The organism is Flavobacterium lotistagni, assembly GCF_011392125.1.
Taxonomy (GTDB): Bacteria; Bacteroidota; Bacteroidia; order Flavobacteriales; family Flavobacteriaceae; genus Flavobacterium; species Flavobacterium lotistagni.
In genome coordinates this window covers 403699-461369 of record NZ_JAAJBU010000002.1, presented here as the reverse complement: position 1 = coordinate 461369, position 57671 = coordinate 403699, and the positions used below count along the sequence as shown (strand labels likewise).

At 41.9% G+C, this 57671-nt stretch carries 54 protein-coding genes (2 of these 54 only partly in view); 45 read left to right on the top strand and 9 right to left on the bottom strand.

Going from position 1 to position 57671, the window contains the following annotated elements:
- Nucleotides 1-2549 carry the 5' end (the start) of a fibronectin type III domain-containing protein gene (locus tag G4D82_RS04815; protein WP_166335080.1) on the bottom strand. Its footprint begins 4996 nt before the window's first position, so only the first 2549 of its 7545 coding nucleotides appear in the window; its start codon is at nucleotides 2547-2549; the stop codon falls past the left edge of the window.
- Nucleotides 2550-2772: 223 nt separating this feature from the next.
- Nucleotides 2773-11166, bottom strand: a complete 8394-nt coding sequence (locus tag G4D82_RS04810; RefSeq protein WP_166335077.1) for a PKD-like domain-containing protein — start codon at nucleotides 11164-11166, stop codon at nucleotides 2773-2775.
- Between the two features lie 270 nt (nucleotides 11167-11436).
- Between G4D82_RS04810 and G4D82_RS04805 the strand changes: the two genes are divergently transcribed.
- The 5 genes from G4D82_RS04805 to G4D82_RS04785 all read left to right on the top strand — a co-directional run bounded on the left by G4D82_RS04805 (nucleotide 11437) and on the right by G4D82_RS04785 (nucleotide 15763).
- Nucleotides 11437-12135: a tetratricopeptide repeat protein gene (locus G4D82_RS04805; RefSeq protein ID WP_166335075.1), complete on the top strand. Its 699-nt coding sequence runs from the start codon at nucleotides 11437-11439 to the stop codon at nucleotides 12133-12135.
- On the top strand, nucleotides 12136-13491 hold the full coding sequence (locus G4D82_RS04800) for a UDP-N-acetylmuramate--L-alanine ligase (protein WP_166335073.1): 1356 nt from the start codon (nucleotides 12136-12138) through the stop codon (nucleotides 13489-13491).
- 115 nt (nucleotides 13492-13606) lie between these two features.
- Nucleotides 13607-14302: a RadC family protein gene (radC, locus tag G4D82_RS04795; RefSeq protein ID WP_166335071.1), complete on the top strand. Its 696-nt coding sequence runs from the start codon at nucleotides 13607-13609 to the stop codon at nucleotides 14300-14302.
- Nucleotides 14303-14356: 54 nt separating this feature from the next.
- Nucleotides 14357-15043: a YjjG family noncanonical pyrimidine nucleotidase gene (locus G4D82_RS04790; protein WP_166335069.1), complete on the top strand. Its 687-nt coding sequence runs from the start codon at nucleotides 14357-14359 to the stop codon at nucleotides 15041-15043.
- Nucleotides 15044-15763 (top strand): hypothetical protein, encoded by a 720-nt coding sequence (locus G4D82_RS04785; RefSeq protein WP_166335066.1) that lies wholly within the window; start codon nucleotides 15044-15046, stop codon nucleotides 15761-15763.
- A gap of 42 nt (nucleotides 15764-15805) precedes the next feature.
- On the opposite strand, the gene G4D82_RS04780 is transcribed toward G4D82_RS04785, so the two are convergent.
- Both G4D82_RS04780 and G4D82_RS04775 read right to left on the bottom strand, forming a co-directional pair.
- The gene (locus G4D82_RS04780; RefSeq protein ID WP_166335064.1) at nucleotides 15806-16330 is read right to left on the bottom strand and encodes a 2'-5' RNA ligase family protein; all 525 of its coding nucleotides are present in this window, start codon (nucleotides 16328-16330) and stop codon (nucleotides 15806-15808) included.
- A gap of 15 nt (nucleotides 16331-16345) precedes the next feature.
- On the bottom strand, nucleotides 16346-17623 hold the full coding sequence (locus tag G4D82_RS04775; RefSeq protein ID WP_166335062.1) for a replication-associated recombination protein A: 1278 nt from the start codon (nucleotides 17621-17623) through the stop codon (nucleotides 16346-16348).
- Nucleotides 17624-17888: 265 nt separating this feature from the next.
- Here G4D82_RS04775 and G4D82_RS04770 point away from each other — a divergent pair, with 265 nt between their 5' ends.
- On the top strand, nucleotides 17889-18665 hold the full coding sequence (locus tag G4D82_RS04770) for a rhomboid family intramembrane serine protease (protein ID WP_166335060.1): 777 nt from the start codon (nucleotides 17889-17891) through the stop codon (nucleotides 18663-18665).
- On the opposite strand, the gene rlmB is transcribed toward G4D82_RS04770, so the two are convergent.
- The 5 genes from rlmB to G4D82_RS04745 form a co-directional block, all read right to left on the bottom strand.
- Nucleotides 18662-19396, bottom strand: coding sequence for a 23S rRNA (guanosine(2251)-2'-O)-methyltransferase RlmB (gene rlmB, locus G4D82_RS04765; protein WP_166335058.1), 735 nt, complete (start codon nucleotides 19394-19396; stop codon nucleotides 18662-18664). The genes G4D82_RS04770 and rlmB overlap by 4 nt on opposite strands.
- A 61-nt stretch (nucleotides 19397-19457) precedes the next feature.
- On the bottom strand, nucleotides 19458-20375 hold the full coding sequence (locus G4D82_RS04760; protein ID WP_166335056.1) for a hypothetical protein: 918 nt from the start codon (nucleotides 20373-20375) through the stop codon (nucleotides 19458-19460).
- Nucleotides 20376-20387: 12 nt separating this feature from the next.
- Nucleotides 20388-22118, bottom strand: coding sequence for a SusD/RagB family nutrient-binding outer membrane lipoprotein (locus G4D82_RS04755; RefSeq protein WP_166335053.1), 1731 nt, complete (start codon nucleotides 22116-22118; stop codon nucleotides 20388-20390).
- A gap of 20 nt (nucleotides 22119-22138) precedes the next feature.
- Nucleotides 22139-25372 (bottom strand): SusC/RagA family TonB-linked outer membrane protein, encoded by a 3234-nt coding sequence (locus G4D82_RS04750; RefSeq protein ID WP_166335051.1) that lies wholly within the window; start codon nucleotides 25370-25372, stop codon nucleotides 22139-22141.
- A gap of 342 nt (nucleotides 25373-25714) precedes the next feature.
- The gene (locus G4D82_RS04745) at nucleotides 25715-27382 is read right to left on the bottom strand and encodes a BamA/TamA family outer membrane protein (protein ID WP_166335049.1); all 1668 of its coding nucleotides are present in this window, start codon (nucleotides 27380-27382) and stop codon (nucleotides 25715-25717) included.
- A 181-nt stretch (nucleotides 27383-27563) separates the two neighbouring features.
- Here G4D82_RS04745 and rpsL point away from each other — a divergent pair, with 181 nt between their 5' ends.
- From rpsL to G4D82_RS04550, 39 genes are all read left to right on the top strand, one after another.
- On the top strand, nucleotides 27564-27947 hold the full coding sequence (gene rpsL, locus G4D82_RS04740; protein ID WP_007136570.1) for a 30S ribosomal protein S12: 384 nt from the start codon (nucleotides 27564-27566) through the stop codon (nucleotides 27945-27947).
- Between the two features lie 23 nt (nucleotides 27948-27970).
- Complete coding sequence (gene rpsG, locus G4D82_RS04735) at nucleotides 27971-28447, top strand: 30S ribosomal protein S7 (protein WP_166335047.1); 477 nt, start codon at nucleotides 27971-27973, stop codon at nucleotides 28445-28447.
- Between the two features lie 9 nt (nucleotides 28448-28456).
- The gene (fusA, locus tag G4D82_RS04730) at nucleotides 28457-30613 is read left to right on the top strand and encodes an elongation factor G (protein ID WP_166335045.1); all 2157 of its coding nucleotides are present in this window, start codon (nucleotides 28457-28459) and stop codon (nucleotides 30611-30613) included.
- 11 nt (nucleotides 30614-30624) lie between these two features.
- On the top strand, nucleotides 30625-30930 hold the full coding sequence (rpsJ, locus tag G4D82_RS04725) for a 30S ribosomal protein S10 (RefSeq protein ID WP_091141407.1): 306 nt from the start codon (nucleotides 30625-30627) through the stop codon (nucleotides 30928-30930).
- 136 nt (nucleotides 30931-31066) lie between these two features.
- A complete protein-coding gene (gene rplC, locus G4D82_RS04720) occupies nucleotides 31067-31681 on the top strand; it encodes a 50S ribosomal protein L3 (protein WP_166335043.1) in 615 nt (204 codons plus the stop codon).
- Nucleotides 31681-32310 (top strand): 50S ribosomal protein L4, encoded by a 630-nt coding sequence (rplD, locus tag G4D82_RS04715; protein ID WP_166335041.1) that lies wholly within the window; start codon nucleotides 31681-31683, stop codon nucleotides 32308-32310. Before rplC ends, rplD begins: the two co-directional genes overlap by 1 nt.
- A 7-nt stretch (nucleotides 32311-32317) precedes the next feature.
- Nucleotides 32318-32608 carry a 50S ribosomal protein L23 gene (gene rplW / locus G4D82_RS04710; protein ID WP_166335038.1) on the top strand — a complete coding sequence of 97 codons (291 nt, stop codon included), beginning with the start codon at nucleotides 32318-32320 and terminating at the stop codon, nucleotides 32606-32608.
- A gap of 16 nt (nucleotides 32609-32624) precedes the next feature.
- Nucleotides 32625-33449, top strand: a complete 825-nt coding sequence (rplB, locus tag G4D82_RS04705) for a 50S ribosomal protein L2 (RefSeq protein ID WP_166335036.1) — start codon at nucleotides 32625-32627, stop codon at nucleotides 33447-33449.
- Between the two features lie 6 nt (nucleotides 33450-33455).
- Nucleotides 33456-33734: a 30S ribosomal protein S19 gene (rpsS, locus tag G4D82_RS04700; protein WP_166335034.1), complete on the top strand. Its 279-nt coding sequence runs from the start codon at nucleotides 33456-33458 to the stop codon at nucleotides 33732-33734.
- Between the two features lie 6 nt (nucleotides 33735-33740).
- Nucleotides 33741-34151 (top strand): 50S ribosomal protein L22, encoded by a 411-nt coding sequence (rplV, locus tag G4D82_RS04695; protein ID WP_166335032.1) that lies wholly within the window; start codon nucleotides 33741-33743, stop codon nucleotides 34149-34151.
- 5 nt (nucleotides 34152-34156) lie between these two features.
- Nucleotides 34157-34918 (top strand): 30S ribosomal protein S3, encoded by a 762-nt coding sequence (rpsC, locus tag G4D82_RS04690; RefSeq protein ID WP_166335030.1) that lies wholly within the window; start codon nucleotides 34157-34159, stop codon nucleotides 34916-34918.
- Between the two features lie 21 nt (nucleotides 34919-34939).
- Complete coding sequence (gene rplP, locus G4D82_RS04685; protein WP_166335027.1) at nucleotides 34940-35365, top strand: 50S ribosomal protein L16; 426 nt, start codon at nucleotides 34940-34942, stop codon at nucleotides 35363-35365.
- A gap of 11 nt (nucleotides 35366-35376) precedes the next feature.
- Nucleotides 35377-35568 (top strand): 50S ribosomal protein L29, encoded by a 192-nt coding sequence (rpmC, locus tag G4D82_RS04680; RefSeq protein ID WP_166335025.1) that lies wholly within the window; start codon nucleotides 35377-35379, stop codon nucleotides 35566-35568.
- Between the two features lie 16 nt (nucleotides 35569-35584).
- The gene (rpsQ, locus tag G4D82_RS04675) at nucleotides 35585-35842 is read left to right on the top strand and encodes a 30S ribosomal protein S17 (RefSeq protein WP_166335023.1); all 258 of its coding nucleotides are present in this window, start codon (nucleotides 35585-35587) and stop codon (nucleotides 35840-35842) included.
- A 2-nt stretch (nucleotides 35843-35844) separates the two neighbouring features.
- Nucleotides 35845-36213, top strand: coding sequence for a 50S ribosomal protein L14 (gene rplN, locus G4D82_RS04670; RefSeq protein ID WP_007803649.1), 369 nt, complete (start codon nucleotides 35845-35847; stop codon nucleotides 36211-36213).
- A 12-nt stretch (nucleotides 36214-36225) separates the two neighbouring features.
- Nucleotides 36226-36540 (top strand): 50S ribosomal protein L24, encoded by a 315-nt coding sequence (gene rplX / locus G4D82_RS04665; protein ID WP_166335021.1) that lies wholly within the window; start codon nucleotides 36226-36228, stop codon nucleotides 36538-36540.
- Between the two features lie 2 nt (nucleotides 36541-36542).
- Nucleotides 36543-37094 (top strand): 50S ribosomal protein L5, encoded by a 552-nt coding sequence (rplE, locus tag G4D82_RS04660; RefSeq protein WP_166335019.1) that lies wholly within the window; start codon nucleotides 36543-36545, stop codon nucleotides 37092-37094.
- Nucleotides 37095-37097: 3 nt separating this feature from the next.
- Nucleotides 37098-37367: a 30S ribosomal protein S14 gene (gene rpsN, locus G4D82_RS04655; RefSeq protein ID WP_166335016.1), complete on the top strand. Its 270-nt coding sequence runs from the start codon at nucleotides 37098-37100 to the stop codon at nucleotides 37365-37367.
- Between the two features lie 140 nt (nucleotides 37368-37507).
- On the top strand, nucleotides 37508-37906 hold the full coding sequence (gene rpsH, locus G4D82_RS04650; RefSeq protein WP_008464306.1) for a 30S ribosomal protein S8: 399 nt from the start codon (nucleotides 37508-37510) through the stop codon (nucleotides 37904-37906).
- Nucleotides 37907-37919: 13 nt separating this feature from the next.
- Nucleotides 37920-38462: a 50S ribosomal protein L6 gene (gene rplF, locus G4D82_RS04645; protein WP_166335014.1), complete on the top strand. Its 543-nt coding sequence runs from the start codon at nucleotides 37920-37922 to the stop codon at nucleotides 38460-38462.
- A gap of 14 nt (nucleotides 38463-38476) precedes the next feature.
- A complete protein-coding gene (rplR, locus tag G4D82_RS04640) occupies nucleotides 38477-38827 on the top strand; it encodes a 50S ribosomal protein L18 (RefSeq protein WP_166335012.1) in 351 nt (116 codons plus the stop codon).
- A gap of 4 nt (nucleotides 38828-38831) precedes the next feature.
- Nucleotides 38832-39353: a 30S ribosomal protein S5 gene (gene rpsE / locus G4D82_RS04635; RefSeq protein WP_166335010.1), complete on the top strand. Its 522-nt coding sequence runs from the start codon at nucleotides 38832-38834 to the stop codon at nucleotides 39351-39353.
- Nucleotides 39354-39365: 12 nt separating this feature from the next.
- Nucleotides 39366-39548: a 50S ribosomal protein L30 gene (gene rpmD, locus G4D82_RS04630; RefSeq protein WP_121312865.1), complete on the top strand. Its 183-nt coding sequence runs from the start codon at nucleotides 39366-39368 to the stop codon at nucleotides 39546-39548.
- Between the two features lie 12 nt (nucleotides 39549-39560).
- Nucleotides 39561-40016 carry a 50S ribosomal protein L15 gene (gene rplO, locus G4D82_RS04625; RefSeq protein ID WP_166335008.1) on the top strand — a complete coding sequence of 152 codons (456 nt, stop codon included), beginning with the start codon at nucleotides 39561-39563 and terminating at the stop codon, nucleotides 40014-40016.
- 13 nt (nucleotides 40017-40029) lie between these two features.
- Nucleotides 40030-41373: a preprotein translocase subunit SecY gene (gene secY / locus G4D82_RS04620; protein WP_166335006.1), complete on the top strand. Its 1344-nt coding sequence runs from the start codon at nucleotides 40030-40032 to the stop codon at nucleotides 41371-41373.
- Between the two features lie 4 nt (nucleotides 41374-41377).
- The gene (infA, locus tag G4D82_RS04615; protein WP_007136545.1) at nucleotides 41378-41593 is read left to right on the top strand and encodes a translation initiation factor IF-1; all 216 of its coding nucleotides are present in this window, start codon (nucleotides 41378-41380) and stop codon (nucleotides 41591-41593) included.
- 79 nt (nucleotides 41594-41672) lie between these two features.
- On the top strand, nucleotides 41673-41789 hold the full coding sequence (ykgO, locus tag G4D82_RS04610; RefSeq protein ID WP_002987490.1) for a type B 50S ribosomal protein L36: 117 nt from the start codon (nucleotides 41673-41675) through the stop codon (nucleotides 41787-41789).
- Nucleotides 41790-41791: 2 nt separating this feature from the next.
- The gene (rpsM, locus tag G4D82_RS04605; RefSeq protein ID WP_166335004.1) at nucleotides 41792-42166 is read left to right on the top strand and encodes a 30S ribosomal protein S13; all 375 of its coding nucleotides are present in this window, start codon (nucleotides 41792-41794) and stop codon (nucleotides 42164-42166) included.
- Nucleotides 42167-42175: 9 nt separating this feature from the next.
- On the top strand, nucleotides 42176-42559 hold the full coding sequence (rpsK, locus tag G4D82_RS04600; protein ID WP_166335002.1) for a 30S ribosomal protein S11: 384 nt from the start codon (nucleotides 42176-42178) through the stop codon (nucleotides 42557-42559).
- 89 nt (nucleotides 42560-42648) lie between these two features.
- Nucleotides 42649-43254 carry a 30S ribosomal protein S4 gene (gene rpsD / locus G4D82_RS04595; protein WP_166335000.1) on the top strand — a complete coding sequence of 202 codons (606 nt, stop codon included), beginning with the start codon at nucleotides 42649-42651 and terminating at the stop codon, nucleotides 43252-43254.
- Nucleotides 43255-43273: 19 nt separating this feature from the next.
- Nucleotides 43274-44266 (top strand): DNA-directed RNA polymerase subunit alpha, encoded by a 993-nt coding sequence (locus G4D82_RS04590; protein ID WP_166334998.1) that lies wholly within the window; start codon nucleotides 43274-43276, stop codon nucleotides 44264-44266.
- Nucleotides 44267-44328: 62 nt separating this feature from the next.
- Entirely contained in the window at nucleotides 44329-44955 is a 627-nt protein-coding gene (gene rplQ / locus G4D82_RS04585) for a 50S ribosomal protein L17 (RefSeq protein ID WP_166334996.1), read from the top strand.
- A 488-nt stretch (nucleotides 44956-45443) separates the two neighbouring features.
- Entirely contained in the window at nucleotides 45444-46553 is a 1110-nt protein-coding gene (carA, locus tag G4D82_RS04580) for a glutamine-hydrolyzing carbamoyl-phosphate synthase small subunit (RefSeq protein ID WP_166334994.1), read from the top strand.
- 204 nt (nucleotides 46554-46757) lie between these two features.
- On the top strand, nucleotides 46758-48044 hold the full coding sequence (gene eno, locus G4D82_RS04575) for a phosphopyruvate hydratase (RefSeq protein WP_166334992.1): 1287 nt from the start codon (nucleotides 46758-46760) through the stop codon (nucleotides 48042-48044).
- 174 nt (nucleotides 48045-48218) lie between these two features.
- Complete coding sequence (locus G4D82_RS04570) at nucleotides 48219-50159, top strand: tetratricopeptide repeat-containing sensor histidine kinase (protein ID WP_166334990.1); 1941 nt, start codon at nucleotides 48219-48221, stop codon at nucleotides 50157-50159.
- Nucleotides 50160-50175: 16 nt separating this feature from the next.
- The gene (locus G4D82_RS04565) at nucleotides 50176-50937 is read left to right on the top strand and encodes a LytR/AlgR family response regulator transcription factor (protein WP_166334988.1); all 762 of its coding nucleotides are present in this window, start codon (nucleotides 50176-50178) and stop codon (nucleotides 50935-50937) included.
- A 23-nt stretch (nucleotides 50938-50960) separates the two neighbouring features.
- Nucleotides 50961-54899, top strand: coding sequence for a DUF7619 domain-containing protein (locus G4D82_RS04560; protein ID WP_166334985.1), 3939 nt, complete (start codon nucleotides 50961-50963; stop codon nucleotides 54897-54899).
- 186 nt (nucleotides 54900-55085) lie between these two features.
- Entirely contained in the window at nucleotides 55086-57077 is a 1992-nt protein-coding gene (locus tag G4D82_RS04555) for a tetratricopeptide repeat-containing sensor histidine kinase (RefSeq protein ID WP_166334983.1), read from the top strand.
- A gap of 14 nt (nucleotides 57078-57091) precedes the next feature.
- Nucleotides 57092-57671, top strand: partial view of a LytR/AlgR family response regulator transcription factor gene (locus G4D82_RS04550; protein ID WP_166334981.1) — the 5' portion only. The gene runs 182 nt beyond the window's last position; only the first 580 of its 762 coding nucleotides appear in the window; it begins with the start codon at nucleotides 57092-57094; its stop codon lies off the right edge, out of view.

Genomic DNA, 57671 nt, shown 5'->3' with positions numbered 1-57671 from the left:
CACTCAATTAAAGTGAGCCCACCACAACTGCCAGAATAAATGGCCATTCCTGAATCGAGCATGCTGCCGGTTTGCATATCTAGAATCAAAGTTCCGTTGGCTGGTACCACAGCTTTAAACCAAACGTCATTACCTAAATAACTCGCACAACCCGGAGCCGGAGTTCCTGTTGTTGAACTAGTAGTCGCAGTAGCATTCGAATAAGTTGTATAAGTACAACTAGAACCTACCGTGAGTGTAATAGCTGTAGTGCACTCATCATTAAAAGGAGGTAAAGTCGTTCCTGAGCCAACTAATGGCCCAAGGGAATTATATACCGGACCTCCAAGACAAGCCGTATTGTTGAAAGCATAAATAAAATAATAGTATTGTGTGTTTGCCGCGAGTCCAGTTCCGGCTATAGCAGTACTTGCGCTGCTTTGCACAAAAGTAAAGCCGGCCCCTAACGTCCCAACATTAGCTCCGCTGTAAGTTGTACCATTCACTGGTTGTGAAGGCGGCGTGTTGGTTAATGAACTCACAACCAAGTAGCCATTGGCACTGCCCGAAAAAGAGGCAGGAAGTGTAGAAGATGTTGGTGTTCCCAATACAAATGCGCTTGCCTGACTTACGGGTGCCACACAGTTGGGAAGTAAAGTAACCACGTTTCCAGTAACATACGCACTTGCACAACCATTACTAGCTAATATTCTGTAATAATAGGTGGTGTTTGAGTTTAATCCGGTCAAGCTTAAAGTGGTGGTTGGTGCATTAATCGTGAACGGAGAACCGGCGATATTAGCTGTATATCCGGCATCGGTGGTAATTTGAACGGTATAACTTAAAGGTAAAGCCGAGCCGCCAGTGGGTGCAGTCCAGTTTAAAACAAATCCGCTCGAGGTAACGCTAGCAGTACCAACCGTATTGGGTATCGCTGTACAAGTAACGCCTGATCCATTCAATGGCCCACTTACGTTGTATGTTGGTCCGCCTGAACAAGTCGTGTTGTTATAAGCATAAATAAAATAATAATAATTGGTGTTACCTTGTAAAGCTGTAGCTGTAAAAGTTGTAGTAGCATTACTCTGTATAAAAGTCAGTCCAGCACCTAAAGTGGCTATATTACCAGCAGTATAAATGGTTCCGTCTACAGGTTGTGAAGGTGGTGTTGCGCTGGTAGATTGTACTACTAAATAGCCGTTGGCACTACCAGAAAAGCTAGCTGCTATGGAGGTAGCGGTAATCGTACCAGATACAAAAGTATTGGCTTGGGCTACAGGAGCGACACAAGGCGGATACAAAGTAGTGAAGGTGCCTGAGCTTGTCCATCCGCTGTATACTCCGCTGCCACAATCACTTCTAACGAAAACATAATAAACGGTATTTGGAGTCAAACCACTAATGCTAGCAGAAGTTCCAGCAGTAAAAGTTCCCGATCCGGAAGGCGTCAGGTTAGCAGTTGAATATACATATTCGTATCCGCTTGCTGGTGCTGGGCTAGGTGCTGCCCAATTGAGCGTTGCTGTAGTAGAAGTGATGGCTGTTGTAGGGGTTAAAGTCGGTTTTTGGCAACCCGATGGTGAAATACAAGTAACCCCAGCGAGCCAACCAGAATTATTAATTGCTCCACTAGAGCGAAAGCGAATAGTAATCGCGCCACTGGCATCAGTCGAGGTAATGGTTCCAGGACTGTTGGTTCCGTAAAATGATCCGGCTGGGCAGTTGGTAGCATTTGTACCTACTGGAAGCCCTGAGGATATGACCGGCGAAGCAGTAGTAGGACCATTGTAAATGACCATGCCGTCTTCACCTGACTGCAAATCAAAAGTGTTGAAAGTAAGCTCGACTTTATTGGTTCCTACTGAAGGAGTAAAAGTAATGGTGTAATCTTTAGAGATGTTGTAGGCATCATTGAAGCCACCTTGGTCTGTAAAGCTGTAAGTGGTGCCGCAATTGATAGTCTGAGCACAAGTGTTTGCTATTAACGGAATGATGGTGTTTTCTGAGCTAACTGTTGAAGTCCATGCAACATCATCTACCCAGCGGGCATCGGTGCCTGAGGTTCTTTCATCCAAAATTCTAACATAGACATTGGTTAAACCTAAGGCGGAAAGATTGACAGTATATTTTACCCAAGCAATTCCTGGAGTGACCGAACCTCTGGCAGTCCAAGTGGTGCCATCAGGAGAAGTCAATACGGTAAATTTCGGAGCTCCTGCACTTACCCCATTTCGTTTGTGATAAAAAGAAAAACTACCCGGTGTAGCAATCATGGGAGTTTGAATGTAATCTCCGACTGCGTTGAACTCCAATTCATTGAAACCAGAGTATGCTGCTGCCACTGTGGTGTATGTCATCGAGTTGTCTGTCCAGGTGCCTCCCGAAGTGGGAATGGCGGTGCTAAAACTTTCGTAAACTTGGTAGTTCAAACATTGAGCAACGGTCTTATTGCTGTTGATAGAAACAAACAACAATAACACAATCTTGATTAAACTATATAAATTTTGATGTTTTAGATATTTACAATCTAGCAAACCAAAACTGTTTCTGGCGGAGTAATTTATTTTCATAAGCAGCATGTCTTGAAAAACGGGCTATAAAGATAAGGCATTTCACAAGTTTATTTTGAATTATGTTGATAAATTACGCTAAAGTTGTATAAAAAAGTTACTTTTTAAGGCGCAGTTTTCAAAATATAGTAGTCTATTGGTAAAAACTGTAAATATTATGAAATTTTATCCTACAAAAATTGAAATCATATGCAATGGTAAGCTGTCCGATGCGAAATCATCTTTATTGTTTTTGAATCAATTTTCTTGAAAGCACGATTCCGTTTTGCAATTTTATTTTAGCTAAGTACACTCCGTCAGTACCATAGAAATCTCTTTCGAAGCTTGATTTTAAAACCTTCACTTTTTCGGTGAAGATTAATTTCCCAGCGATATCATAAATCGTAACTTCATCAATCATCCACTGAGATTGTACAAATAGTTTTTCCTGATTCAAATAAGCGATTAAGTCTGTTGCAGCCTCTTGGGAAACATTCCCCAAAGCAGCATTCGTATATCTTAACACAAAGCGATCATTAAAAGTACCAATGCTCGAGGTGAAAGAATACGGGCTTTGTTTCAAGTTGTGAATCACATTGAGCAAACGGTCTTCGATATAAATATTCTGCGTTTCAAACAAACCGTCGAAGTGATCGATTCGAATTGCAAAAGTATCATTCACCGTCGATTTGTAACCCAACGGAATTTGATCTTCTGCGCTGAAAGGCAAACCGCGGCCTTGAATTACCAGATTTTTCTCTTGCAAGATTGAATACATACTAATGCTGTTGTTGTCGGTAAATTTTACACCATCAAAATCGCGATCAAAGCCATTGGAAGCCGCTTCAGCATAACCCAAAAGAATTTGATTGAACGATCCGCCTTGGTTTACCAAATTCAACCAAAGCCTGTGTTTCTCGGGCACTATTGTTTGGGAACGATTTGCATTGGCATCCACGATACTGCTTCTGAAAAACTGATCGTTATTGAAAGCCACACGCATCGAATTCCTGAAAACCACTGGGTCGCCATTGTTTGCTGTGCCGGTACTTTTGGCGAAAAAACCTTGACCAGAAGCTATATAACCATTTGGAACTGCACCGCCAGAACCTGCAGCGGCGGTTGTTCCGGTTCCACCCAAACGGTTCCATGATGCATAATCATTGGCTGCATAATTAATGATGAAATCGCCATAAAAAGGATCAACATGGCTCGCACTTGGTTGCGAATTGTGTGTCCAAAAATAAATTGTACCGTCAATGATTGGTAGGTTAGCCGGATCACTCAGGAATAGTTCTGCATCCACCGCCGAGGCGTAAGGATTTCCTAATAAGTTGTATTTATCATTATTGTTACTCAGCGGTAAGGCTCCGAAATAAATCGGACAATAAATATCTCCGTTGTTTGGTGTTCCTATGAAATTCGCTGTATAAGGCACTTTGACATCGGGCGTGAAAGAGAAATTTTGCGGCGCTCTTGCTATATATCCTTTAGTAGGGTTCATTGCTGTGGCTGGGGTTTCAAAAGCCCAATTGCCAAAACCATTACTAACGCTCGGAATCCAACTGAAGAACTTGTCGCTCAAAGTGTTCGGCGAAAGCATGCCCAACGTAAAGTTTGAAGCTAAAGTCACCGGACTTCCCCAATAAGTATAATCGAAACGGTACATTGGTTGGGTAATTCTCTCGACGGTTATCTTTCCGATGTTGATGGCATTACTAACTTGAACCAAACTAGCATTGTTGCGGATGGTGAAATTCGCCGTAACATTTACATTCACCCCGTCGTTCACCGTAATCGCGTTGTTTGAAGTTACTTCTAACGAAGCACCAGCGAGTAAAGACAAAGTTTTAGCCGTTGCATTATAATTTGTGCCAATCACCACCGGATCATTCACCACATTCGGAATTATCACACAATCTGTTTGGGCAGGAACACCATTAGGTTGCCAATTTGTAGCAACGTTCCAGTCAGTACTAGTCAGCCCTGTCCAAGTTTTAGCTAAGCTTGTAATGGTTACGCAGTTGCTAATATCGATGCATAGTACACTATTTAAAGTAGAGGTTACAACCACATGATAATAAGTAGTTTGCGACACATTTGGCGCGTCGTAAGTGGCACTAGTAGCTCCAGTGATATTTGTCCATGGGCCACTACAACCGCTGATGCTGCTTTGCCATTGGTAAGACAGTACGCCGTTTCCGCTTGCTGGTGTGCTGATCGTAAAAGCGGTTGGGTCGTCAGTGCTTCCGCAGATGCTTTGGTCTCCGCTAATAGTAGCAGCGGTTACCGAATTCACAAATACAGTTACAAAATTCGAGGGAGCTGAACAATTCGTGCTATTGACCGTTGCGGTGGCCACTCTTCTGAAATAAGAAGTTTGCGTAACAGGCCCAGGTGCGTCGTAATCGGCTGAAGTTGCTCCAGCAATATCAGTCCAAGGGCCAGCACTTGAAGCGGTACTGATTTGCCACTGATAAGTCAAGTTTAATCCGGTAGCAGCTACCGTGGTTGTAAATCCATTTGGATCACCGCCGTTGCAAACTGTTCTGTTTCCGCTAATGGTTCCCGGAGTAATAGAGTTGGCTGTTACCGTAATACAATTGCTTATAGCTGAACAAACAACACTATTTAAGGTTGAAGTCACTACCCGGCGATAGTAAGTAGTTACTAATAAACCTGCTGGCGGATCATAAGTAGCAGCCGTGGCCCCAACGATATTGGTAAATGAACCGCCACATCCGCTGGTATTGCTTTGCCATTGGTAAGTAATAGTTCCTGAAGCGGTAGCTGGAGTAATTTCCGTAAACGCAGAAGGGTTGTTACCACATAAAGTCTGATCATTTCCAACGGTTCCAGCCGTTACATCATTAATAGTGATCTCGACACAGTTACTAAAATCCGAACAACTCACACTGCTAAAAGTGGAAAATGCAATCCTTCTGTAATAAGTCGTTACAGATAATCCGGCTGGCGGCGAATAAGTAGCAGCCGTGGCTCCAACGATATTGGTAAATGAACCGCCACATCCACTGGTATTGCTTTGCCATTGGTAAGTAATACTTCCGGTTCCGGTAGCCGCTACACTGCCAAGAATGGTTGGGTTCGCACCACTACAAATGGTTTGATTCCCAGAAATTGATCCCGGATTGATGTTGTTGATAGTTACTAGAACTACAGCAGAATTCGCCGTGCAGGTTGTGCCATTCACCGTTGAGGTCACGACTCTTCTGAACCAAGTATTTTGAGTCAAAACACCAGAATCATATGTGGTTCCTGTCGCTAAAGGGATATTATTAATCACCGATACAAAATTATCCGTGCTGCTTTGCCATTGGTAAGAAAGGTTAATACCGGTTGCCGGAGTCAATTGCGTAAAAGCCACAGGATCGCCGCCACTACAAATCGTTTGGTTGGCAGCAATGGTTCCGGAAGTAACATTCGGAGCCACCGTTATGGAAATTACAATCGGACTTCCGTTGCAACCATTAGAACGCGGCGTGATGGTAAACTGAACAATTTGGCTTACGGCGGTGTTATTGGTCAACACTGGATTGATGGTATATGTACTTCCAAAACTAATATTCCCTGAAGTAGCATTGGTAGTTCCGCTCACGTTGGTCGTGTTGTTTCTGGTCCAACTGAAAGTCATGGTTGCATCTGTAATATTTCCGCTAACGCCAATGTTGGGTGATGTTCCGTTGCAAATGGTACTGTTGTCTCCAGTTGCAGTAGCTACAGGTATCGGACGTATCGTTACGTTGAAAGTTTGTGGCGAAGTACTACAGATAAAAGAACCCGATGGCGGCCCAGGAAAATTATAAACATTAGGAACAATTGTTACCGAAGTTACTACAGTAGCGTTGGTGTTATTCACTGCAGTCAAAGGGCCGATGTTTGCCGAAGAAGTACGGAACCCGAAAACTGCCCCACCAGTTGTTCCTACCGGGCCTCCGCTGGCTGGACTGATATAGTTTGAATCGGCTGTCCAGTTGAAGCGCACCGAAGAAGTGGAGAAGTGCAAAGAGTTAATGTCCGGAGTAAAACTGCTGCCTGAACATATTGGTCCGGTAAGGTCGTCATCAAACCCGAAAGAGAAACCTACGCTGCTTACTACTTCCACAAAAATGACATTGCTGGTCACATTGCCACAAATGTTGGTGGTAATCAGACGGTAATAAGTATTTGCCGTGGCCCCGTTTACAAATGGAGGCTGATAAGTGTTGTTGGTAGCTCCTGCAATGTTATTATAAGTTACGTTATTGTTACTGCTTTGCCATTGGTAAGTGTATAAACCAGAACCGCCGCTGGCAGGAGTTGTAATGGTTAATAGTGATGGGTTTGATAGCACACAAACCGTCTGGGGCGAATTAATTACTGGTGCGACTAGTGGCGCATAAACTGTTACAGAGGCTGTTGTGCTGCTGCTACATCCGTTAGGAGCCAAGGCTGTTATAGTGAAAATTGTCGTTTGTGTCGAGGTAGTATTGTTGGTAAAACTTCCGTCTAAAGTAGCACCGCTTCCCGAGGCAGGAATCCCGGTAAGGTTAGTTGTATTGTCGCGTGTCCAGCTATATGTAGTTCCCGCCACAGCATTAGAGTTACTAAAATTCAAAGTAGTAATCGCTTGAAGATGGCAACGTGTTTGGTTCGTCGGAGCTACAGTAACCAGTGGTGTAGGCAATACGGTGATGCTAATGATATCAGGGTCAGAAATGCAACTGCCCGATTGTGCTGTGATAGTAAAGTCTACAGTTTGTGAGCTGTTGGTATTGTTGGTCAGTGTTCCTGAGATAGAGGAGCCGCTGCCTGAATTGGGCAATCCGGTCACATTTATAGTATTGTTTCTAGTCCAGTTGAAAGTTGTTCCCGCAATATTATTTGGGTTAGAAATCGCAATCGAACCAAACGGCGAACTGCCACAAAGGGTTTGCGAAAGCGGCAAAGCAACCACTGTTGGTTTTGGGTTTACGGTAATGGTAATTGTCGTGCTCGAAGAGTCACATCCTGCAGCGGTAGCAATAATTGTAAAAGTGGTAGTTTGCGGAACATTGGTATTATTGGTCAAAGTGCCGGAGATACTCGAAGTAGTTCCTGATGCAGCAATACCGGTAAGGTTGGTAATATTGTCACGCGTCCAACTGTAAGTGGTTCCTAAAACCGAATTTGGATTGGTGAGGCTGATGGAACTGATAGGACTATCTGAACAAACTGTTTGGCTAGCCGGTGAAGCCGCTACTGTCGGTTTCGGATCTACCAATACCGAAGCAATCACAGGATTCGATACACAACCGTCTTCAGAAACAGCATTCAATGAAAAGTTGACGGTTTGTGTCACATTAGTGGTGTTGGTCAGGGTACCAGAGATGGTGGTTCCTGTTCCACTAGTGGCTATTCCTGTAGCGTTTATTACATTGTCGCGGGTCCAGTTGTAATCAATAGCCCCCAAAATACCGTTCGGATTGCTCATTACAATCGGTGTGATAGCTGATGGAGAGCAGATGTTTTGGGATAAAACACTACCTGTTACTGTTGGTTTAGGATGAATAGTCACCGTCACCGAGAAAGTACTCGCAGAACAACTACCCGAAGTAGCTGTAACAGTATAAGAGGCCGTTTGGTCTACATTGGTCGGATTGCTCAGTGTTTGGCTAATTGACGCTTGTCCGGTAGCTGCAGATCCGCCTGTCATGCCGCCGGTAACAATCGGTGCACTCCATGAATAAGTAGTTCCAATGGGAACAATATTTCCGCTGCCGTTGGTTGGGGTAAAAGAGAAATTCTCGTCGCTACAAAAGGCTGATGAGATATTATTAATCTCTGGTTTCGGATTCACGGTTACTGTCAAAGCGAATGGTGTTCCGATACACGAACCAGACGTGCCAGAAGTCGGAACAATATAATAAGTAGCAGTTTGCGGCGTATTGGTTGGGTTGACCAAAGTCTGTGCAACAGATGATTTTGCAAATCCGATCGAACCTCCGGTTAATCCGCCGGTGACAATCGGTGCAGGCCATGAGTAAGTAGTGCCCAAAGGAACCACAGTAGCACTTGTTGGAATTCCGTTGAGGATCGAAAAATCGAATGGATCTTCGCTGCAAACGGTCAAGGTTTGGTCTGGAATAAAAGGCGTTTGATTTACTGAAAGCGAACATTGAATAGAAGCCAATCCAGAGTTACAACTGTTGCTCACTACACAATAGTAATCAGTACCGGCATCTGAAAAATCTATCGGATTGATTGTAAGCGAACTGGTTGTTGCTCCGCTAATAGTTCCTCCGTCAACAAGCATTGTCGTGCCTTTGTACCATTGATAGCTCAATCCGCCACCACTGGCCAACAAAAAGAAATTCGCAAACGAACCGGCGCAAACCGTTTGGGTAGCTTCTGGTTGAATGTCAATTTGGACATTTTGGTTGACTATCAAAATCGCATCATCACTAGATAATAAATTACAAGGACTGGTGCCGCTAACCACGCAACGATAGAAGTTCGACGCATCACCCAAAGTGAGCGAACTGATAGAAAGCGTAGGTGTTGTACTACCTGAAACGGTAGCATTATCACTAAGTGGTGTAGCGCCATTATACCATTGGTATGAAAGTCCAGCTCCGGTAGCCACTACTGAAAAAGTTGCCGTGTTTCCCGTACATAGAGTTTGTGTTGTTGTAGGTTGACTAGTAATTGACACTTTTTCAATGACTACTAATTCGGCATTGTTAGAATTAACTGTTGGGGCACAAGTTCCGCTAACAGCACAATAATAATCGGAAGCCGCGTCACTCAAGACCACCGGATTAATTGTTAAAGTAGCTGAATTCGCACCAGAGATATTTCCGCCGTTGCTCAAAGGAGTTGCTCCTTTATACCATTGATAACCACCGACTGCTCCGGAAGTGCTTACTGAAAAGCTCACTGAATTATCCGAGCAAACGGTTTGTGTAGCTGTCGGTTGGGCGGTAATGGAATGGGGTTGGTTCACGATAACAGTAGTCGATGCGCAAAGGGTTGTATTACAAGTGCCGGTATAACGAACAAAATAATTGGTGTTCGCTATTGGTGATACCGTGATGCTATTACCTGTTCCAATTAAAGTACCGCCACATGAACCTGAAAACCATTGTAAAGTTGCTCCAGTTCCGGCCGAACCTCCACTGAGGGATAGGGTTGTTGTATCGCCGTTACAGATGGTTGTGGTGCCTAGGATATTGGTCGGAGCAACCGATAGTGAGTTTACAGTATATGTGGCTGCACTGGTGGCGGTTCCTGATGCGGTTGTTACGGTAACAGTTCCAGTAGTTCCCGTTCCGATTACTGCGATGATTTGCGTGCTAGTAAATGAAGTAATCGAACTTACGGCAGTGCCACCAATCTGAACATTAGCTGCTGTGATTCCGATAAAGTTTGTACCGGTAATGGTGAGTGAATTTCCCGGACAACCATTTGTTGTTCCCAATCCGGTGATCGTGGGAACTGCTGCCGAGACATTCACCAGATAATCTTCGGCTTGTCCTCGAACACCATCTTCACATGGCGTTGCCGAGTAGGCAGCACCTTTAAACATTACACGCATGGTAGTTAAGCCTAAATTGGCCGTAGCAGGAACGGCAATATTTCCAGTTAAAGGAGTGGCTAACGCATCACCAACCGAATTGGTTAAACTGCCGATATTGTAGATTTCGTTGGCATTGTTCCCGAAAGTACCATTTTGATCCCAATCGATGTATACTCTGAAAAAGTATTGATTGTTTCCATTAGTGTTTCCCTTCAGAGAGATGGCATTGGTAGCCGAACCTTGAATTACCGTAGCTGTGTTGCAGTATTTTATATATTCCGGCCCAACGCCGACTACATTGGAAGTAGTATTATTGATTCCGGCAAAAGTCACATTCGAAATCGGGCGAACGCCAGTGGTAAAACTCGGATTACAATAATTTTGCAAAACAGAGGTATAGGTAATCACGATTTGCCCATTAGCGCCATCACCACCGGTACGGCCAGAGCATCCGCCGCCGCAATTTCGCAATCCGCCACCACCGCCACTACCTGGGTTGGTCGCATCATTACCGTTTCCGTAGGTGTTTCTTGAAGTTCCGCCAGCCAAACCGTTTGAGAAACCGCCAGCCGCGCCTAAAGTTGTAGTACCTGTGCTTCCGTTTGAACCAGTTATGTTGGTACTTCCACCAGTAGCTGTGCCGCCAATTCCTGCTGTGCCTTGGTTTTGGCCTCCACCGGTTCCTCCATTGGCCGTTAATGCTAGAATGGTTGTGGCCGTTCCGTTTGCTCCGTTTCCGTTTCCTCCATTGCCACCGGCTCCGACAGTAAAGTTAATGGTTTGGTTAGGAGTTACTGTTACAGTATAAGAGCTATAGCCACCGCCACCACCGCCAGAACCACCATTAGGGTTGTTGTCTGCTGCGCCGCCGGCACCACCACCGCCCCATGCTTGAACTGTGATTGACGTGACATCGCAAGGCACTATCCAATTTCCAGCGCCAGGAGTGTTGAAGGTTACTGTTTGTGAATTCACGTATTGTCCTAATGAAAATAGAAACAACAATAACATCCAAGTCCGTTTTTGAATCGGTCGGATAGGGTATAATAGTAATGATCGAGAATTGGGGTAATTCTTTTCCATGGGTTTAAGACTTATGATTTGGCCTCACAAAATTATTCCGCCACTTTGACTTGGCTCAATTTTTCAGACAACTAACCTTAAAACTCGTTGAAATACGGTTTGTGAAAGAATTGAATTGTAAATCATTGTTAAATAAATAATTACGAAATAAACGTATGGTGTTTTTCATCGATTTTTTGTGTAGTTCACGGTCGGTTAACTATAAAATGATTCAGCCGCAATCTTCAAAGTGAACCTAATTTTATTACTTTTGGAAATCAAATTTCAACGATGCGGTTTATTGCATTTCTTATTACAATTTTACCAGTGTTGGTGCTCGGTCAAACTGCTTTTGAAAAAGGCGAGCGATGCTATCGTTTGAATCAATTCAGCGAGGCCAAAGCGCAATTGGAGCTTTCATTAAAGCAAAATCCCAACGATTTAAAAACTTTAGAATATTTGGGCGATATCCAATGTCACTACAAAAAGTGGGAAACCGCCGTACCTTATTATCAGAAGCTCACCCAACTCAAACCTGCTCAGGCTGAGTATTTTTATAAGTTTGGTGGCGCACTCGGCATGCAAGCCAAAGAGTCTAATAAATTCAAAGCTTTGTCGCTTATTGGTGAGGTTAAAGCTGCCTTCGAAAAAACCATTTCGCTCGATGCCAAGCACCTCGGTGCCCGTTGGGCTTTACTTGAAATTTATATCCAATTGCCCGGAATTGTCGGTGGTAGCGAAAAAAAAGCGGTGAGTTATGCCAATGAATTGTTACGGCTATCTCCAGTTGATGGTTATCTTGCCAAAGGCCATATCGAGGAATATTTTAAGCGATATACGATGGCTGAGAAGTACTATAAAAAGGCCATTGAAATTGGCGATTCGCTTACAACATATCAGAAACTCGCCGACCTTTACCGAAAGAAAATGAATCAACCCGAAAAAGCCCGTTTGCTAATGTCGGTGTATAACGAAAAAAATAAATCATAGATGCGTACCCATTTTATTGCCATTGGCGGTAGCGCCATGCACAATCTTGCCTTGGCTTTGCACCAAAAAGGTTATCAAGTCACAGGAAGTGATGATGCGATTTTCGAACCTTCTAAAACCCGTCTTGAAAAGAAAGGTTTATTGCCCACGCAAATGGGTTGGTTTACTGAGAAAATCACTGAAGATATTCAAGCAATCATCCTCGGAATGCACGCCAAAGCAGACAATCCTGAATTGCTTCGCGCTCAAGAACTAGGGCTTAAGATTTATTCCTATCCGGAGTTTCTTTACGAACAATCGAAGAATAAAACCCGCGTAGTAATTGGAGGGTCACACGGAAAGACCACGATTACTTCAATGATTTTGCACGTCATGCATTTTCACAACATCGAGGTCGATTATATGGTGGGCGCACAACTCGAAGGGTTTGATACAATGGTGCACCTGACCGAAACCAACGATTTTATAGTGCTTGAAGGCGACGAATATTTGTCATCACCAACAGACCGCCGTCCAAAGTTTCATTTGTATCAACCGAATATTGCACTGGTTTCAGGAATTGCTTGGGATCATATTAACGTATTTCCGACGTATGAGAACTATGTTGCGCAGTTTGAAACGTTTATCAACTTGATTACCAACGGAGGAATTTTGGTATACAATCAAGACGATGCGGAAGTGAATCGTATTTCTTTGGCAGCATCTAATCCGATCCGAAAATTGCCTTATACCACGCCTGAATACAAAGTTGAGAACGGAATTACGTTGCTTGAAACACCCGAAGGCTTGATGCCAATTGAGGTTTTCGGTGCGCACAACTTAAATAACCTAGCAGGCGCCAAATGGATTTGCCAGTGTATGGGCGTAGACGAAGCGGATTTTTACCAAGCGATTGCTTCATTCAAAGGCGCCTCAAAACGATTAGAAAAAATCGCCGAAGGAAAAACTGCGGTGGCTTACAAAGATTTTGCCCATTCGCCCAGCAAAGTAGCGGCAACCACCAAAGCAGTCAAAGAGCAGTATCCAGATAGAAAGCTAATCGCTTGTTTGGAATTGCATACTTATAGTAGTTTGAACGCAGCGTTTCTCAAAGAATACCAAGGCGCGCTTGATGCCGCTGACGTGGCTATAGTATTTTATTCGCCCGATGCCGTGAAAATCAAACAACTTGAAGAGGTCACTTATGAACAAATTGCCCAATCATTTCAAAGGAATGACTTGATTATTTATACCAATCCGAAAGATTTCAAAGATTATCTGTTCCATTTGAATCTCGAAAATTCAGCACTTTTATTAATGAGTTCGGGCAACTACGGCGGATTGAATTTCGACGAGGTGAAAGATTTGGTAGGTTGATGGTTGTAGGTTGTAGAAATAAAAATAGCTTGTAAGTTACGATAAAGTTCTTATTTTTACGATAGTTAACTTTAAACGGTTAGCTGAAAACTGTCAACTTATACGCCATACCATCATGTCTGAAAACACTTTCTTCCCTATCCGTAGTTGGTCTGAAGACGACCAGCCTCGAGAAAAACTACTCCAAAAAGGTAAAACTTCACTTTCTGATGCCGAACTCATAGCCATTTTAATTGGCTCGGGTAGCCGCAACGAAACTGCCGTAAGTTTGAGCCGACGTATTTTGGCCAGCGTAGATTACAACCTGAATGCACTAGGGAAATTATCGGTGAACCAACTCAACCATTTCAAAGGAATTGGCAATGTAAAAGCCATCACCATCCAAGCGGCTCTAGAACTCGGCCGGCGCAGGAAAGCCCAAACCGTAGCAGAACCTCAGAAAATTACATCAAGCCAAAGTGTGTTCGATTTGATGCAACCGCTCATAGGCGAATTGCCTTATGAAGAGTTCTGGATTATTTATCTCAACAATGCCAATAAAATCATTAACCGTTCACAACTTAGTAAAGGTGGCATTACCGGAACCGTTGTCGATGTTAGGCTGGTTTTTAAAACTGCTTTAGAAGTAGGTGCGGTGTCGATTATTCTGGCGCACAACCATCCTTCGGGCACTTTGCAACCTAGCGAACCCGACAAGCAAATCACGCGAAAACTCAAATCAGGTGGCGAAATGCTCGATATCAAAGTGCTCGACCATGTCATTGTGACCGAAAAAGAATATTTCAGCTTTGCCGACGCCGGATTTTTGTAAACCCACTTCAGTAGAACCAAAAACTTTACGACTTTTGTCAACAAAACTTTTAGATTGAAAGATCAGATCCGCCATATTTTCTTCGACCTCGATCACACGCTTTGGGATTTCGACACCAATTCTGCCTTGGCCTTTGACGAGATTTTCCAAAAGGATTTTCCTTCGGTGCCTACTGATTTTTTTTTAGAAAAGTATATTCCCATCAATCAGGCGTGTTGGGCTTTGTTCCAAGTCGATAAAATGACCCATGAACAGTTGCGTTATCAGCGGCTCAAACAATCTTTCGATGCCATTGGGTTTGAGATTTCCGATCAGCAAATTGATCAGATTGCCGTGGATTACATACGCTTGCTGCCCGAGTTCAATCATCTTTTTGACGATGCGATTGACACATTAAATTACCTCAAAGAGCGTTACGTTTTGCACATCATCACTAACGGTTTTGCTCAGGTGCAGTTTCGGAAAATTTCGAATTCAAATTTGTCGCAGTACTTTCAAACCGTGACCAATTCTGAAATGGCAGGCGCGAAAAAGCCCCATCCGCTGATTTTTCAACATGCGCTGAATTTGGCCCAAGCCCAAAAAGAAGAAAGCGTCATGATTGGCGATTCGATGCAAGCAGATATTATCGGTGCGCTCGATTTTGGTATGCAGGCGATTTTTTTCAATCCGAGCCAGCTCACTGTTGCCGAAGATGTGGTTCAAATCTGTAATTTAGCGGAACTCAAAACGATTTTTTAAATGAAAAAGATACTTGTTCTGGTTTGCTGTTGTTTTAGTCTGACTTTGTTGGCCCAACGTTCGGTGAATGAATTTCAATATGTAATTGTGCCTTCAAAATTTGGTTTTACCAACGATGTAGATCAATACCGGCTCAATACACTCACTAAGTTGCTGTTAGAAAAATACGGCTTCAAAACTTACTTCGATACGGATTCCATTCCAAATCAAATCGCGCAGGCTAATTGTGAAAATTTGTATGCTAATGTAGAGAAATCGGGCAATTTTGTATGGACTAAATTACAAGTCTTATTAAAAGACTGTCAGGGTAAGACGCTATACCAATCAGCCATCGGAACCAGCAAAGAAAAAGAATACCGCGTGGCTTATACCCAAAGTTTGCGTCAGGCTTTTGAATCGTTCGAGTCACTACATTATCAGTACCAACCTAAAAATAATGTAATAAAAACCGAAATCACTCAGACCAAGGTCATTCAAAGTGAAAACCTTCCAACTGCGGTTCCAGAGACACTCTATGCTCAAGTCATTTCCAACGGTTATCAATTGGTAGACGCATCACCGAAAGTAGTGATGAAAATTTACAAGACTTCAGACCCTTCCACTTTTACGGCCGTCAAAGGAACGGTTCAAGGCGTGTTGATTTCTAAAAATAGTCAATGGTTTTTTGAGCATTACGAAAACGACCAACTGGTTTCTGAAAAACTGAATATCAAATTTTAATTTACCATTTGGAATTTATCCGAACCACTCGCGATTCCCTATTTACTGCAGTATGATTTCCTGAATTTTAGTGACCGTTTTATTTTCGTACTTCACGATGGTCAGTTGATTGATTTTACCTGTGATCGAAAATTCCCGGCAATTCCATTGGTCCACCATTTCTTTACAAACAGACGCGTCTTTAGAGTTGCCGATGCCAATGTGCGGGATGTAATCGATGTCCAGCCTCAAGTGGTTTTTCAGTTTTCCGCGGTATAGCAGGTCATGTAGTTTTATAATCTTGCTGTAGCCTTCATCGGGAACCAAAAAAGTATGGTAATAATCACTGAACGCATCTTTATTGATAGTCGCGCAACGCAGCGTGAAATCTATTTTTTTGAATGAAGCCGACAATTGCTTTATTTCATCGATGAAGACTTTCTCAGGTAAATTCGTCAACGGAAAAACCAAGGTGAAATGCGGCTGGACCACTTCATAAAAAAGGGCATCGTGGTCTTTGCGGTAATTTTGGATCCGGTTCCAATCCTCGTTTGACAATTCCGGATACGCCAATACTAAATAAGCCATTTTCTCTCTTTTGGTTCAATAACCATATTTTTCTTTCCAGCGATTTTTTAGAAACTCACGCGTACTGTTTTCACGGCTATTATTTCCAGGTTCATAAAAAGCAGTTCCCGAAATCGCTTCGGGCAAAAATTCCTGCTCGGCAAAATTGTTCGCGAAATCGTGCGAATATTTATACTCATCGCCATAGCCGAGTTCTTTCATGAGTTTGGTCGGCGCGTTTCGAAGCGGCATCGGAACCGGCAAATCACCGGTCTGCTTCACGGTTTGTTGGGCATTATTGATCGCCATATACGAAGCATTGCTTTTAGGTGAAGTCGCTAAATAAACCGCACATTGGCTCAAAATAATCCGGCTTTCCGGGTAACCGATAGTAGTCACGGCTTGGAAAGTATTGTTGGCTAAAATCAGTGCGGTTGGGTTGGCATTTCCAATGTCTTCACTGGCTAAAATCAGCATTCTTCGGGCAATGAATTTCACGTCTTCGCCGCCTTCAATCATCCGTGCTAACCAATATACTGCGGCATTCGGGTCGCTTCCTCGAATCGATTTGATAAAAGCCGAAACAATATCGTAATGCTGTTCGCCGGTTTTGTCATACAACACCGTGTTTTGTTGAACAATTTGCAACACCCGCTCGTTGGTAACGGTGATTTTATCTTCGCTTGAAGCATTGATAACCAACTCGAAAATATTGAGCAATTTTCTTCCGTCGCCGCCAGACAATCTGAGTAAAGCCTCAGTTTCTTTAAGGTTGATTTTTTTAGTTTGCAACACAACATCGGCTTTCATGGCACGTTGCAGCAAAGCTTCCAAATCGGCTTTAGTAAACGGATTTAAAATATACACCTGACAACGCGACAGTAAGGCCGGAATCACTTCAAAACTCGGATTTTCAGTAGTAGCGCCAATGAGTGTGACCCAGCCTTTTTCAACCGCAGCGAGTAAAGAATCTTGTTGCGATTTACTAAACCGGTGGATCTCATCAATAAACAAAATCGGGTTCTTCGACGTAAACAAACCACCACTTTGCTTGGCTTTGTCAATTACTTCGCGAATGTCTTTTACCCCCGAATTGATTGCGCTGAGCACATAAAACGGTCGCTTCGACTGCTCGGCGATAATTTGCGCCAAAGTGGTTTTTCCGGTTCCGGGCGGCCCCCAAAAAATAAGCGACGGAACAATACCTTTCTCAATCTGCAAAGTCAGCGAACCGCCAGGGCCCACCAAATGCGATTGGCTGATGTAATCTTCAAGTCGTTGCGGGCGAATGCGCTCGGCAAGTGGTGCTTCCATAGTTAGAATTCGAGAGCGGTAAATTTAGCGATTATTCACAAAGCTAGCCGTTAAAATTTGGATGATTTTCAGAAGCTGTTCCGGCTGTCCACTCTATCTTTTTTGCCGTGAAGCCATAGCGGGAAACTAAAATACGAGGGGCAAAAAAGGATGCCGTTCCCATCCGGGCTAGGGCAACAGGGTGACTATCGCGAACTGACAAAATTGCGCAACTTTTTCTTTGGACACATTTTTGACAAGCGCGCCTGCAAACCAGTCAAACTTCATGGAAGAACAACATTTTAAATTCTCTGCCTCAGTGGTGCTCTTGCCGTTTCTATCGGTGCTATCTTTGTGGGTTGTGTTCTGGCTGGGCGTGAGGTTTCACCTTGACCTCGAAGATTACGGGATTTACCCTAGGGATTTAGAAGGCTTGCGCGGGGTGTTGTTCAGCCCTTTCATCCATGGCAATATCGAACACCTTTACAACAACTCTATTCCACTTTTTGTGCTGATTGCCGCTTTGCGCTTTTTTTATCGCAAACAAACTTTTGCGGTATTGGGTTACGGGCTTTTGCTCACCGGATTGATTACTTGGGTTATCGGTCGCGAATCTTATCACATCGGCGCCAGCGGCTTGGTCTATTTGCTGGTGAGTTTTATTTTCTTCAAAGGCATTCGCACCAAATATTATCGCTTGGTAGCTTTGTCTCTTACTATTATTATGGTTTATGGTGGTTTGGTTTGGTATGTTTTTCCGAACATCCAAGACGGTATTTCCTGGGAAGGCCATCTAGCCGGTTTAATCACCGGTTTCGCGTTTGCCGTTTCGTTCAAAACCCCCGAATACAAAAAGCCCATCCGTTACGATTGGGAACGTCCAGATTATGATCCGTCGCAGGACAAGTTCATGCAACGCTTTGACGAAAACGGAAACTTTGTGAACCTGCCGCCACCCGAGCCCGAGCCACTTATTACTTTCAGTACAAGTACTCCGGAATACGATGTGGTTTACGACGCAGCCGAGAACAAATACATTATTCGGCGTAAGGAAAACAATTAACCTCTTTGACGAACGGCTTCGTAAAGAAAAGCGCCACAAGCTACCGAAACATTCAACGAACCAATACTCCCGAACATGGGCAGTTTGGCTTTTTCATCGACGATTTTCAATACCGAAGGATTGATGCCGCGGTCTTCACTTCCCATGATAATGGCTACGGGTTCGTTCAATGAAATGTCATAAATGTTTTGGTCTGTTTTTTCGGTTGCTGCCACCGTTTTGATGCCAGAACCTTGCAGATAGAAAATTGCATCTTTAATATGTTCGACTTTACAAATCGGTACATTGAAAACTGCTCCGGCTGAAGTTTTTACTGTATCGCCGTTGACCGGAGCCGAGCCTGCTTTCTGAACAATGATGCCGCTAACACCTGTGCATTCGGCAGTTCTGATGATTGCTCCAAAGTTGCGCGCATCTGAAATTTGGTCGAGTATTAACAGCAAAGGAGTTTGGCTTGCATTTTTTGCCGCTTCCACCATTTGTTCCAAATCCATGAAACCAATAGGCGAAATACTGGCTACTGCGCCCTGATGATTATTGGGTGTGAGTCGGTTTAGTTTTTCCACCGGTACATAAGAGAAATTGATATTGCCGCGTTTGAGCACCTTCATCAAATCTTTCATGAGCTCGCCCGAGGCTTCCTTCTGAATAAAAACCTTATCGACTTCTTTCCCAGACTGAATGGCCTCAATAATGGCGCGAATCCCAAATATCAAATGTTCTTTTTCCATGGCGCAAAGATATAAAAAAACCACCCCGGAATGAGGTGGTTTTAAAAGAGCTTCTTGTATGTTAATTTTTGGTCAATGTAAAAGTGTTGTCTTCGTATGGACCAAAATTTAAAACTAGGTTAATATCACCAGTGCATGTGCCTACAGTTCCAGCTCCGGTTACTGGCAGTACTGCAAACCCTGGATAATCAAAGTCTTCGTTGGAAGTTACTGTAGCAGTTCCGTCTTCCGGATTGATCGTGACCAGCATGTAACTCGTTGCAGCATTAGCAATGTATGGATTGTTCGCGCTTAAGATTCTGAATGTATATGGTCCGTCTGAGGCTACATATTGAACAGGAACAGTATCTCCAGCAGCATAGTCAGCCCAAGCATCGGCAACTACTGTATAACTGCCGTCAAAAATAGAGGCATCGGCTAGTGGGCAGAAAAACTGAGCCGAATACTGGAAAGGTGAAGACAAATAAGATCCTCCGGTTACCGTTGCACTAGCATTGGTAGCCGAGAACGACCTGCCATCTCGGGTCACCGCTTCAAATCTTAAATTGAATTTATCAGAAGCAGTGTATTCGCCGGCACTCATGCCCAATGCAGTTAATACCTCAGTGAGGCTTACATTGAAATCTCCTCTAGGATATCCATTTGGGCCTGAGTCTAATATTGACGGAGAATAGCTTTTTACTAGAGCTTCTTCAGAAGTACCGTTACTATCAGAAAATGATGCGTAAAGTTTGATTTCCGATAGCCCTGAACCATTTCCGGCGCCTTGTACCTCAAGGGTCGCCGACCACTCAGCAGCAGGATTTGTAAAATCAAAAGTACCGCTATTAATAGTTATTGTTCTTAAAATTACACCACTTGTGGTATCTGCATTTACTTGATTGGCTAGGCTGCTATCATCATCAGATTCGCAGGCACCCATCAATACCAAACCAGCTATAAGAAGGCAATGGCTGAATTTCTTGATATATGTTTTCATTTTTATATTTTTTTAGTTAGCAATTGGGCCTGAGGCATTGTTGTCCCAAAACACAGGTTGGCTTTGATTTGCTTTTTGGGAAATGTTGGCATTATTGTTTACCGCATTGGCCGGATAGTAGAAAGAACGGATGAAATTGCCTGGAGAGGGCGCTCTGTTAGGCTGTAAAGTAGTTGGATAACCGGTTCTTCTGTAGAAATTATAAGATTCTATACCGTTACCAAACACGGCCCTGAATTGTTGTACACCCAATACATTCCATTTTCCTGTAAGATCGGCGGCATCCCAACTGGCAGCCACTGCATCGGTAAAGTCAGTAATGTCGGAACCGCTGGGAGCAAAACCCGGATCGTATTCTGGATCATTAGGTCCAAAAGACATTACTTTGGCGATAGATTTCTGAATCCCCTCTAACATTTCGCTCCGCGCTAAGCCAGAGTTGTTATTAGCCAAGGCCATTTCAGCTTTCATGAAATTTACCCAAGATGCTAACAAAATTGGAGTGATACCATTTCCTTTAGCTCCTCTGGTTGGATTGGCATCGGTATATACCTTTACGAAGTTGTCACCGTCAAATTTTCCACCGGCTGGATAAACGCCGAAAGTAGTTTTTAGAAAGCCGTCTGGAGGAAGCCCGTCGCTATCGCCATGATCTCTTCCCCAGTAACCATTAGGCAAACTGCAAAACGTGAATCCACCGGCTGTATAATGTGCAGGTGCAGATTGTAATGAACATTTTAAATCTTCTTCATCCGCAGGAATTTCTTGGCCTGGTACTGCAGGAACTTGTCTGTAGAAATAGTAACGAATTCTAGGATCATTCTCACTATCCATAGTGCCCATCAGCCAGTTAGACATGTAATCAGCAGCACCTGTTGGGGTATAATTTAGACCATATCTTGGATGGCGGTTATCCGGATTAGAAGTACTGGTTCCGCCCCAACGATAAACCAAGTCGTCAGCAGAATCAGTAATGTAATTCCCACTTGCCACTATATCATTGAATTTAGTGGTGGCAGTATTATCAACTAATCGTGTTTGAAGATATAGTTTCATTTTTAGGGTATTGGCAGCCTTAATCCATTTGTCGTAGTCGTTATTGTAGAAAACCTCTACATTTGGATCTGCAGTAGCATCGTTCGAGAAATTCACGATTGCCTGATCTAGTAAAGAAATAGCGGCAGCGTATATGGAAGCACCAGAATCAGTTTTTGGATTGGCATTATTGAGCCCTTGTCCCATTTCACTGTAAGGAATGTCTCCGTAGAAATCGACCATTGCTGTAATGGTATAAGCCTCTATAAATTGGGCAATACCAATGTGTCTGGTTTTTCCGGCAGCTTCTGCCAATGGGGTCATTAGTCTGATATTATTCATGATACCCGCATAAGCATTAATCCATTCGTCGTCAGAATCTGTGGCCTGATATACTGCATTGTAATTCCGTGAATTGGTATTTGACATAGAATACATACGAGTTAATTCTGCACCAAATAATGATAACCCGTCACCGTTTGTAGATCCACCAGAAGACCAATTGTCGTTGGAGTCGTAGTCAGCATCGCCATCAATTTGTCTGACGAAATCTTCCTCTATGGCATTGAATAGATATTCTACATCTGCCTGATCAGGAGAAAGGTTGAAAGGATCTTTAGACTTATCTAACTCTAAAGATTCACAAGAAACGCCTACTATTAAACTTGTAAATAATATAAGTATAATATAGAGATTGAATTTTTTCATTTTTAAATCGTATTAGAAGGTTAGAAGCTTATTTTTAGAGAGAAGCCGTATCTTTTAGAACTTGGACCGTTGAGGAAGTCAAAGCCAATACCATTTCCGACTCCTGTTCCGGAAGTATTGGGATCAAAGTTGGCACCTTTGGGAGTGTTGATGGCTCTGTAATACAAATTGGTTCCAGAAACCTTGAATGACACCGCGCTAAAAGCTGTTTTTTCCAACAATTTAGCTGGGAAATTGTATCCTAGCGATACTTCCTGTAAACGGATAGTTGTAGCGTCATATACCTGCAATTCGCTTGGTCCGAAAGCAAAGTTGGTAAAATAGTAATCCGAATTATTAATCTGAACGTTGTTGGTTTGACCAGCCTCGTTTACACCGGGCAAGATAAAAGTTCTTTCACGATCTACAGTCTCTTCAATCAATCCACGGCCTAGTAAAGTTGAAATCGTGTTGGAATATACATCGCCGCCTTTTGTGTAGTTAACTAGAAAACTAAAATCGAAATTCTTGTAAGAGAAGGTATTGTTGACGTTCATTACCCAATCTGGGTTGGCATCACCAATAATTCCGTCGTTGGGGTCTTGGATGTAATTTCCGTCAGCACCTACAACTAGATTTCCGTTGGCGTCGCGAAGTACTCGGCTTCCAAAGATAGAGGTCAAAGGTGCGCCTACTTCAGCAACGTTTCCTAAGTTAGAAAAACCACTGTAAACAATTCTATCGGTATCTTGACCCAAATCGGTGACTTCGGTATCACTTTGGGTAAAATTCACATTGGCTTCCCATTTGAAACCATTGTCAAGAGCAGGTTTAATGATTGTAGCGCTCAAATCTAGTTCAATTCCGTGTCCTTTAATTTCTCCAATATTGGTCAGGGTCTGAGTATAAAAAGTTGAAGCGTCTAGCGGACGGTTGATAATCAAATCTTTTGTAACTCTTTGGTAGAGTGATAAATCAATTCCGAAACGATTTTTATAGAATTTGGTTTCAATTCCAAACTCATACTCGGTAAGTAATTCAGGCTTTAGGTCCGGATTTCCCAAGGTAGCCCCCACCGAATTGGTCACGACATTTTGTGTTCCTGATTGACTGTCGCGAACATTCAACAGTAATGTGTTGGTGGCTGGATAACTGCCAAAATCGCCGAAGTTAGCCGAGGTTCCTATACCGAATCTAAATTTTAAAAAGTTTAAGCCTTTCTCTGAAGATAAACTCTCAAAGGCTGTGGTCGGTAAAAACGATAGGCTCGCACTAGGATACATCTTGGAGTTATTTTTTGAGGCAAAATTTGAAACCCAATCTTTTCTGGCTGACAGATTCAAAAATAGATAACTGTTATAATCTAAGTCTACTTGAGAATATACTCCAACTATATTACGATCAGCAAAGTTTTCGATAGGCAAGGAGTTAGCAAAATTATAATGTCTTAGTACTCCAAATATCTGTTGCCCATCACTGGCTACCCCATTCTGTTCAAAGGTTTCGTTTCTGGTAGTTGCTCCAAGGTTAAAATTGAGATTAAGTTTTTCGGTCAACGCGTATTTTCCGTTGAGCATCAAGTTATGATCCCAAATAGTATTGGTATTATTCCATGTTTCATAGAAACCGCTGGCTGTTCTGGCATTACCGCTGTTGGTGTTGACCCCGCCTTTATTTTGGTAGTTCAAGTTGGCTTCGTTGTAGTTGTCTAAACCGACACGATAAAGTAAATTAAAATGAGAATTGATTTCATATGAAATTGAAGCATTTCCAAAGAAACGATTTGTATTTTGTTCAGTACCTGAATTATTCAAAGTCCAAAGTGGATGTTGGATGCTATTGTCTTGTCTGTAGTATACACTTCCGCCAGTTAAAGGATTTTGGTATGGCAATCCTTGGATGTCAATGCTTCGCGGAGTAAACCACAAATCTCCAAAAATTGATGACCCTGTTCCGGTTGCTCCATTTCCTTGACTTAGAGCCACAGGAGGTGATACAAAATCCGTTTTGGCATAATTTAACGTACCATTCACAGTGATTTTTTTAGACACTTTGGCGCTACCACCTACTGATAAATTGTTACGAACGACTTTATTACCAGGTGTGAATCCTTGGTCTTCGGTATGTCCGTAGTTCAAGCTGTATAGTAAGTCTCCATCATCAGATTGCCCTTTGAAGTTGATAGAATTGGTAGAAACGATTCCTGTTTTAAAGAAGTCTTTTACAGAATTGTAGGGCTTCCATTGATAGCGTACTCCTTGATATTCTGGGAAAACACCTGAAAAACTTGCAGTAGAGTATGGGTGAGGAAGGGTGCCGTTAGCATCAAAAGCGCTACTGTTTCCCCAGCCTGCTGTGCCTCCTTTTTCGAATTTTGGACCCCAGTTACTGAAGAACCAACCAAAAGCTTGATCGAATCCATTTCCATAAACATTTTGATAATCAGGCAGTGAGGCGATGTCATTAAAAAACAAAGAAGATGTAAGCGTTATATTTCCTTTTTTGCTTCCTTTTTTATTCGACCCGGCTTTAGTGGTAATCAAAATAACACCGTTTCTTCCTGCCGATCCATATAAGGTTGAAGCAGCTAAACCTTTCAACACGTTGACACTTTCAATGTTGTTAGGGTCAAGGTCTAAAAACCTACTAGATCCGTTGTTTCCGTTTACAAAATCGTTTCGCTCTCCTTGACGACCGACTGAATTGGTATCGGAACTAAATGGCACACCATCTACTATAAATAAAGCTTGGTTAGTTGAGCTGAAACTTTTATATCCTCTAATGATAACATTTGTTCCTGAACCCGACAGACCGTTTTGAGAGATGATATTGACCCCAGAAGCTTTGCCGCTTAGAATACGTGCTACATCGCTGTCTGGTCTTTCTTCTATTTGGGAAGCTTTAATTTCACTCACCGCATAACCTAATTTCTTTTTCTCTTTTTTAATTCCTTGAGAAGTAACTACTACCCCTTCCAATTGCACCGAGTTGTCCGTCATCTTTACGGCCATGTTGGCAGCAGCGGTCAGTTCTTGCGTTTTCATTCCAAGGAATGTAAATACCAGCTTGTCACCTTGCTTTGCGGAGATTTTAAATTTTCCGTCGAAGTCAGTTTGGGTACCACCTGTTGTTCCTTTTACAATGACATTGACGCCAGGAATCGGGAGTCCGGATGGATCGGTCACGGTTCCGCTTGCCGTAATGTCTTGCGCATGGGTGAGTTGCGCCATTAACACCAATAGAAGTGTTAAAATTCCATTAAGCTTTAGTTTCATTTGTAAGTATTTTAGATTAGTTTATAAAATTCTAAAATATTTGTTAAGAAAACAAGTTTTTTGTTGAAATTTATCTTAAAAGCATGTGTTAAATTCTGTTATGTTAGCATTTATTTAGGTATTTAGAATTATTTCTACACAAACAATGCGCTTTTAATTACAGTATAGTCTTAATAAAATGAAGGGTTGTCTTAGATTTGGGTTTTTCATTTGTGTGACAACTATCGGTTCAAAGTGGAAACTTCTTATTAGAACAATGATTTACTTTCATTAGGTTGCGAATTGAAAGCTTGTATTTCGAATACAGAAATCTCAGGAAGAGTTTCTGTGTCTTCTGTGTTTCTAGAAAGTGGTTTTAAAACTGACATGCACTATCGAATTAGCTCCTTTAATTTCTTGTTCTTTGGTGCTTCCGTTGGCATAGACAATATTAAAAAGGCCATTTTTGGTAGCAAGGCCAAAACCAAGCCCTAGTCCGATTAAACTGCCTGAAGAATTGGTAGTTTTATCTGTGTAATAACCATAATCCATAATGGTATGTACGTAGAGGTTCTGTGCGACAAGATAGCGGTATTCGGTCAGTAAAGAAGAAAATGTATTTCCTTGTAAACTGTTTTCATTGAAACCTCTAATAGAGTTAATGCCGCCAAATCTGTAGAGTTCATTAACGATATAAGCATCACTGTTAAGGTAATAATTTTGGCTACGCACGCTGATGTTGTTCTTGCTGTTCAAGAAGAAAATCTGCTTCAGGTTGACGTTTAGGAACAACTGGTCATTCTTTTCGAACTTAGATTTTCTGGAACCTACGCCTAGCTTAATATCGATTTTGGTTTTTTCGGCAAACAGATACTCTTCGGGTTTAAAATCGATGAATTCTAACTGAGTGGTCACAAAAGAGTTGTTGTAATCACTGATGCTTATAGTATTCTGGTTTTGAATATCGCTCGACTCCGCAGATTGGTAGCCCAAGTACAAACGAGTATTGTAATTAAAGAAATAGCCTAAATCAATTGCGGTCTGGGTGTTTTGAAAAGTGCTGTCTTGTTTGAAAATGTTGAGTTGCGCCTTAAGACCAAAAGGCGATTTGAAAATATACGGCAACTGAATTTTAGCATTGAAAGTTTTTTGGTCGTTGCCATCGCTTTTCCAATACAAAGAAAAGGTCTCGCCGGTATTCATTAGATTGTTAAGTGTCAGATCGAGATATCCGTTGATGGTCACTTTCTTTTTCTCTTCGTCGTTAGAAAATCCTATAAAGCCATCAAAATTGTTTGACTTGACTTTTTCTAGATACACATATATCTTGGTCGAATCGGTCTTGAAAAGGATTTCCGGGTATTTGGTTTGCTTCACGAAACGAAATTTTTCGATATCCGAATAGATGTTTTTAAGATTGTCTTGGTTGAAAACTTTCTTTTTGTAAAGACGTTTTAGGTTTTGTTTGTGGCTGTCAGGAAATTTATCATAGCCGTTGATAACTATATCATCGAGATGGCGAACAATCTCAGTTTGGGTTGAAAGTTCGGCAATGAGTCGCTGGTCTTTTTTGCGGATATTGACCAATTGCAGTTTCGATAAGGCGAATCCTTTTTTTTCGAGTTGGTTTAGGGTTTTTTGGAGGAAATTTTCAATCTGATTGTATGGCAAAGTCAGCGTGTCTTTTTGAGAATCGAAAAGCGATAGTCTTCGAAGCGGGGAATCTTTACCTATATATACAAGAATACTGGAAACTTTTTTTCCAACCCGGAAGTAGTATTCAGATGTAGAATCATTTAAGGTTTTGCTGTGAGTCAATTCAGATTCGATGTAGCCGCATTGGATGAGTTTTTCTGAGAAATTCAAAGCTTCTTTTCGAAGGGATTTTAATTCGGGATGCTGCTTGACATATCCAATCGAATCGATGGTTTTCTGCTCTGAATGGGTTTCGCTTAAAATGGCTAGGTATTGCGTTTGGGCGCCGACCTGCCATCCGAAGAGCGTCAATAAAAGGAAAAATAGGGGTTTCAATCTCAAGCTTTCTTTGGATAAAAGTAACGTAAAAAAACACAGTTTACTATAAAATTAAAATTGTTGAATAACTGCTTTGAAAATTAATTAATTATGATTTGTTTCATTAAAAAATATTACTACATTTGCAACCCCGTAAAAAGCGGGAAATTTATAACGTAATTTATTTTTAGTATTAATTATGCCAACAATTCAACAATTAGTAAGAACTGGAAGAACCCAGATAACTAAGAAGAGTAAATCGGTTGCTTTGGATTCATGTCCTCAAAGACGTGGCGTTTGTACGCGTGTTTACACCACTACACCTAAAAAGCCAAACTCTGCGATGCGTAAAGTAGCGCGTGTACGTTTGACAAACGGGAATGAGGTGAATGCATACATTCCAGGAGAAGGACACAACCTTCAAGAGCACTCGATAGTATTAGTTAGGGGCGGAAGGGTGAAAGATTTGCCAGGAGTTAGGTATCACATCGTTCGTGGTGCGCTTGATACATCGGGTGTAGCAGGAAGAACGCAAAGAAGATCTAAGTACGGAGCAAAACGCCCTAAAGAAGCGAAAAAGTAATTAAAAACTTTTAAGAAAAAGACATGAGAAAAAGACAGGCCAAAAAAAGACCTCTTTTACCAGATCCAAGGTTTAATGACCAATTGGTAACCCGTTTTGTGAACAACTTAATGTGGGATGGTAAAAAATCAACCGCTTTCAAAGTGTTTTACGATGCTATTGACATCGTAGAATCTAAAAAGCAAGATGCTGAAAAATCAGCATTAGAAATCTGGAAAGATGCCTTGACCAACGTAATGCCGCACGTAGAAGTACGTAGCCGTCGTGTGGGTGGAGCTACTTTCCAAATCCCGATGCAAATCAGACCAGACCGTAAAATTTCTATGGCAATGAAATGGTTAATCCTATACGCCAGAAGAAGAAACGAGAAATCTATGGCTCAAAAACTAGCTTCTGAAGTTTTAGCTGCTGCTAAAGAAGAAGGTGCTGCAGTGAAAAAGAGAATGGATACTCACAAAATGGCTGAAGCAAACAAAGCATTCTCTCACTTTAGATTTTAATCATAAGAAATGGCAAGAGATTTAAAATTCACGAGAAATATCGGAATCGCGGCTCACATTGATGCTGGAAAAACCACCACCACTGAGCGTATTCTTTTTTATACCGGAAAATCACACAAAATCGGTGAGGTGCACGATGGTGCTGCAACGATGGACTGGATGGCACAAGAGCAAGAGCGTGGTATTACCATTACCTCTGCAGCAACAACCTGTGAGTGGAATTTCCCAACTGAACAAGGTAAATTATTACCAGATTCACAATCATATCACTTCAACATTATCGACACTCCCGGACACGTTGACTTTACCGTAGAGGTAAATCGTTCTTTGCGTGTATTGGATGGATTGGTATTCTTGTTTTCTGCTGTAGACGGTGTAGAGCCGCAGTCAGAAACCAACTGGCGTTTGGCAGACCAATACCGTGTGCCACGTATGGGATTTGTTAACAAGATGGACCGTCAAGGTTCTAACTTCTTGGGCGTATGTCAGCAGGTAAAAGATATGTTGAAATCGAACGCTGTGGCCATTACATTGCCAATCGGTGACGAGGCAGATTTCAAAGGAGTAGTTGACTTGGTGAAAAATCAGGCTATCGTATGGCATGATGAAACTCAAGGTGCTACTTTCGATATCGTGCCGATTCCGGCTGATATGGTAGATGAGGTGAAGCACTATCGTTCTATCTTGATCGAAGAAATAGCTACATACGATGAAACGCTTCTTGACAAATACATGGAAGATGAGAACTCAATCACAGAGGACGAAATCAACACGGCGCTTAGAGCAGCTACTATCGATATGGCTATCATCCCAATGATTGCTGGTTCGTCATTTAAAAACAAAGGGGTTCAGTTCATGTTGGACGCTGTTTGTAAATATTTGCCTTCTCCGCTTGACAAAGAAGGTATCGAAGGAATCCACCCTGATGATGCCGATCTTTTGGAAGAAGACCAAACCAAAATCTTGCGTCGTCCAGACGTGAAAGAGCCTTTCGCTGCTTTGGCATTTAAGATCGCTACTGACCCTTACGTAGGTCGTTTGGCTTTCTTCCGTGCTTACTCAGGTCGTTTGGATGCTGGTTCTTACATCTTGAACACGCGTTCAGGAAACAAAGAGCGTATCTCTCGTATCTACCAAATGCACGCGAACAAACAGAACCCAATCGAGTACATCGAGGCAGGTGACATTGGTGCGGCTGTAGGATTTAAAGACATCAAGACTGGTGATACCATGTGTGATGAGAAAAATCCAATCATCCTTGAATCAATGAAATTCCCTGATCCGGTAATCGGTATAGCGATCGAGCCTAAAACCAAGGCTGACGTAGATAAAATGGGTATGGCTTTGGCAAAATTGGCTGAAGAAGATCCAACTTTTACTGTTCGTACAGACGAAGCTTCAGGACAAACGATTATCTCGGGAATGGGTGAGCTTCACTTAGATATTCTTGTAGATCGTATGAAGCGTGAGTTCAAAGTGGAAGTCAACCAAGGTGAGCCACAAGTTGAGTACAAAGAAGCGTTTACCAAATCGGCACAACACAGAGAAGTTTACAAAAAACAATCTGGAGGTCGTGGTAAGTTCGGGGATATCGTATTCCGTTTGGAGCCTGCTGACGAAGTGGACGGAAAAACACCAATCGGATTGCAGTTTGTCAATGAAGTAAAAGGAGGTAACGTTCCTAAAGAATTCATCCCTGCTGTAGAGAAAGGTTTCCGTGAAGCAATGAAAACTGGTCCTTTGGCAGGTTACCAAGTAGATAGTTTGAAAGTAACTTTGTTGGACGGTTCTTATCACCCTGTGGATTCTGATGCTCTTTCTTTTGAATTGGCAGCCAGAATGGGTTACAAAGAAGTAGCAAAAGCTGCTGGTGCTGTGATCCTTGAGCCAATCATGAAAATCGAAGTGATTACCCCTGAAGAAAACATGGGAGATATCGTCGGAGATTTGAACAGAAGAAGAGGCCAAGTGAATGATATGGGTGACAGAGCGGGTGCGAAAACCATCAAAGCACATGTGCCACTATCGGAAATGTTCGGTTACGTAACTACTTTGAGAACTTTGTCTTCAGGTAGAGCTACATCAACAATGGAGTTTTCTCACTACGAGCAAACGCCTTCTAACATTTCAGACGAGGTAATCAAAAAAGCAAAAGGTAACGCTTAATTCTTAACAAGATGAGTCAAAAAATCAGAATAAAATTGAAGTCTTACGATCACATGCTTGTAGACAAATCGTCTGAGAAGATCGTAAAAACGGTAAAAAGTACCGGAGCTGTGGTAACTGGGCCTATTCCATTGCCAACGCACAAAAAATTGTTCACCGTATTGCGTTCTCCGCACGTTAACAAAAAAGCGAGAGAGCAATTCGAAGTAATGTCATACAAGCGATTGATCGACATTTACTCTTCGTCTTCAAAAACCATTGACGCTCTTATGAAATTAGAGTTGCCAAGCGGTGTTGAAGTAGAAATCAAAGTATAAGTAAATTCCAAAAGGATAAAAAAGTGCCGGGATTTCGGTTCCGGTACTTCTTATTTTGTCTAGCGGAACCAAAAGAGTTTAAAATCAATTAACAGTCATTGTTAATTATTCATTATTCATTATTAATTATTTTTTTATGTCTGGGTTAATCGGAAGAAAAATCGGCATGACCAGCATCTTTGACGAGAACGGGAAAAACATTCCTTGTACCGTAATTGAAGCAGGACCATGCGTTGTTACCCAAGTCAGAACCAAAGAGGTCGACGGGTATGAAGCGTTGCAACTTGGTTTCGATGACAAAAACGAGAAACATTCCTCAGCTGCGGCTATTGGCCACTTTAAAAAAGCAGGAACTGTTGCTAAGAAAAAAGTCGTTGAATTCCAGTTTGACAATGAGTACAAATTAGGAGAAGTGTTAACAGTAGATGTTTTCGCTGAAGGAGAATTTGTAGATGTACAAGGTGTTTCAAAAGGAAAAGGTTTCCAAGGTGTTGTAAAGCGCCACGGATTTGGCGGTGTTGGTCAATCGACACACGGTCAGCACAACCGTTTGAGAGCACCAGGTTCTGTAGGAGCATCCTCTTATCCATCACGTGTATTCAAAGGAATGCGCATGGCTGGAAGAATGGGTGGAGATAATGTAAAAGTTCAAAACCTTAGAGTTTTAAAAGTGGTTGCCGACAAGAATTTGCTTGTTGTCAAAGGATGTGTTCCTGGTCACAAAAACTCTTATGTAATCATTCAGAAGTAATGGAAGTAAAAGTTTTAGATAAAACCGGAAAAGAAACTGGCAGAAAAGTACAACTTTCTGATTCAGTATTCGCAATCGAGCCAAACAACCATGCTGTTTACTTAGATGTAAAACAATATTTGGCCAATCAAAGACAAGGTACTCACAAAGCTAAAGAAAGAGCTGAAGTTATCGGAAGTACTCGTAAGATCAAGAAACAAAAAGGGACTGGTACTGCTCGTGCAGGATCTAAAAAGAGCCCATTGTTCAAGGGTGGAGGTACTGTTTTCGGACCACGTCCAAGAAGCTATTCATTCAAATTGAATAAAAACTTGAAGCGTTTGGCTAGAAAATCAGCTTTCTCAATTAAAGCGAAAGAATCTAATTTGGTAGTCGTAGAAGACTTCGATTTTGACACGCCAAGCACTAAGAATTTCATCAACGTTTTGAAAGCTTTAGGGTTAGAGAATAAAAAATCTTTATTCGTGTTGGGCGATACAAATAAAAATGTATATTTGTCCTCACGCAATTTAAAGGCTTCTAGCGTTGTAACTAACTCAGAATTAAGTACTTACGCTATTTTAAATGCAAATAATTTGGTTCTTTTAGAGTCGTCTCTGGAAGGAATTGAAGAAAACCTAAGTAAATAAATAGGAGATGAGTATCATAATTAAACCTATCGTCACTGAGAAAGTTACCAAACAAGGTGAGGTTTTGAACCAGTTCGGTTTCGTGGTAGACAGAAAAGCTAACAAAGTACAGATTAAGAAAGCTGTTGAAGCTGCTTATGGCGTTACTATTGTTGCTGTGAACACCATGAATGTTAGACCGGACCGTTCGGTAAAATACACCAAAAGCGGACTAATCAGCGGAAAGACCAACGCTTACAAAAAAGCGATTGTTCAAGTACAAGAAGGAGAAACAATAGACTTTTATAACAATATCTAAACAGTAAGGCAGCATTATGTCAGTTAGAAAATTAAAACCTATTACCCCGGGCCAGCGATTTAGAGTTGTCAATAGTTTTGACGCTATTACAACTGATAAGCCGGAGCGTTCATTGATCGCACCGATAAAAAGCTCAGGCGGTAGAAATAGTCAAGGAAAAATGACCATGCGTTATACCGGCGGTGGTCACAAGCAGCGTTACCGTATTATCGATTTCAAAAGAACCAAAGCCGGAATTCCTGCTACGGTAAAATCAATCGAGTACGATCCGAACAGAACTGCTTTTATTGCTTTATTGGCTTATGCTGATGGAGAGAAAACTTATATCATTGCTCAAAATGGTTTGCAAGTAGGTCAGAAATTAGTTTCCGGCGAAGACGCGCAACCAGAAATTGGTAACACGTTGCCATTGAGCAAAATTCCTTTGGGAACTGTGATCTCTTGTATTGAGTTGCGTCCAGGTCAAGGAGCGGTTATCGCTCGTTCGGCTGGTACCTTCGCTCAATTAATGGCAAGAGATGGAAAATATGCTACGATTAAAATGCCATCAGGAGAAACAAGATTGATCTTGCTTACTTGCTCGGCTACAATCGGAGCGGTTTCCAATTCAGACCACCAATTGATTGTATCTGGTAAAGCAGGTAGAACAAGATGGTTAGGAAGAAGACCTAGAACAAGACCAGTTGCCATGAACCCTGTCGATCACCCAATGGGTGGTGGAGAAGGACGTTCTTCAGGAGGTCATCCACGTTCAAGAAAAGGTTTGCCGGCGAAAGGATACAGAACCCGTGCAAAACAAAACCCGAGTAACAAGTATATTGTAGAACGTAGAAAGAAATAATCAGATATGGCACGTTCATTAAAAAAAGGACCTTACGTTCACTATAAGTTAGACAAGAAAGTTCAGGAGAACATTGAAAAAGGTAATAAGGGAGTTGTAAAGACTTGGTCTAGAGCTTCTATGATTACACCTGACTTTGTTGGACAAACGATTGCAGTTCACAACGGTCGTCAGTTCGTACCTGTTTATGTTACAGAAAACATGGTAGGTCACAAATTAGGAGAGTTTTCGCCAACTAGATCTTTTAGAGGTCATGCTGGAGCTAAAAATAAAGGTAAAAAATAAGAAGCAATGGGAGTTCGTAAAAGAGAAACAGCAGATGCGAGAAAAGAGGCTAATAAGTCGATTGCTTTCGCGAAATTGAATAACTGCCCTACTTCACCTAGAAAAATGCGCTTAGTAGCAGACTTGGTAAGAGGTCAGAAAGTGGAAAGAGCGTTGAACATCTTAAGGTTCAGCACTAAAGAAGCTTCACGCAAACTAGAGAAACTTTTGTTATCTGCTATCAACAATTGGGAGCAGAAAAATGCAGAAGGCAATGTGGCGGAAGCAGGCTTATTCGTTAAAGAAATCCGCGTAGACGGAGGAATGATGTTGAAGAGACTTCGTCCTGCGCCACAAGGAAGAGCACACAGAATCAGAAAACGTTCTAACCACGTTACAATCGTGTTAGGAGATAACAATAACACACAAAGCAATTAATAAAGATGGGACAAAAGACAAATCCAATTGGAAACAGACTTGGGATCATCAGAGGATGGGATTCTAACTGGTATGGTGGTAACGACTACGGAGATAAAATCGCCGAAGACTACAAAATCAGAAAGTACATCCATGCTCGTTTATCAAAAGCTAGTGTATCGAAAGTAATCATCGAGAGAACTTTGAAACTTGTAACCGTTACTATCACCACTGCTCGTCCGGGTATCATTATCGGGAAAGGCGGCCAGGAGGTAGACAAGTTGAAAGAAGAGCTTAAGAAAATTACTGACAAAGAGGTTCAAATCAACATCTTTGAAATCAAAAGACCTGAACTGGATGCTTTTCTAGTTGCGACTAGCATCGCCCGTCAGATCGAGAGCCGTATTTCATACAGAAGAGCAATCAAAATGGCTATTGCCGCCTCAATGCGTATGAACGCAGAAGGGATTAAAGTTTTGATTTCTGGTCGTTTGAATGGAGCTGAGATGGCGCGTTCGGAAGGTTTCAAAGAAGGACGTATTCCTCTATCAACTTTCAGAGCCGATATCGATTATGCTTTGGCTGAAGCACATACTACTTACGGTAGAATGGGAATCAAAGTATGGATCATGAAAGGTGAAGTTTACGGAAAGAGAGATCTTTCTCCGCTAGTAGGCATGGACAAAAAACAAGCCGGAGCAGGAGGAAAGAGCGACTCACCACGCGGAGAGCGTAAAGGTGGTTTTGGTAAAGACAGAAAACCAGCCGGAGACCGTAAAAGAAAGTAAGAACTTTTAAAGTAAAGAAAAATGTTACAGCCTAAAAGAACAAAATACCGCAAGGTACAGAAAGGTAGAATGAAAGGAAATGCCGGAAGAGGACACGAACTTTCAAACGGTATGTTCGGAATTAAATCGGTTCACGAAACAGGGATGTTCCTTACTTCACGTCAAATCGAGGCTGCGCGTATTGCTGCAACCCGTTACATGAAGAGAGAAGGTCAATTGTGGATCAAAATTTTTCCAGACAAACCAATCACCAAGAAGCCTCTTGAGGTACGTATGGGTAAAGGTAAAGGTGCCGTTGAATATTGGGCAGCTGTTGTTAAACCTGGAAGAATCATGTTTGAAGTAGGAGGAGTTCCTTTGTCAGTTGCCAAAGAGGCGTTACGTCTTGCAGCTCAGAAACTTCCTGTGAAAACTAAGTTCATCGTCGCTAGAGATTTCGAAGCATAATTCAAACTATTATGAAGCAAAAAGAAATTAAAGATCTTTCCGTAGCAGAATTGCAGGAAAAATTGAGCCAGACCCAAAAAACGTATGCAGAGCTGAAAATGGCCCATGCGATTTCTCCAATTGAGAATCCGTTACAAATTAGAACTGTTCGCAGAACCGTTGCAAGACTGGCTACTGAATTAACCAAAAGAGAGTTACAATAATTGTAATCTGCTAAAGATGGAAAAAAGAAATTTAAGAAAAGAGAGAATTGGTGTAGTGACTTCAAACAAAATGGACAAGTCTATAGTTGTTTCGCAAGTAACCAGAGTAAAACACCCATTATACGGTAAGTTCGTTTTGAAAACTAAAAAGTTTCATGCACACGACGAGAAAAATGATTGCAACATTGGCGACACTGTACGTATTTCTGAAACACGTCCATTGTCTAAAACCAAATGTTGGAGATTAGTTGAAATCTTAGAAAGAGCTAAATAATTATGGTACAACAGGAATCAAGATTAAAAGTAGCAGACAACACCGGAGCCAAAGAAGTTTTGACTATCCGTGTGTTAGGCGGAACCAAACGTCGTTACGCCTCTGTCGGAGATAAAATTGTAGTATCAATCAAAGATGCCACTCCAAACGGAAACGTGAAGAAAGGGGCTGTTTCTACTGCAGTTGTGGTACGTACCAAAAAAGAAGTGAGAAGAGCCGATGGTTCTTACATCCGTTTCGATGACAATGCTTGTGTTCTTTTGAACGCGGCTGGCGAAATGAGAGGAACTCGTGTTTTTGGTCCGGTAGCTAGAGAATTGCGTGAAAAACAATTCATGAAAATTGTATCATTAGCGCCTGAGGTGCTTTAATTATTTACTGAGATGATAAAGCTAAAAATTAAAACCGGAGATACTGTCCGCGTGATTGCTGGAGACCACAAAGGTTCTGAAGGTAAAGTAGTCAGTGTTGACCGCGAGAAAAACAAAGCGATCGTTGAAGGCGTAAACATGGTGTCGAAACACACGAAACCATCTGCGAAAAATCCTCAAGGCGGAATCGTTAAAAAAGAAGCTCCTATCCATATTTCAAACATTTCTTTGATCGATCCAAAATCGAAAAAAGCAACCCGCGTTGGAATCAAAGTGGAAGGAGACAAAAAAGTAAGAGTGTCAAAGAAATCTAATCAAGTATTATAGTCATGGCATATACACCTAGATTAAAAGAAGAATACAAGAGTAGAGTCATTGCTGCTCTTAAGGAAGAATTCGGTTACAAGAATGTAATGCAGGTTCCAAAATTGGAGAAAATCGTATTGAGCAAAGGTGTTGGTGCTGCGGTATCAGACAAGAAACTCATCGATTATGCAGTAGAGGAATTGACTAAAATCACTGGTCAAAAGGCGGTAGCTACCATGTCAAAGAAAGACGTTGCGTCGTTCAAATTGAGAAAAGGAATGCCTATCGGTGCCAAAGTGACTTTGCGCGGAGATAGAATGTACGAATTTCTAGATCGTTTGGTAACTTCATCCTTGCCACGAGTAAGAGATTTCAACGGAATCAAAGCTACCGGTTTTGATGGAAGGGGAAATTATAACTTGGGTGTTTTGGAGCAAATCATTTTCCCTGAAATTGACATCGATAAAGTGAACAAGATTTCAGGTATGGATATTACCTTCGTGACCAACGCTAAGACTGATAAAGAAGCAAAATCTTTATTGGCTGAATTAGGATTACCTTTTAAAAAGAACTAAGATATGGCTAAAGAATCAATGAAAGCCCGTGAGGTGAAAAGAGAAAAAACGGTAGCAAAATACGCTGAGAAAAGAAAGGCTTTATTAGAAGCCGGAGATTACGAAGGCTTGCAAAGACTGCCAAAAAATGCTTCACCGATCCGTTTGCACAATCGTTGCAAATTGACAGGCAGACCAAGAGGTTACATCCGTCAGTTCGGTATTTCTCGTGTTACTTTCCGTGAGATGGCCAACCAAGGATTAATTCCGGGTGTAAAAAAAGCCAGCTGGTAAGCTAGTTTATTTCAGCAGATAATTGTACATTTGCCCGCTTTTAGCCGCAAACGTGCGATTATCTGCTTTAAAATAGAGTCTAATGGCTTCAGGTTCAATAAGATAGTCTTTTTGAAAACCGTTGCCGCAATTTAATAAATATGTACACAGATCCAATCGCGGATTATTTGACCAGGGTAAGAAACGCTGTGGCTGCAAACCACAAAGTTGTCGAAATTCCGGCTTCTAATCTGAAAAAAGAAATTACCAAGATCTTATTCGATCAAGGTTATATCTTGAGTTACAAGTTTGAGCAGAACACGGTTCAGGGTTCTATCAAAATTGCTTTGAAGTACGATAAAGATACCAAAGAGCCTGTAATTAAAGATATTCAAAGAATCAGCAAGCCAGGTTTGCGTAAGTATGCCGGCGCTGCAAAATTGCCTAGAATCCTTAATGGGTTAGGAATTGCCATTGTTTCCACTTCTAAAGGTTTGATGACCGGGAAACAAGCCAAGCAACTCAATGTAGGTGGAGAAGTAATTTGTTACGTATACTAAAAAACAGTACAACATGTCAAGAATAGGTAAAAATCCAATTTCGATTCCTGCAGGTGTAACTGTTGACGTAAACAACAACATGGTTACCGTTAAAGGAAAATTAGGTCAACTTTCTCAAAATTACGAAGACGTAACAGTAAAAGTTGAAGAGGGTCAAATCACTGTAGAAAGATCCTCTGATTATAAAGATCAAAGAGCCAAGCATGGTTTATACAGAGCCTTAATCAACAACATGATTGTTGGTGTTTCTGAAGGTTTCACTAAAGAGTTAGAATTGGTTGGGGTAGGTTATAGAGCTTCCAATCAAGGTCAAAAACTAGACTTAGCACTAGGTTTCTCTCACAACATTATCTTAGATGTAGCTCCAGAAGTGAAAGTGGAGACCATTTCTGAAAAAGGGAAAAACCCAATCGTAAAATTGACTTCTTATGACAAGCAATTGTTGGGAGCAGTTTCAGCGAAGATTAGAAGTTTCCGCAAACCAGAGCCTTACAAAGGTAAAGGGGTGAAATTCGTAGGTGAAGTATTAAGAAGAAAAGCTGGTAAATCCGCTTAATAAAAGATAAGATTATGTCATTAACGAAATCGGAAAGAAGACAGAGAATTAGATATAGAATCAGAAAGATTGTTAGCGGAACTGCTGCTAAACCAAGACTTTCTGTATTCAGAAGCAATAAAGAAATCTACGCACAACTCATTGACGATGTGAACGGAGTAACTTTATTGGCTGCATCATCTAGAGAAAAAGGAGTAACTAAAGGAACGAACGTAGAAACGGCGAACAATGTTGGAAAACTTGTAGCTGAGAAAGCGTTGAAAGCCGGAATCGACACAGTAACTTTCGATAGAGGAGGTTATTTGTACCACGGCCGTATCCAATCATTAGCTGAAGGCGCGAGAGCAGCCGGACTTAAATTCTAATCGTATGTCTAAAAGTAGAAATATAGAATCGGTAAAACCAAGCGGACTTGAACTAAAAGATCGTTTGGTGAGTGTAAATCGTGTTACCAAAGTTACAAAAGGAGGTCGAGCATTCGGTTTCTCTGCAATTGTAGTGGTAGGAGACGAGAACGGTGTAGTAGGTCACGGTCTTGGAAAATCTAAAGACGTGTCTGAGGCTATTGCTAAAGCAGTAGAAGATGCTAAGAAAAACCTTGTAAGAATCCCACTTAGCGGGCAGTCTGTACCGCACGAGCAAAAAGGTAAGTTCGGTGGAGCGCGTGTATTTTTGATGCCAGCTTCTCACGGTACCGGAGTAATTGCGGGTGGTGCTGTACGTTCGGTTTTGGAATCAGTAGGGATTCATGACGTATTGTCAAAATCTCAAGGTTCATCTAACCCACACAACGTGGTAAAAGCAACTTTTGATGCTTTATTGCAAATGAGAAGTGCACATACTGTTGCCAAGCAAAGAGGTGTTTCTTTAGAGAAAGTTTTTAAAGGTTAATTCAAGGAAATTATGGCTAAATTATTAGTAAAACAAGTTAGAAGCAAAATCAACTGCCCGCTTACTCAAAAGAGAGGTTTAGAGGCTTTGGGTCTTCGCAAAATGGGCCAAGTTGTAGAGCACGATTCTAATCCTGCGATCCTTGGAATGATAAATAAAGTTAAACACTTAGTTTCCGTTGAGGAAGTTAAATAACAATCCACAGTTATGAATTTAAGTAACTTACAACCTGCTGAAGGTTCAACACACAATCAGAATAAAAGAGTAGGACGTGGAGAAGGTTCCGGTAAAGGTGGTACTTCCGCAAGAGGTCACAAAGGAGCAAAATCTCGTTCAGGTTATTCTAAAAAGATTGGTTTTGAAGGAGGTCAGATGCCACTTCAAAGACGTGTGCCTAAGTTTGGTTTCAAAAACGTGAATCGTGTAGAATACCAAGGTGTAAACTTAGATACTTTACAAGCTTTAGTTGATAACGGAATTGTGACCGATGGTGCTGTCGACATGACCACTTTCGTGACCAACCGTTTGGCCACCAAAAACGAAATCGTTAAGGTTTTGGGTAGAGGTGAACTAAAAGCCAAATTGAAAGTATCTGCTCACAAATTTACTGCAACTGCAAAAGCCGCTATCGAGGCAGCTGGTGGTGAAGCTGTAACCCTATAATTATTCTAAGACGATGAAGAAATTTTTTGAATCATTAGCCAATGTTTGGAAAATCGAGGAACTTAAAAACAGAATCCTACTCACATTAGGATTGCTTTTGGTTTATCGTTTCGGAGCACACGTGACTCTTCCAGGTATTGATGCTACTCAGTTAAACAGTTTAGCAGGCCAGACTAAAGATGGTATTGGTTCAATTCTCGATATGTTCACCGGAGGAGCCTTTTCAAAAGCCTCTGTGTTCGCGCTAGGAATTATGCCTTACATTTCGGCATCGATTGTAGTTCAGTTGATGGGAATCGCGATTCCTTATCTTCAAAAATTGCAAAAAGATGGTGAAAGCGGCAGAAAAAAACTCAATCAGATTACCCGCTGGTTGACCATCCTAATCACTTTGGTACAAGGCCCTGGTTATATTTACAACTTATACAGAACTCTACCAAGCAGCGCTTTCATGTTAGGATTTGATTCTTTTAGTTTCTTGTTCTCGTCAGTATTGATTTTAACTACAGGAACCATCTTCGCGATGTGGCTCGGAGAGAAAATCACTGACAAAGGAATCGGAAACGGAATTTCCTTATTGATCATGGTCGGGATTCTTGCAAGATTGCCACAGGCTTTCATTCAAGAATTTACTTCTACAATCACCAACAACAACGGAGGACCAATGATATTGGTTATTGAAGTAATTGTTTGGTTATTAGTTATTATTGCTTGTGTGCTTTTGGTTATGGCGGTGAGAAAAATTCCGGTACAATACGCTCGTCGTACTACAACTGGTGATTTCGAACAAGACATGATGGGCGGAAACAGACAATGGATTCCATTGAAGTTGAACGCTTCTGGTGTAATGCCAATCATCTTTGCTCAAGCCATCATGTTCATACCGGCTGCATTAGCAGGTTTGTCGCAAACGGAAACTTCTCAGTCTATTGCAGGAGCGTTCAGTAATATGTTCGGATTCTGGTATAATTTTGTATTCGCGACCTTGATTGTTGTCTTTACATTTTTCTATACTGCAATCACGGTTCCAACCAACAAAATGGCTGATGATCTTAAGAGAAGCGGCGGTTTCATTCCAGGTATCAGACCAGGAGTAGAAACTTCAGACTATCTGGATCACATTATGTCGCTCATTACTTTTCCAGGCTCATTATTCCTTGCTTTGATTGCTGTGTTCCCAGCCATTATCGTAAGCCTTGGTGTGCAACAATCATGGGCGATGTTCTTCGGTGGTACTTCTTTAATAATTATGGTAGGTGTTGCGATTGATACAATCCAACAAATCAACTCCTATTTATTGAATAAGCACTACGATGGTTTGATGAAAAGCGGTAAAAACAGAAAAGCGGTAGCTTAATTTTATGGCAAAACAATCAGCAATAGAACAAGACGGATCCATCATCGAAGCACTTTCGAATGCGATGTTCCGTGTAGAGTTAGAAAACGGACACATCGTAATCGCTCACATTTCTGGCAAAATGCGTATGCACTACATCAAGTTGTTACCTGGTGACAAAGTGAAGCTGGAAATGAGTCCTTACGATTTGTCAAAAGCAAGAATTACTTATAGATATTAAATAGCGGTCAGCAGTCAGCTATCAGCGCTTCAAAACAAACGCTGAAAGCTAAAGGCTGAAAGCTTAAAGCTAAACTAAAATGAAAGTAAGAGCATCAGTAAAGAAACGTAGTGCCGAGTGCATCATCGTTCGCAGAAAAGGAAGATTATACGTAATCAACAAAAAGAATCCTAGATTTAAACAAAGACAAGGATAATTATGGCAAGAATAGCAGGGGTAGACATCCCAAAAAACAAAAGAGGAGTTATCGCTTTGACCTACATCTTCGGAATTGGTAAAAGCCGTGCAAGCGAAATATTGGCTAAAGCTAATGTAAGCGAAGACATTAAAGTTCAAGATTGGAATGATGACCAGATCGGAGCAATCCGTGATGCGGTTTCTTACTACAAGATTGAAGGTGAATTGCGTTCTGAAACATCTTTGAACATCAAGCGTTTGATGGACATCGGTTGTTACAGAGGTATCCGCCACAGAGCCGGTCTTCCTTTGCGTGGTCAAAGAACCAAAAACAACTCGAGAACTAGAAAAGGTAAGCGTAAAACTGTTGCTAACAAGAAAAAAGCAACTAAATAATAAGTAGTAATGGCTAAAGCAACAACTAAAAAGCGTAAAGTAGTCGTAGAATCGACTGGTGAAGCGCACATCAGCGCTACTTTCAACAACATCATTATTTCACTCACCAACAAAAAAGGAGAAGTGATTTCATGGTCTTCTGCCGGTAAAATGGGATTCCGTGGTTCTAAGAAGAACACGCCTTACGCCGCACAGATGGCAGCTGAAGATTGCAGCAAAGTAGCAATGGAAGCTGGTTTGAAAAAAGTAAAAGTCTATGTAAAAGGGCCAGGAAACGGACGTGAGTCTGCAATCCGCTCGATTCATAACAGCGGGGTAGAAGTAACCGAGATCATCGACGTTACTCCAATGCCGCACAACGGATGTCGTCCTCCTAAAAGACGTAGAGTATAACGCTCAAAAATTATAGTATAACCTAGACAGGTTTCCGGTTATCGAAGGATAAGACCTGAATTCATAACCGCTGTCTCAAACAATTAGAAATGGCAAGATATACTGGTCCAAGTACAAGAATCGCCCGTAAATTTGGCGAAGCAATCTTCGGAGAAGACAAGTCTTTCGAGAAGAGAAATTACCCACCCGGACAACACGGGATGGCAAAGAAAAGAGGTAAAAAATCTGAATACGCAGTTCAGTTGATGGAAAAGCAAAAAGCGAAGTACACCTACGGAATCTTAGAGAAGCAATTCAGAGGCCTTTTTGAAAAAGCATCTGCTGCTCGTGGAGTAACAGGTGAAGTATTAATCCAACTTTGTGAGGCAAGACTGGACAACGTAGTATACAGAATGGGTATCGCTCCTTCTCGTCGTGCTGCCCGTCAAATCGTATCACACAGACATATTACCGTAAATGGTGAGGTAGTGAACATTCCTTCTTACCATTTAAAACCTGGCGATAAAGTAGCCGTTCGTGAAAAATCAAAATCAGTGGAAGCTATCGAGCGTTCTTTGGCAAATTCTTCTCACGTATATGAGTGGATTACTTGGAACAACGACACCAAAGAAGGTGTTTTCGTATCGGTACCTGCACGTTTGCAAATCCCTGAAAACATCAAAGAACAGCTGATCGTCGAATTGTACAACAAATAATAAAGACTTAGTCGAAATTATGGCAATATTTAATTTTCAGAAACCCGATAAAGTGATCATGATCGATTCGAACGATTTCGAAGGGAAATTTGAATTTCGTCCTTTGGAACCGGGCTACGGATTGACCGTGGGGAATGCACTTAGAAGAGTGATGCTTTCCGCTTTGGAAGGCTACGCAATTACTTCGGTTCGCATCGAAGGTGTAGACCACGAATTCTCAACGATCTCAGGTGTGGTGGAAGACGTTACCGAAATCATCCTGAATTTGAAACAAGTGCGTTTCAAGCGTCAGATTGAAGACGTTGACAACGAGTCTGTAACGATTTCTGTAACCGGTAAAGACCAATTGACTGCCGGTGATTTCCAGAAGTTTATTTCAGGTTTCCAAGTACTGAACCCAGAACTGGTTATCTGTAACTTAGATAGCAAAATCAAGCTTAATCTCGAACTAACCATCGAAAAAGGGCGCGGTTATGTTCCAGCTGAGGAAAACAAAAAACAGAATGCTGCCATCGGAACCATTTTCACGGATTCTATTTTTACGCCGGTTAAAAACGTAAAATATGCCATTGAAAACTTCCGTGTGGAGCAGAAAACCGATTACGAAAAGTTGATTTTCGAAATCAAAACCGATGGTTCCATCAACCCTAAAGACGCCCTTACTGAGGCAGCAAAAGTGTTGATCCACCACTTCATGTTGTTTTCTGACGAAAGAATCACTCTCGAGGCGGATGAAATTGCACAAACTGAGTCATACGACGAAGAATCATTGCATATGCGCCAGTTGCTCAAAACCAAGTTGGTTGATATGGACTTATCCGTTCGTGCGCTCAATTGCTTGAAAGCAGCAGAAGTAGATACCCTTGGAGACTTGGTGTCATTCAACAAAAACGATTTAATGAAATTCCGCAACTTCGGAAAAAAATCACTTACGGAGCTTGATGAGCTTGTCGCTGTGAAAAACCTGACTTTCGGAATGGACTTAAGCAAATACAAATTAGATAAAGAATAAATCGCTTTCCTATTTTGCTCTCCAGAGCGGATTGAGCAAGAGGAAGGTTTAAAAAAAATGTCATGAGACACGGAAAAAAATTCAATCACTTAAGCAGACAGAAAGGCCACAGAACGGCTATGTTGGCTAACATGGCTTGTTCGTTGATCGAGCACAAACGCATCAACACTACTGTTGCTAAGGCTAAAGCGTTAAAACAATTCGTTGAACCGCTGATTACCAAATCAAAAGAAGATACTACGCACAACCGTCGTATCGTTTTCGCATACCTCAAAAGCAAATACGCAGTTACAGATTTGTTCCGCGACGTAGCTGCCAAAGTAGGCGACCGTCCAGGTGGTTACACTCGTATCATCAAGGTTGGAAATCGTTTAGGGGATAACGCCGATATGGCGATGATCGAACTGGTAGATTTTAACGAACTATACAACGGAGGTAAAAAAGAGGAGAAAAAAGCGAAAAGCCGTCGTGGCGGAAAAGGAAAAGGCGGAGCTACTACTGCGCCAGCGGCTCCAAAAGCAGAAGCTCCAAAGGCAGAAGCGCCTGAGGCTAAAATCGAAGAAGCTCCGGCTGCAGAAGCACAAGTTGAGGAAACTACTCCGGTGGTTGAAACCCCAGCAGTGGAAGAACCATCAGCAGAAGCTCCAGAAGCCCCAGCCGCTGAAGATACCGAAGAGAAAGCTGAGTAATGAAAATCAGCACTCCATAAAAATAAAGGATGAACTTTTAAAGTTTGTCCTTTTTTTTTGGATTTTTTTCAGGAGCCGGGAACCTGCTGTACGTTGCAATCTTTTGTTCTGAACCCCAGAACAAAAGGATTTACACTTCCATCAGGGCTAGGGCTGCAGTGTAAATAAAGGACGCCTAATTTTAAAATCTAAATCCAGCCTTATACCTGAAGTCCACTGGACTTTTATTTCGCTATCGCTACATACAGTTCGACCTTTGGTCTCGAGTCTCCTCTTAATATCAAATCATCAGGGCTAGGGCAACGGCTACTGTTCAAAAATTCTGAAAACCTTTGCGTCTTTGCGTCTTTGCGAGAAAATAAAAAAAATAAATTTGCACTAGCTAACAGCTAACAGCTAACAGCTAACAGCTAACAGCTAACAGCTAACAGCTAACAGCTAACAGCTAACAGCTAACAGCTAACAGCTAACACAACACCAACAACTACATGAACTACAAAACACAACAACCCGCCATCCTCTTACTCAGCGACGGCACCATTTTTCACGGCAAATCGATCGGTATTTCGGGAACGACTTTCGGAGAACTTTGCTTCAACACCGGAATGACCGGCTATCAGGAAATCTTCACCGATCCGTCTTATTTCGGGCAGATCATGATTACGACCAATCCGCACATCGGGAACTACGGTGTGAACGCAGAAGAAGTCGAATCCGATTCGGTCAAAATCGCTGGCTTGGTCTGCAAGAATTTCAGTTTCAATTATTCGCGCGACAATGCTTCGGGTAGTCTCGAGGACTATTTCAAAAAACACAACCTGGTCTGCATTTCCGATGTCGACACGCGCGCTTTAACGGCTTACGTTCGAGATCACGGCGCCCAAAACGCTGTCATCTGTACCGACGGCACTTCAGTGGAAGAACTTAAAAAGCAACTCGCCAACGTGCCCGATATGAAAGGTTTAGAACTCGCTTCAAAAGTATCGACGAAACAACCTTATTTCTTTGGCAACGAAAACGCCAAATACAAAATCTCCGCACTCGATTTAGGTATCAAAACCAACATCCTGCGTAACCTAGCCAAGCGCAACTGCTACATCAAAGTGTTTCCTTACGACGCGACTTACAAGGATTTAGCTGATTTTAATCCTGACGGTTATTTTCTTTCCAACGGCCCGGGCGACCCGGAGCCCCTAAGAGGAGCCATTCAAGTAGCCAAAGAAATACTAGAGAATAACCAACCGCTGTTCGGCATTTGTCTCGGACACCAAATCATCGGATTGGCCAATGGGGTTTCGACATTTAAAATGTTTGGCGGACACCGCGGGATCAATCATCCGGTGAAGAATTTAATTACTGGAAAGGGCGAAATCACTTCGCAGAACCACGGTTTTGCCATCCATCGCGAAGAAGCCGAAAACCATCCCGAAATTGAAATTACGCACATCCATCTCAATGATAATACGGTGGCCGGAATGCGCCTGAAAAATAAAAATTGCTTCTCGGTGCAATACCATCCTGAAGCCAGTCCAGGGCCACACGATTCTTCGTATCTGTTTGACCAGTTTATAGAGAACATCAAAGCCAGCCAGAACTAAATCGTTATCGTTGATAAATTCAACATTTTAAAGATTGTCAAAATTTAAGATAGAATATATTTGTACTATGTAAGCTATCAGCTATCAGCTATCAGCTATCAGCGGTCAGCTCTCAGCTTAAAGCTAATTTTATAAATACTTCAGCTAACCGCTGACCGCTAAAAGCTAAAAGCTGACAGCTAAATAACCTAAAAACCTAAAAACATGAGCATGATCATCAAAATCCACGCAAGACAAATTTTTGATTCCAGAGGAAATCCTACCGTAGAAGTAGATGTAGTTACTGAAAATGGCGTACTGGGCCGCGCAGCTGTTCCATCCGGAGCTTCAACCGGAGAACATGAAGCCGTAGAATTACGCGACGGTGGAAAAGCTTATATGGGCAAAGGTGTGTTAAAAGCAGTGGAAAATGTCAATACTAAAATTGCTGAGGAACTCGTCGGCACTTCTGTTTTCGAGCAAAACCTGATTGACCAAACGATGATTGATCTTGACGGCACTTCCAATAAATCCAATCTCGGCGCTAATGCCATTTTGGGTGTTTCGATGGCTGTAGCCAAAGCTGCCGCAAATGAATTAGGCATGCCATTGTACCGTTACGTAGGTGGTGTTTCTGCCAACACGCTTCCGGTGCCGATGATGAACATTATCAATGGCGGTTCACATTCTGATGCGCCGATTGCCTTTCAGGAATTTATGATTATGCCGGTAAAGGCAACTTCTTTCACTCAAGCCTTACAAATGGGAACAGAAGTTTTTCACCACCTCAAAAAAGTACTACACGACCGTGGTTTATCAACCGCAGTAGGCGATGAAGGCGGTTTTGCTCCCAACTTGGCTGGCGGTACTGAAGACGCACTTGATACCATCAAAAAAGCGGTTGAAAATGCAGGCTATAAATTTGGGGATGAGATTATGATTGCCCTGGATTGTGCCGCTTCAGAATTCTACAAAGACGGAAAATACGATTACACTAAGTTCGAAGGCGCTACGGGAAAAGTCCGCACTTCACAAGAACAAGCCGATTACTTAGCCGAATTGGCTACCAAATACCCGATTATTTCCATCGAAGACGGTATGCACGAAGACGACTGGAGCGGTTGGAAATACCTGACCGAGAAAATCGGCAACAAAGTACAGTTGGTCGGAGATGATTTATTCGTGACCAATGTCGAAAGGCTTTCCAGAGGAATTGCAGAGAACACCGCGAACTCCATCTTGGTAAAAGTCAACCAAATCGGAACTTTAACCGAAACGATTGCGGCTGTGAACATGGCCAAGAATGCGGGTTACACATCAGTAATGTCGCACCGTTCGGGCGAAACTGAAGACAACACCATTGCTGATTTAGCAGTCGCTTTAAATTGTGGACAAATCAAAACAGGTTCCGCATCGCGCTCAGATCGTATGGCGAAATACAACCAATTGCTGCGCATCGAGGAAGAACTCGGCGATACAGCTTATTTCCCCGGATTGAAGGCGTTTAAGTAAGATTTTTAATTTTCAAGATAAAACCTGATTGGGCAACCGGTCAGGTTTTTTTATTTCCAAAACTGAATAATCGGTCAAATCCCTAGAATAATAAACCAAACTGATATATTGCTAAATCGCTTATTTTTATGCCAAGTCCTTGCGCTATCTTTGGTTTAGATAAAAATCAGTATTGTGAAAAACTGTTACTACATATTATTTTCGTTGCTGTTTTACGGGTTCGGTGCAGTAGGACAAGTTTCGAAAAATCCGGCGGATAGCCTCAAGCGAGTATTTCTAATAGCTAAAACAGATACAGCTAAGGTCAATATCCTGAACAAAATGGCCGATGCTTTCAAAGAATCCAATCCAGATTCCACTAGTTTTTATGCGCTAAAGGCCGAAGCGCTGGCGAAGCAGGCTCGTTATGATTTCGGTGTGGCAAGTGCTTATATCAATTCTGGGAATGCGAATATTATCCTAGGAAATTATCGCCAAGCCAACCAATACTTTTCTAAAGCACAATCTTTATTTGAATCATTGTTGCATGACGCTAAAGAGCCAGAAATCAAACGCATCCAAAACGGATTGGCCAAGGCTTTCGCCAGTCAAGGCATCGTTTTCTCGCAGCAAAGCAATTACTACATGGCGCTGGAAATGTACCAGAAGGCGTTGAAGGTCTATTTGAAAATCGGCGATCAAGTCAGTACAGCAAAGGCATACAACAACATCGGAATCGTTTACAAATCGCAACAAAAAAACAACCTGGCACTTGCGTATTTCAAAAAGGCTTTTCAAGTCCAGCAAGCCATTACCGAACCTACTGCTGCAGTAACTTTAACCAATATCGGAGTAATTTACGCCGAGCAAGGCAACAAAAATCAGGCTTTCGATTGTTATAAAAAAGCCGAAAAGTTATTTGCAACCACCAATAACCAACGCGGTTTTGCTTTGCTGAATAATTATTTTGGTGATTACTACAAGTCTGAGAAAAATTACACGCAGGCTGAAGTATATTACAACAAAGCTTTGGCGCTTTACGAAGCTATGCAGAACAAATTTGGCGCTTCGTTGGCACGCTACAATCTGGGTCGATTGCATGCAGATCTAAAAAATTATGACCAAGCGATTGACTATGCTGAAAAATCTTTGGCTGATGCTAAGGCTATCGGTATTCTCGATCAGATTTATCATTCTGAGAAATTGCTCAGCGATTTGTATGGCATACAACACAACACCGAACTTTCGTTTGCGCATTATCGCAATTATATTGTGGCACGCGACAGTATTACCAATCAGGAAAACAGCAAGAAAATGCTGCGCTCGGAAATGGAATCGGAGTACAAACGCAGGGCTGCTGTGCTGGCAGAACAGTCCAAACGCAATACGCAACTTGGGATTTTTACGGCGGTAGGTTTGTTTTTGCTCGCGGGGTTAATTTTCGTGACTTACAACCGACGCCAAATCAAACGCCGGCTGACCTTACAGAAAGAAGTAGCCGAATACGAACAAAAGGCCTTGCACTTACAGATGAATCCGCATTTTGTGTTCAATTGTTTGGGATCAATATCGAGTTTCATCGTGCAGAACGGAACCGATTCGGCCTTGAAATATTTGGCTAAATTTTCCAAACTGATGCGTCTTACCCTAGAATATTCCAAAGGCTCATTAATCCCGATTGATAAAGAAATCGAGAGTTTGAAAAATTACCTCGAATTAGAACAATTGCGCTTTCACAACAAGTTCGAATTTGAAATTCAATCGAGCGATAAGGTAGAGTTTAATATGGGAATTCCACCACTTTTAATTCAACCTTTTGTAGAGAATGCTATTCTTCACGGTATGGTCCCGAAGAAAGGAAACGGCAAAATCGATGTGTTTTTCGATGTTCAGAATGGGCAGTTCTTGTGTAGTATTTCAGACGATGGCATCGGACTTACACAATCGCGACTGCTCAAGGAAGATTCAGTGGCTGCCCACAAATCGATGGCGCTGGAGATTACCAAAAAACGCCTTGAAATCATGGAAGCTACTACTTTAAAATCGGCACAGATTGATATCCGTGAGCGCGAAGATAATGGCCAAGTCATCGGCACGCAAGTCATTCTAAGATTGCCCATCCAATACATTCAATAACCAACAACCAAAACGCATGATTACAGCCATTCTCATCGACGACGACAAACATTTGCGCGAAGGACTTAAAGCTTTGCTGGAACGATACACCAACGACATTCATATTATTGGAGAAGCCGAAAGTGTCAAGACCGGTATTTTGGCTATTGAAAAGCTCCAGCCACAGGTAGTTTTTCTAGATATTCATCTGAGTGACGGCACTGGTTTCGACATTCTGGAACGCCTCAAAGCCAAGAGCGGAAAAATCCTCTCGCACATTGTTTTTATTACGGCTCATGAGAAATATGCGGTGAAGGCTTTCAAGTTCAGTGCATTAGATTTTATTCTCAAACCAATAGATCCTGAGGAATTGCAGGATACTATTGGAAAGATTAAGTCGATTGCTTCTTCTACCAAATCGTTTGACCATATCGATTTATTGCTGGAGAATATCCGACGAAAAGTAGATAATTTCAAACGCATTGCCCTTTCGACCAGCGACGGTATCCATCTTTTTGAGGTGGCCGATATCATTCGACTGGAAGCCAAAGGCAATTATACCGAGTTTTTTATCAAGAACCACAAACCGGTACTCATTTCCAAAACACTCAAAGAGTACGAAGAAATGCTTACCGAGCAAGGATTTGAACGTATCCATCAGTCGCACCTGATTAATCTTTCTTACCTGAAATCGTATATCAAAACCGATGGTGGTTACGTGGTGATGTCTGAAAATACAAGGCTTCCGATCGCACAAAGCAAAAAAGAAAAACTACAGGAACTAATCAAAGCCCTTTAAAACAACCGATACAAAACAAACAGATGAAAAAAATAGTAGGATTATTGTTGCTCTTTACCGGGATGGTAAATGCACAGATTGTCAATATTCCCGATGCTGCTTTCAAAGCCAGGTTATTGTCAGCCTCGAACGACCTGAATCAATCGCAGTTTTTGATTGCTCAGGATAATAACAATAGTTGGGTGGTGATTGACACCAACAATGATGGTGAAATTCAAGTCAGCGAAGCCCTAGCGATTCGGTTTTTGAACGTTTCAGGAATCGGAATCAGCGACCTTACTGGTCTGGAAGCTTTTAGCAATTTGTTCAGCTTGAGTGTGGGGACTGTTCCAGTGACTTCGCTCGATCTTAATGCAATGACACAACTGAAGTTTCTTGCCTTGAATAATTTATTTCAACTGAGCTCACTCAACATGAATAGTTTGACCGATTTGGACCAATTGCAACTTATTTCATTGCCCAACCTTTCTTCGGTCAATATGAGTAATCTCAACCAACTCGAAAGTCTCTTTGTATACTCGACCAATCTCACTTCGCTCAATCTGAACGCACCAGCAACCTTGACCCAACTTACAGTCATGGGCAACCCACAGTTGGCCAGTTTAAACCTGAGTGGATATGGGTTGTTACAGCGTATTAACTGCTCTATGAATGCTTTGAATACCTTAACACTAATAGGAGTTACCCAATTGACTGAGCTAAACTGTAGTAGTAACCGACTGACCAATCTCAACGGAATCAGTCCGACGATTACCAAATTAAATTTCAGTAATAACCTCTTGACCAATATCAACTTCAATGGCTTGGTCAATTTGGAAGAGTTGGTTTGTAGTTATAACCAGTTGAGCAGCCTCGATGTGAGCAACCTTTCCAATTTGAAGCTACTGGATTGTAGTTATCTGGATATTACCAGTTTAAATATTAATAATCTTCCGAGTTTGATTACACTGAATTGCAGCAATAATTATTTGCTAACTACGGCGACTTTTGCAGATTTGCCAAGTTTGGAAGATTTAAGGGTTTTTGGCGGTATCAGTAGCAATTCGAGTATTTTGAGCCAACTCACTAGTTTAACGTTCAGCAATTTGCCCCAGCTCAAAAAATTGTTCTGTAATTATGGCATGCTCTCTACTTTAAACCTTTCCGGATTGGACCAACTAGAAGAACTGGATTGTTCTTGGAACCAGATCGTCAATTTGAATTTGACCAATTTGCCCAATCTTAAAAAACTCACTTGTACCAACAACATGATGACCGACTTGGATGCTTCCCAATTGCCCAATTTGACTGATTTGTCTTGTGGTGGCGGTTACATTGTTGATGGACAAATCATTCCGAAACTGCAAACCTTGAATGTGGTAGGGCTTTCCAACTTGATTAATCTAAATTGCTCTGTTAATTTGTTGACCAGCTTGAATTTGTCGGGTTTAACGCATCTTGAGTCACTAATTTGTAGCGGAATGCCTGGCGCCTTCGGTAATATTACTTCCATAGATGTTGCGGGTTTGAGCCAACTTAAATCTTTGGATTGCAGTTACCAACAACTGACCAGTTTAAACGTGAGTAATCTAGCCAATTTGACAGATTTGAGTTGTGCCCACAACCTGATTTCTAGCTTGAATCTGAATGGCTTAATCAATCTGAGAACACTCAATTACGATTACAACCAGCTCGCGAATCTGAGTTTGATTAACTTGCCCAGTTTGGTCAATCTAACGTGTTCCAACAACCAACTCACCACGTTGAACGTACAAAATCTGACCCAACTCGAGAATCTAAACTGTGCTTTCAACCAATTGACAGCACTGAATCTGACCGGCTTGAACAGTCTTAAATACTTAGACTATTCTAGTAATCAGTTGGCGCTTTCTAACGTGAGCGGTTTGTCAACTCAATTGGTTTCCTTGAACTGTTCTCAAAATAATTTGAGTAGTTTGGATCTTACCGGGCTTTCGGGTTTGGTGTATTTGTACTGCGACTATAATCAAATCAGTGCATTAGAAGTAAGTCATTTAACCCAATTGCAGTACCTGGACTTTTCCAACAACAGCATTGCCACAATTGATTTGGCACCACTAACCAATTTAGTCTCTTTGGATGCCGGTAGCAATCTTTTGACCAGTATTGATGTAACGGCTCTGGTTAATCTGGCCAGTTTGAATTGTTCTTTAAATCAGTTGAGCAGTCTCGATGTAAGCCAAAATACGCTTCTCAATGTGTTGGATTATTCGTTTAATTCACTGCCGACTGTCGATTTGAGCCAGTTGGTCAACCTGACTATGTTGAGCTGTATCAACACGCAAACCGCTCAGCTTCAACTGGGTAATTTAGCATTTCTCAACAATTTGAGTTGCGGTTCGAACCAGCTTACCACCTTAGATGTGAGCCAATGCCGCTTCTTAAATTCTTTATTTTGTGGCAGCAACCAACTCACTACTTTATTTTTGAAGAACGGTTACCGGGAAGCGTATGTCGATTTTTCCAATAACCCCAATCTGCAATACATCTGTGCCGATGACAGCCAACTAGAATCCATACAAACCCAATTGAATAGTTTAGGTATGAATGCAACGGTTTCCAATTCGTATTGTACTTTTTCTCCGGGTGGCAACCACAATACGATTACAGGTATTGCTATTTATGATGACAATAACGATGGCTGCGATGTGACCGATGAAGTCAATCCGTTTGTTCGTTTTAACATTACCGACGGCACTCAAACCGGAGCCACAGTAACCAACCTCGACGGCACTTATAAATTCTACGTCAATGCGGGCAATTATACCGTGGCGCCGAATGTGGAAAATCCGTCTTGGTACGATTTCTCGCCTGCTTCGGCTAACATTTCGTTTCCGAATAATAATAACAATGTAGCACCGCAGCACTTTTGCATTAATGCAGTGGGCGTTCACGGCGATATTGAAGTCGTGTTCCACCAAACCGAAGTAGCGCGCCCGGGATTTGATTCTACGTACAAAATCGTTTACAAGAACAAAGGCAACCAAATGCATTCCGGAACCGTGACGTTAACTTTTGACGACAGCAGAACCGATTTTCTTTCGGCGCTTCCCACAGCAGATGCAGCCAATAATGGTCTGATTACTTGGAATTATGAAAATCTGATGCCGTTTGAAAGCCGCAGTATTGAACTTGTTTTCAACACCAATTCCCCGACAGAAACCCCACCGGTAAACAATGGCGATGTTCTAGATTTTACAGCCAGTATTACGCCGGTAATTGCTGACGAGCTTCCGCAAGACAACACTTTTGATTATCACCAACTCGTTGTGGGCAGTTTCGATCCGAATGACATCAGTTGCGTAGAAGGTGCTACCGTTGATGCTTCCTATATCGGAAAGTACCTTCATTATGTAGTGAACTTTGAAAATACCGGAACTTACTTCGCTCAGAATATAGTCGTTAGAACCGATATCGATCCAACCAAGTACGATGTCAATACTTTACAAGTGATGAGTTCCTCACATCCATCGTACACCCGAATTGAGGGCAATCGCGTAGAGTTTGTTTTTCAGAATATCGAGCTCGATCCGGCACAAGGCGATCCACCGGTGGGCGGTCATGGCGATATATTGTTCAAGATAAAAACCAAAGCAGATTTGGTTCCGCAAGATGCCGTATTGCAACGCGCCGGAATATACTTCGATTATAATTTTCCAATTATCACTAATGATGCAATTACTACTTTCTCTACGTTAAGTCAATCGGTTTTTGAAAAAGACAACAGTATTTCGATTGCACCGAACCCGACTAGTTCGGAAATAAATATCAGTTCGAAGTACCACCTGAAATCAGTTGAGTTGTATGATTTGCAAGGCCGGATTTTAGTGACGTTTTTGGGCAATACCAAATTACTGGATATTTCAGACCAAGCTAGCGGTGTTTATTTTCTGAAAATCACTACCGAAAAAGGTGCCGCCATCGAGAAAATCATCAAAGAATAAAAGTATTTTAGTTAGTGTTTTAAAGCCTTTCCGCTGGATTTTCAGTAGGAAAGGTTTTTTTGTTTTTGGCCCGATTTAAAAATTCTCGTCAAAATCGGGTGTATACTCATTCAAATGGAGGGTATCTTCATCGGCCCTGTGCGGTGTAATTCTAAACATTACATTTGTTTACCAATTCACAGGAATATGAAAACCTCCTTTTTGATTTATGTTTGTTGCAGTTTGTTTGGTCTGGTTCATAGCCAAAATAAGATAGACAGTTTAAAAGCGGCTTTACAAGCTTCTAAAAACGACATCGATAAAACCCAAACCTACAACGCACTGGCCGATGCCTACAAAACTTCCGATCCGAAACAAATGCTTGCTTATGCTACAAAAGCGTTGGCTTTGTCTGAAAAAATAGGCTATAGCATTGAAGCCGGACAAGCCAACCTGAACCTCGGAAACGTTCATATCATCTTAGGGAATTATTCAAAAGCGCTCCAGTATTTTGCCACTGCCCAAAATATTTTCGAAGCCGAATCGCAAGGCAATCCCAAAACCAGCCTGACCATCAAAAAAGGATTGGCAAAGGCTTATGGCAGCATCGGAATTGTGTTTGCCGAACAGAGCAATTACGCCAAAGCGCTTTTGTACCATCTGAAATCTGTTCGCATTTACGAAAGCATCGGTGAGAAAAAGAAGTGTGGCCAAGTATACAACAATATCGGTGTAGCCTATCAGTCACAAGGCGAAACTTTTAAAGCGCTCGAATACTTCCTCAAAGCACAGAAAATTCAAGAGCAACTTAGCGATCCGCAAATCGGTATTACGCTCACCAATATTGCCAATGGTTACCTCAAGGAAAATGATCTGGTCAAAGCACTCGACTATTACACAAAAGCCAAGACTAAAATTGATGCAAACCAAGATCCGCGGGCTTTGGGCGAATGGTACAACAACATGGGCTTGTATCATCTAGCCGCCAAAAAACCTTCCCAAGCCATCGAAAATTGGAACGCAGCCATTACCACATTCGGTCAGATCGAAGACAAATTCGGCGTGGCGAACACTTACCTTTATTTAGGACAATTGTACCTGGAACAGAAGAATCCCACCGCAGCAATGGAGAGCGCCAATCAGGCTTTGCAACTCGGCAAACAAATTGGGGTGCTCGAACAAATTGTCGAAGCCGAAAAATTGCTCAGTGCCATTTACGACCAACAACACAACAGCAAACAATCGTTGTTGCATTTTAAATTGTACAGCAAAGCCAAAGACAGCTTGACCAACGCAGAAACCATTCGCAAAAGTGTCGAGTCGGCGATGAATTTTGAATTCGAAAAGCGCGAAGTCATCCAGCGTGAAGAACTTCAGAAAAAAGAGTTGCTGCTCCAACAACAAGCCAAGCAAAACAAACTACAATTGATTTTCGCGGCCCTATTTGCCTTGATGCTCGCCGGAATCGCGTTTTTGTATTACAACCGCATGCAGCTCAAGAAAACGCTCACCTTGCAAAAAGAATTGGCCGAGTACGAGCAGAAAGCCTTGCATTTGCAGATGAATCCGCATTTTGTATTCAATTGCTTGGGATCAATTTCGAGTTTTATCGTACAGAACGGAACCCATTCGGCGGTCAAGTATTTGGCCAAGTTCTCTAAGTTGATGCGGCTCACTTTAGAGTATTCGAAACAATCGCTGATTCCGATCGACAAAGAAATCCAAAGTCTGGAAAATTATCTTGAGCTGGAACAATTGCGCTTCAACCACAAGTTCAATTATACCATATCAAAAGACAAAACCATTGAAGACGATATCGCGCTACCGCCTTTATTGTTACAGCCTTTCGTAGAGAATGCGATTATTCACGGCATTATTCCGAGCAAGGAAGTAGGCATGATTTCGATTTCGTTCGCCATTGAAGACCGGCAGTTGGTGTGCGTCATTAAAGACACAGGCATTGGTTATTCGGCCTCGAAAGCCATCAAAGAAAAATCGGTTTCGGTACACCAATCGATGGCGCTTGATATTACTAAAAAACGTTTGCAAATGATTTCTACTTCTACCGCAAAAAAAGCTGAGGTCAATATCGAAGAAATGACTACAGAAACCGATGACTCCAAAGGCACAAAAGTCACTTTGCACTTGCCTTTGCAGTACATCGAACACACAGAAAAACACCAGTCAGCCAACAACTAACCACTAGCCGAATAATGATAACAGCGATTTTAATAGACGACGATCCCAACCTAAGAAACGGCATGCGTGAATTGCTGGCTTTTTATGCGCCAGACATCACCATCATTGGAGAAGCCGAAGACGTAGAAACCGGTGTGGCCGCAATGGAAAAACTCAAACCACAAGTCGTGTTTCTCGATATTCAGCTCAATGACGGAACCGGATTCGATGTGCTGGAGCAACACGCCAAGAAAAATGGGAAAACCACCTCGCATATTGTGTTCATTACCGCGCACGAGCAGTATGCCATAAAAGCTTTTAGGTTCAGCGCACTGGATTTTCTACTCAAACCGGTCGATCCAGACGAACTCGAAATCGTAGTGGGCAAAATCCGCGAAGTACTGCAAAAGAACAACAGTTATGCACACATCGATTTGTTGTTGGAGAACATTCGTAAGAAGGTCGATAATTTCAAACGCATCGCACTGACCACCGCCGACGGCATTCATCTTTTTGAAGTGAGCGATATCATCCGATGTGAAAGCGAAGACAACTACACGACTTTTTATATCAAGAATAACAAGCCGATTGTGATTTCTAAAACGCTGAAAGAAT

Excerpts from the sequence above, each read along its gene's own strand:
- radC (WP_166335071.1), top strand. The coding sequence starts at position 13,607 with ATGTCTGAAAACACTTTCTTCCCTATCCGTAGTTGGTCTGAAGACGAC.
- G4D82_RS04800 (WP_166335073.1), top strand. The coding sequence starts at position 12,136 with ATGCGTACCCATTTTATTGCCATTGGCGGTAGCGCCATGCACAATCTT.
- rplR (WP_166335012.1), top strand. The coding sequence starts at position 38,477 with ATGTCATTAACGAAATCGGAAAGAAGACAGAGAATTAGATATAGAATC.
- rpsG (WP_166335047.1), top strand. The coding sequence starts at position 27,971 with ATGAGAAAAAGACAGGCCAAAAAAAGACCTCTTTTACCAGATCCAAGG.
- G4D82_RS04565 (WP_166334988.1), top strand. The coding sequence starts at position 50,176 with ATGATTACAGCCATTCTCATCGACGACGACAAACATTTGCGCGAAGGA.
- rpmC (WP_166335025.1), top strand. The coding sequence starts at position 35,377 with ATGAAGCAAAAAGAAATTAAAGATCTTTCCGTAGCAGAATTGCAGGAA.
- rplQ (WP_166334996.1), top strand. The coding sequence starts at position 44,329 with ATGAGACACGGAAAAAAATTCAATCACTTAAGCAGACAGAAAGGCCAC.
- rlmB (WP_166335058.1), bottom strand. The coding sequence starts at position 19,396 with ATGGAAAAAGAACATTTGATATTTGGGATTCGCGCCATTATTGAGGCC.
- rpsE (WP_166335010.1), top strand. The coding sequence starts at position 38,832 with ATGTCTAAAAGTAGAAATATAGAATCGGTAAAACCAAGCGGACTTGAA.
- rplP (WP_166335027.1), top strand. The coding sequence starts at position 34,940 with ATGTTACAGCCTAAAAGAACAAAATACCGCAAGGTACAGAAAGGTAGA.
- eno (WP_166334992.1), top strand. The coding sequence starts at position 46,758 with ATGAGCATGATCATCAAAATCCACGCAAGACAAATTTTTGATTCCAGA.
- carA (WP_166334994.1), top strand. The coding sequence starts at position 45,444 with ATGAACTACAAAACACAACAACCCGCCATCCTCTTACTCAGCGACGGC.
- G4D82_RS04555 (WP_166334983.1), top strand. The coding sequence starts at position 55,086 with ATGAAAACCTCCTTTTTGATTTATGTTTGTTGCAGTTTGTTTGGTCTG.
- G4D82_RS04755 (WP_166335053.1), bottom strand. The coding sequence starts at position 22,118 with ATGAAAAAATTCAATCTCTATATTATACTTATATTATTTACAAGTTTA.
- secY (WP_166335006.1), top strand. The coding sequence starts at position 40,030 with ATGAAGAAATTTTTTGAATCATTAGCCAATGTTTGGAAAATCGAGGAA.
- rpsJ (WP_091141407.1), top strand. The coding sequence starts at position 30,625 with ATGAGTCAAAAAATCAGAATAAAATTGAAGTCTTACGATCACATGCTT.
- rpsC (WP_166335030.1), top strand. The coding sequence starts at position 34,157 with ATGGGACAAAAGACAAATCCAATTGGAAACAGACTTGGGATCATCAGA.
- rpmD (WP_121312865.1), top strand. The coding sequence starts at position 39,366 with ATGGCTAAATTATTAGTAAAACAAGTTAGAAGCAAAATCAACTGCCCG.
- G4D82_RS04780 (WP_166335064.1), bottom strand. The coding sequence starts at position 16,330 with ATGGCTTATTTAGTATTGGCGTATCCGGAATTGTCAAACGAGGATTGG.
- rpsH (WP_008464306.1), top strand. The coding sequence starts at position 37,508 with ATGTACACAGATCCAATCGCGGATTATTTGACCAGGGTAAGAAACGCT.
- rplW (WP_166335038.1), top strand. The coding sequence starts at position 32,318 with ATGAGTATCATAATTAAACCTATCGTCACTGAGAAAGTTACCAAACAA.
- rplD (WP_166335041.1), top strand. The coding sequence starts at position 31,681 with ATGGAAGTAAAAGTTTTAGATAAAACCGGAAAAGAAACTGGCAGAAAA.
- G4D82_RS04750 (WP_166335051.1), bottom strand. The coding sequence starts at position 25,372 with ATGAAACTAAAGCTTAATGGAATTTTAACACTTCTATTGGTGTTAATG.
- rplO (WP_166335008.1), top strand. The coding sequence starts at position 39,561 with ATGAATTTAAGTAACTTACAACCTGCTGAAGGTTCAACACACAATCAG.
- G4D82_RS04775 (WP_166335062.1), bottom strand. The coding sequence starts at position 17,623 with ATGGAAGCACCACTTGCCGAGCGCATTCGCCCGCAACGACTTGAAGAT.
- G4D82_RS04805 (WP_166335075.1), top strand. The coding sequence starts at position 11,437 with ATGCGGTTTATTGCATTTCTTATTACAATTTTACCAGTGTTGGTGCTC.
- rpsS (WP_166335034.1), top strand. The coding sequence starts at position 33,456 with ATGGCACGTTCATTAAAAAAAGGACCTTACGTTCACTATAAGTTAGAC.
- rplN (WP_007803649.1), top strand. The coding sequence starts at position 35,845 with ATGGTACAACAGGAATCAAGATTAAAAGTAGCAGACAACACCGGAGCC.
- rpsQ (WP_166335023.1), top strand. The coding sequence starts at position 35,585 with ATGGAAAAAAGAAATTTAAGAAAAGAGAGAATTGGTGTAGTGACTTCA.
- rpsD (WP_166335000.1), top strand. The coding sequence starts at position 42,649 with ATGGCAAGATATACTGGTCCAAGTACAAGAATCGCCCGTAAATTTGGC.
- ykgO (WP_002987490.1), top strand. The coding sequence starts at position 41,673 with ATGAAAGTAAGAGCATCAGTAAAGAAACGTAGTGCCGAGTGCATCATC.
- G4D82_RS04760 (WP_166335056.1), bottom strand. The coding sequence starts at position 20,375 with ATGAAAACATATATCAAGAAATTCAGCCATTGCCTTCTTATAGCTGGT.
- rplB (WP_166335036.1), top strand. The coding sequence starts at position 32,625 with ATGTCAGTTAGAAAATTAAAACCTATTACCCCGGGCCAGCGATTTAGA.
- G4D82_RS04770 (WP_166335060.1), top strand. The coding sequence starts at position 17,889 with ATGGAAGAACAACATTTTAAATTCTCTGCCTCAGTGGTGCTCTTGCCG.
- rplC (WP_166335043.1), top strand. The coding sequence starts at position 31,067 with ATGTCTGGGTTAATCGGAAGAAAAATCGGCATGACCAGCATCTTTGAC.
- rpsN (WP_166335016.1), top strand. The coding sequence starts at position 37,098 with ATGGCTAAAGAATCAATGAAAGCCCGTGAGGTGAAAAGAGAAAAAACG.
- rplX (WP_166335021.1), top strand. The coding sequence starts at position 36,226 with ATGATAAAGCTAAAAATTAAAACCGGAGATACTGTCCGCGTGATTGCT.
- rplV (WP_166335032.1), top strand. The coding sequence starts at position 33,741 with ATGGGAGTTCGTAAAAGAGAAACAGCAGATGCGAGAAAAGAGGCTAAT.
- fusA (WP_166335045.1), top strand. The coding sequence starts at position 28,457 with ATGGCAAGAGATTTAAAATTCACGAGAAATATCGGAATCGCGGCTCAC.
- rplF (WP_166335014.1), top strand. The coding sequence starts at position 37,920 with ATGTCAAGAATAGGTAAAAATCCAATTTCGATTCCTGCAGGTGTAACT.
- rplE (WP_166335019.1), top strand. The coding sequence starts at position 36,543 with ATGGCATATACACCTAGATTAAAAGAAGAATACAAGAGTAGAGTCATT.
- rpsK (WP_166335002.1), top strand. The coding sequence starts at position 42,176 with ATGGCTAAAGCAACAACTAAAAAGCGTAAAGTAGTCGTAGAATCGACT.
- G4D82_RS04810 (WP_166335077.1), bottom strand. The coding sequence starts at position 11,166 with ATGGAAAAGAATTACCCCAATTCTCGATCATTACTATTATACCCTATC.
- rpsL (WP_007136570.1), top strand. The coding sequence starts at position 27,564 with ATGCCAACAATTCAACAATTAGTAAGAACTGGAAGAACCCAGATAACT.
- G4D82_RS04590 (WP_166334998.1), top strand. The coding sequence starts at position 43,274 with ATGGCAATATTTAATTTTCAGAAACCCGATAAAGTGATCATGATCGAT.
- rpsM (WP_166335004.1), top strand. The coding sequence starts at position 41,792 with ATGGCAAGAATAGCAGGGGTAGACATCCCAAAAAACAAAAGAGGAGTT.
- G4D82_RS04560 (WP_166334985.1), top strand. The coding sequence starts at position 50,961 with ATGAAAAAAATAGTAGGATTATTGTTGCTCTTTACCGGGATGGTAAAT.
- infA (WP_007136545.1), top strand. The coding sequence starts at position 41,378 with ATGGCAAAACAATCAGCAATAGAACAAGACGGATCCATCATCGAAGCA.
- G4D82_RS04785 (WP_166335066.1), top strand. The coding sequence starts at position 15,044 with ATGAAAAAGATACTTGTTCTGGTTTGCTGTTGTTTTAGTCTGACTTTG.